Annotated in this window: 46 protein-coding genes (2 of these 46 cut by a window edge); 15 read left to right on the top strand and 31 right to left on the bottom strand. The window is 58.8% G+C overall.

Annotation, left to right across the window (positions count from 1 at the left end):
• The 3 genes from H4317_RS00240 to H4317_RS00250 form a co-directional block, all read right to left on the bottom strand.
• Positions 1-2,281: the 5' portion of a DUF4175 family protein gene (locus tag H4317_RS00240; protein WP_185888210.1), read on the bottom strand. It extends 1,136 nt beyond the left edge of the window; the window shows 2,281 of its 3,417 coding nt (coding positions 1-2,281); the start codon lies at positions 2,279-2,281; its stop codon lies beyond the left edge, outside the window.
• Between the two features lie 555 nt (positions 2,282-2,836).
• Positions 2,837-4,471, bottom strand: coding sequence for an SBBP repeat-containing protein (locus H4317_RS00245; protein ID WP_185888211.1), 1,635 nt, complete (start codon positions 4,469-4,471; stop codon positions 2,837-2,839).
• A gap of 187 nt (positions 4,472-4,658) precedes the next feature.
• Complete coding sequence (locus tag H4317_RS00250) at positions 4,659-7,691, bottom strand: M16 family metallopeptidase (RefSeq protein WP_185888212.1); 3,033 nt, start codon at positions 7,689-7,691, stop codon at positions 4,659-4,661.
• 275 nt (positions 7,692-7,966) lie between these two features.
• On the opposite strand from H4317_RS00250, the gene H4317_RS00255 reads away from it, so the two are divergent.
• Complete coding sequence (locus H4317_RS00255) at positions 7,967-8,377, top strand: hypothetical protein (protein WP_185888213.1); 411 nt, start codon at positions 7,967-7,969, stop codon at positions 8,375-8,377.
• Positions 8,378-8,452: 75 nt separating this feature from the next.
• On the opposite strand, the gene H4317_RS00260 is transcribed toward H4317_RS00255, so the two are convergent.
• The 4 genes from H4317_RS00260 to H4317_RS00275 all read right to left on the bottom strand — a co-directional run bounded on the left by H4317_RS00260 (position 8,453) and on the right by H4317_RS00275 (position 14,627).
• Positions 8,453-9,868: an MFS transporter gene (locus tag H4317_RS00260; RefSeq protein ID WP_260625757.1), complete on the bottom strand. Its 1,416-nt coding sequence runs from the start codon at positions 9,866-9,868 to the stop codon at positions 8,453-8,455.
• Between the two features lie 90 nt (positions 9,869-9,958).
• On the bottom strand, positions 9,959-11,815 hold the full coding sequence (locus tag H4317_RS00265; protein WP_185888214.1) for an alpha-amylase family glycosyl hydrolase: 1,857 nt from the start codon (positions 11,813-11,815) through the stop codon (positions 9,959-9,961).
• A 96-nt stretch (positions 11,816-11,911) separates the two neighbouring features.
• The gene (locus H4317_RS00270; RefSeq protein WP_185888215.1) at positions 11,912-12,619 is read right to left on the bottom strand and encodes an SDR family oxidoreductase; all 708 of its coding nucleotides are present in this window, start codon (positions 12,617-12,619) and stop codon (positions 11,912-11,914) included.
• A gap of 73 nt (positions 12,620-12,692) precedes the next feature.
• Positions 12,693-14,627 carry a glycoside hydrolase family 13 protein gene (locus H4317_RS00275; protein ID WP_260625759.1) on the bottom strand — a complete coding sequence of 645 codons (1,935 nt, stop codon included), beginning with the start codon at positions 14,625-14,627 and terminating at the stop codon, positions 12,693-12,695.
• A gap of 218 nt (positions 14,628-14,845) precedes the next feature.
• Here H4317_RS00275 and glgP point away from each other — a divergent pair, with 218 nt between their 5' ends.
• On the top strand, positions 14,846-16,495 hold the full coding sequence (glgP, locus tag H4317_RS00280; RefSeq protein WP_185888216.1) for an alpha-glucan family phosphorylase: 1,650 nt from the start codon (positions 14,846-14,848) through the stop codon (positions 16,493-16,495).
• An 86-nt stretch (positions 16,496-16,581) separates the two neighbouring features.
• Here glgP and H4317_RS00285 read toward each other — a convergent pair whose 3' ends face one another.
• Positions 16,582-17,256, bottom strand: a complete 675-nt coding sequence (locus tag H4317_RS00285) for an arylesterase (RefSeq protein ID WP_260625760.1) — start codon at positions 17,254-17,256, stop codon at positions 16,582-16,584.
• A gap of 186 nt (positions 17,257-17,442) precedes the next feature.
• Here H4317_RS00285 and H4317_RS00290 point away from each other — a divergent pair, with 186 nt between their 5' ends.
• Positions 17,443-17,760 carry a thioredoxin family protein gene (locus H4317_RS00290; RefSeq protein WP_185888217.1) on the top strand — a complete coding sequence of 106 codons (318 nt, stop codon included), beginning with the start codon at positions 17,443-17,445 and terminating at the stop codon, positions 17,758-17,760.
• Positions 17,761-17,777: 17 nt separating this feature from the next.
• Positions 17,778-18,014, top strand: coding sequence for a DUF6952 family protein (locus H4317_RS00295; RefSeq protein WP_211538791.1), 237 nt, complete (start codon positions 17,778-17,780; stop codon positions 18,012-18,014).
• 78 nt (positions 18,015-18,092) lie between these two features.
• Here the strand turns inward: H4317_RS00295 and H4317_RS00300 are convergent, their stop codons facing one another.
• The 3 genes from H4317_RS00300 to crtD form a co-directional block, all read right to left on the bottom strand.
• On the bottom strand, positions 18,093-18,710 hold the full coding sequence (locus tag H4317_RS00300; protein ID WP_185888219.1) for a TetR/AcrR family transcriptional regulator: 618 nt from the start codon (positions 18,708-18,710) through the stop codon (positions 18,093-18,095).
• Positions 18,711-18,800: 90 nt separating this feature from the next.
• Positions 18,801-19,508, bottom strand: coding sequence for a carotenoid biosynthesis protein (locus H4317_RS00305; RefSeq protein WP_185888220.1), 708 nt, complete (start codon positions 19,506-19,508; stop codon positions 18,801-18,803).
• 92 nt (positions 19,509-19,600) lie between these two features.
• Entirely contained in the window at positions 19,601-21,106 is a 1,506-nt protein-coding gene (gene crtD, locus H4317_RS00310) for a 1-hydroxycarotenoid 3,4-desaturase CrtD (RefSeq protein WP_260625761.1), read from the bottom strand.
• 310 nt (positions 21,107-21,416) lie between these two features.
• On the opposite strand from crtD, the gene H4317_RS00315 reads away from it, so the two are divergent.
• Both H4317_RS00315 and H4317_RS00320 read left to right on the top strand, forming a co-directional pair.
• On the top strand, positions 21,417-21,686 hold the full coding sequence (locus H4317_RS00315) for a hypothetical protein (protein WP_185888221.1): 270 nt from the start codon (positions 21,417-21,419) through the stop codon (positions 21,684-21,686).
• Positions 21,661-22,548, top strand: coding sequence for a prohibitin family protein (locus H4317_RS00320; RefSeq protein ID WP_185888222.1), 888 nt, complete (start codon positions 21,661-21,663; stop codon positions 22,546-22,548). The genes H4317_RS00315 and H4317_RS00320 overlap by 26 nt, the downstream gene beginning before the upstream one ends.
• Positions 22,549-22,689: 141 nt before the next feature.
• On the opposite strand, the gene H4317_RS00325 is transcribed toward H4317_RS00320, so the two are convergent.
• From H4317_RS00325 to H4317_RS00335, 3 genes are all read right to left on the bottom strand, one after another.
• On the bottom strand, positions 22,690-23,877 hold the full coding sequence (locus tag H4317_RS00325) for a class I SAM-dependent rRNA methyltransferase (RefSeq protein ID WP_185889895.1): 1,188 nt from the start codon (positions 23,875-23,877) through the stop codon (positions 22,690-22,692).
• 93 nt (positions 23,878-23,970) lie between these two features.
• Positions 23,971-24,504 carry a hypothetical protein gene (locus tag H4317_RS00330; protein WP_185888223.1) on the bottom strand — a complete coding sequence of 178 codons (534 nt, stop codon included), beginning with the start codon at positions 24,502-24,504 and terminating at the stop codon, positions 23,971-23,973.
• A 74-nt stretch (positions 24,505-24,578) separates the two neighbouring features.
• Complete coding sequence (locus H4317_RS00335) at positions 24,579-25,061, bottom strand: SRPBCC family protein (RefSeq protein WP_185888224.1); 483 nt, start codon at positions 25,059-25,061, stop codon at positions 24,579-24,581.
• Positions 25,062-25,200: 139 nt separating this feature from the next.
• Here H4317_RS00335 and H4317_RS00340 point away from each other — a divergent pair, with 139 nt between their 5' ends.
• A complete protein-coding gene (locus tag H4317_RS00340) occupies positions 25,201-26,277 on the top strand; it encodes an aminotransferase class I/II-fold pyridoxal phosphate-dependent enzyme (RefSeq protein WP_185888225.1) in 1,077 nt (358 codons plus the stop codon).
• A gap of 2 nt (positions 26,278-26,279) precedes the next feature.
• Here the strand turns inward: H4317_RS00340 and H4317_RS00345 are convergent, their stop codons facing one another.
• The 5 genes from H4317_RS00345 to rbfA all read right to left on the bottom strand — a co-directional run bounded on the left by H4317_RS00345 (position 26,280) and on the right by rbfA (position 32,485).
• On the bottom strand, positions 26,280-26,495 hold the full coding sequence (locus tag H4317_RS00345; RefSeq protein WP_185888226.1) for a hypothetical protein: 216 nt from the start codon (positions 26,493-26,495) through the stop codon (positions 26,280-26,282).
• 85 nt (positions 26,496-26,580) lie between these two features.
• Positions 26,581-29,538, bottom strand: coding sequence for a DEAD/DEAH box helicase (locus tag H4317_RS00350; RefSeq protein ID WP_185888227.1), 2,958 nt, complete (start codon positions 29,536-29,538; stop codon positions 26,581-26,583).
• A 179-nt stretch (positions 29,539-29,717) separates the two neighbouring features.
• Positions 29,718-30,947 carry an ABC transporter permease gene (locus tag H4317_RS00355; protein ID WP_185888228.1) on the bottom strand — a complete coding sequence of 410 codons (1,230 nt, stop codon included), beginning with the start codon at positions 30,945-30,947 and terminating at the stop codon, positions 29,718-29,720.
• A gap of 190 nt (positions 30,948-31,137) precedes the next feature.
• A complete protein-coding gene (locus H4317_RS00360) occupies positions 31,138-31,947 on the bottom strand; it encodes a class I SAM-dependent methyltransferase (protein ID WP_185888229.1) in 810 nt (269 codons plus the stop codon).
• A 103-nt stretch (positions 31,948-32,050) separates the two neighbouring features.
• Positions 32,051-32,485, bottom strand: coding sequence for a 30S ribosome-binding factor RbfA (gene rbfA, locus H4317_RS00365; RefSeq protein WP_185888230.1), 435 nt, complete (start codon positions 32,483-32,485; stop codon positions 32,051-32,053).
• Positions 32,486-32,682: 197 nt separating this feature from the next.
• On the opposite strand from rbfA, the gene H4317_RS00370 reads away from it, so the two are divergent.
• Positions 32,683-34,071 carry a hypothetical protein gene (locus H4317_RS00370; protein WP_185888231.1) on the top strand — a complete coding sequence of 463 codons (1,389 nt, stop codon included), beginning with the start codon at positions 32,683-32,685 and terminating at the stop codon, positions 34,069-34,071.
• Positions 34,072-34,148: 77 nt separating this feature from the next.
• Here the strand turns inward: H4317_RS00370 and rpiB are convergent, their stop codons facing one another.
• The 3 genes from rpiB to glyA form a co-directional block, all read right to left on the bottom strand.
• Positions 34,149-34,589, bottom strand: a complete 441-nt coding sequence (gene rpiB, locus H4317_RS00375) for a ribose 5-phosphate isomerase B (protein ID WP_185888232.1) — start codon at positions 34,587-34,589, stop codon at positions 34,149-34,151.
• 104 nt (positions 34,590-34,693) lie between these two features.
• Positions 34,694-35,551 (bottom strand): twin-arginine translocase subunit TatC, encoded by an 858-nt coding sequence (tatC, locus tag H4317_RS00380; protein ID WP_211538787.1) that lies wholly within the window; start codon positions 35,549-35,551, stop codon positions 34,694-34,696.
• 140 nt (positions 35,552-35,691) lie between these two features.
• Positions 35,692-36,987 carry a serine hydroxymethyltransferase gene (glyA, locus tag H4317_RS00385; RefSeq protein WP_185888233.1) on the bottom strand — a complete coding sequence of 432 codons (1,296 nt, stop codon included), beginning with the start codon at positions 36,985-36,987 and terminating at the stop codon, positions 35,692-35,694.
• A gap of 212 nt (positions 36,988-37,199) precedes the next feature.
• Between glyA and H4317_RS00390 the strand changes: the two genes are divergently transcribed.
• On the top strand, positions 37,200-39,134 hold the full coding sequence (locus H4317_RS00390) for a YfbK domain-containing protein (protein WP_185888234.1): 1,935 nt from the start codon (positions 37,200-37,202) through the stop codon (positions 39,132-39,134).
• Positions 39,135-39,387: 253 nt separating this feature from the next.
• Here H4317_RS00390 and H4317_RS00395 read toward each other — a convergent pair whose 3' ends face one another.
• Positions 39,388-40,161 (bottom strand): porin family protein, encoded by a 774-nt coding sequence (locus H4317_RS00395; RefSeq protein ID WP_185888235.1) that lies wholly within the window; start codon positions 40,159-40,161, stop codon positions 39,388-39,390.
• 396 nt (positions 40,162-40,557) lie between these two features.
• On the opposite strand from H4317_RS00395, the gene H4317_RS00400 reads away from it, so the two are divergent.
• From H4317_RS00400 to H4317_RS00420, 5 genes are all read left to right on the top strand, one after another.
• The gene (locus tag H4317_RS00400) at positions 40,558-42,180 is read left to right on the top strand and encodes a vWA domain-containing protein (protein ID WP_185888236.1); all 1,623 of its coding nucleotides are present in this window, start codon (positions 40,558-40,560) and stop codon (positions 42,178-42,180) included.
• A 436-nt stretch (positions 42,181-42,616) separates the two neighbouring features.
• The gene (locus H4317_RS00405) at positions 42,617-43,492 is read left to right on the top strand and encodes a prephenate dehydratase (RefSeq protein ID WP_185888237.1); all 876 of its coding nucleotides are present in this window, start codon (positions 42,617-42,619) and stop codon (positions 43,490-43,492) included.
• Between the two features lie 17 nt (positions 43,493-43,509).
• On the top strand, positions 43,510-44,751 hold the full coding sequence (locus H4317_RS00410; protein WP_185888238.1) for a pyridoxal phosphate-dependent aminotransferase: 1,242 nt from the start codon (positions 43,510-43,512) through the stop codon (positions 44,749-44,751).
• On the top strand, positions 44,748-45,593 hold the full coding sequence (locus tag H4317_RS00415) for a prephenate dehydrogenase (protein WP_185888239.1): 846 nt from the start codon (positions 44,748-44,750) through the stop codon (positions 45,591-45,593). Before H4317_RS00410 ends, H4317_RS00415 begins: the two co-directional genes overlap by 4 nt.
• A 97-nt stretch (positions 45,594-45,690) precedes the next feature.
• Positions 45,691-46,761 carry a chorismate mutase gene (locus H4317_RS00420; protein ID WP_185888240.1) on the top strand — a complete coding sequence of 357 codons (1,071 nt, stop codon included), beginning with the start codon at positions 45,691-45,693 and terminating at the stop codon, positions 46,759-46,761.
• 46 nt (positions 46,762-46,807) lie between these two features.
• Here H4317_RS00420 and H4317_RS00425 read toward each other — a convergent pair whose 3' ends face one another.
• Both H4317_RS00425 and H4317_RS00430 read right to left on the bottom strand, forming a co-directional pair.
• On the bottom strand, positions 46,808-48,535 hold the full coding sequence (locus H4317_RS00425; protein ID WP_185888241.1) for a T9SS type A sorting domain-containing protein: 1,728 nt from the start codon (positions 48,533-48,535) through the stop codon (positions 46,808-46,810).
• A gap of 130 nt (positions 48,536-48,665) precedes the next feature.
• On the bottom strand, positions 48,666-49,493 hold the full coding sequence (locus H4317_RS00430; RefSeq protein WP_185888242.1) for a tetratricopeptide repeat protein: 828 nt from the start codon (positions 49,491-49,493) through the stop codon (positions 48,666-48,668).
• 116 nt (positions 49,494-49,609) lie between these two features.
• Here H4317_RS00430 and H4317_RS00435 point away from each other — a divergent pair, with 116 nt between their 5' ends.
• Positions 49,610-50,983 (top strand): lysophospholipid acyltransferase family protein, encoded by a 1,374-nt coding sequence (locus H4317_RS00435; RefSeq protein WP_185888243.1) that lies wholly within the window; start codon positions 49,610-49,612, stop codon positions 50,981-50,983.
• Positions 50,984-51,039: 56 nt separating this feature from the next.
• Here H4317_RS00435 and H4317_RS00440 read toward each other — a convergent pair whose 3' ends face one another.
• The 6 genes from H4317_RS00440 to H4317_RS00465 form a co-directional block, all read right to left on the bottom strand.
• Entirely contained in the window at positions 51,040-51,663 is a 624-nt protein-coding gene (locus H4317_RS00440; RefSeq protein WP_185888244.1) for a hypothetical protein, read from the bottom strand.
• Positions 51,664-51,708: 45 nt separating this feature from the next.
• Entirely contained in the window at positions 51,709-52,317 is a 609-nt protein-coding gene (locus tag H4317_RS00445; RefSeq protein WP_185888245.1) for a hypothetical protein, read from the bottom strand.
• Positions 52,317-53,159, bottom strand: a complete 843-nt coding sequence (locus H4317_RS00450; RefSeq protein WP_185888246.1) for a metallophosphoesterase family protein — start codon at positions 53,157-53,159, stop codon at positions 52,317-52,319. The genes H4317_RS00445 and H4317_RS00450 overlap by 1 nt, the downstream gene beginning before the upstream one ends.
• A gap of 306 nt (positions 53,160-53,465) precedes the next feature.
• Positions 53,466-55,127: an FAD-dependent oxidoreductase gene (locus H4317_RS00455; protein ID WP_185888247.1), complete on the bottom strand. Its 1,662-nt coding sequence runs from the start codon at positions 55,125-55,127 to the stop codon at positions 53,466-53,468.
• A gap of 87 nt (positions 55,128-55,214) precedes the next feature.
• Positions 55,215-56,606 (bottom strand): sensor histidine kinase, encoded by a 1,392-nt coding sequence (locus H4317_RS00460; RefSeq protein ID WP_185888248.1) that lies wholly within the window; start codon positions 56,604-56,606, stop codon positions 55,215-55,217.
• Between the two features lie 161 nt (positions 56,607-56,767).
• Positions 56,768-57,671, bottom strand: the final stretch of a protein-coding gene (locus H4317_RS00465; RefSeq protein ID WP_185888249.1) for a S8 family serine peptidase. 2,684 nt of this gene lie beyond the right edge of the window; only the last 904 of its 3,588 coding nucleotides appear in the window; its start codon lies beyond the right edge, outside the window; its stop codon occupies positions 56,768-56,770.

Genomic DNA, 57,671 nt, shown 5'->3' on the forward strand with positions numbered 1-57,671 from the left:
CCACCTGCTGCTGCTCAGGCTTCATTTCGTCGGCGCCATTCTCGTTGCCGAGCTGGTCATCCATCTTCTTCAGGTCCTGCAGGTCTTTCTTCAGCTCCTCGAATTGCTGCTGCTTCTCCTGCTGCTGTTGTTTGAGCTGGTCCTGTTTCTGCTGCTGGCTCTGCTTGCTGTCTTTGTTTTCGGGGTTGTCCTTGTCGTTTTTCTGGGTTTCCTCCGCTAGTTTCTCCTGCTCTTTCGCCAGTTGCTCCAGTTTCTCCAGAGCAGCTTCCTGCTTCTGCTCAAACTGCAGCTGCTTGAACATTTCGAGGGCGCGCTCTAGCTCTTTTTGGAGGGTGTTTTCTTTGTTTTCGAGCTGCTGCAAGAGTTTTTGCATCTCGGGCTGGTTCATGTCCTTCTGCTGTTCCAGCAGCTTCTGCAGCTCGTCGTAGAGTTTCTTGGTCTCAGGGTCGAGCAGGCTTTCCATCATCTTCTGCAACTCCTTCGCCTTTTCGGCCAGCTCCTGGCTTTTGGGGTCCAGCTCGTCCTGCTTCTGGGTCAGCTCGTCGAACATCTTTTTCATGTCGGCCATCTGCTGGTCCATCTGCTGCTTCTGCTCCAGCATGTCCTGCAGCTGTTTGCGGTCCTGGAAATTCAGCTCGCGCTTGGTCTTGAGCTTGTCCTGGCTTTTGGCCAGTTCACGCTCCAGCTTCTTGCTCTGCTCCGCCGATTTGCTCAACTGACTCTGCACCGACTCCGACTGCGAGTTCAGCTGCTCGCGTAATTCGGTGCGGCTGGGCAGGCGGAACTCCGCGGCCCGCGTGCGGGTAGCTTTCGGACCGTGTACGCCGTCGTTGTCCCACACCTGCACGAAATATTCGAGCCGGTCGCCGGGCTGCATTTTCAAGGAGCGCAAATCCCACTGGTAGGCATACGACTGCACCGGCCCAGCGCCTAGCGGCAGCGCCCGCGCCTGAAATGCGGCGTTGGGCCGGGCTTTACTGGTCACGCGGTAGTGCAGCTGCAAGCGCGAAAGGCCATAGTCGTCGCGCAGGTTGCCGCCCAGCGCGAGGTAGCGCAGTGAAGTGGTATCGGGGAAAGATTCTAGGCTGATTTCCGGGCCTTGGTCGGGAATGGCTGTGAGCTGGTACTCGATTGGGTCGCGGTTGAGACTGGCCGGATTCTGCAGTCGCACGGCGTAGCTCTGGGTGCGGCTCACTACCCGCGAAGCCGTAAACTGCTCGTCTTCGGAGGTGGCCGTCAGGGTTTCGTCGGGGCTTTTGAAGAGGAGCTGCAACTGCTCGGTGGCCTGCGTGGCGAAGCGCCAGCGCACGGTGCTGCCCTCCGGTACGGTGAGGTTGCCGGTGTTGCGGATAGTTTCGCGGGGCTTGCCGAGGTAGGCCGGATACGTCACGTCCACCTGAAAGTCGCGCAGGTTAGGGCGTTGGCGCAGGCGCAGGTCGTAGTCGGCGGACGTCACGTTGGCCGCGGCCAGCTGGAACTCCACGTCCTTCTGCAGCTGCTGAAACTGGTAGCTGAAGTGGCCGGGCCGGTCCTGCACGAGGTGCCGCTCCTGGCCGCCGTACTGAATGGTCACATCGTTGGGCAAGGCCTCCCCTTCTACCGTCACCTGCAGCTTAAAATCTTCGCCCTGAAACGCAGTAAGATCTTTGTTTTCAACAATAAACCGGAACGGGGCGGGCGGCGCGTACTTCTGGCGGTAGTTGAGGATGCGGGCCGTGCCCTGCACGAAAAACGCCGGATAAATCAGCAGCACGGCCATGATAACGGCCGCCGGCACAGCCACATATTTCCACAGCGGCCGGGTTTGCTGCCGGATGTTAATGCCGTTTTCGAATTGCACGCCCGCCAGCTGGCCGGCACGCTGCTCCAGGCTGGCCGCAATCAGGGCGTTGCCCTGGGCTTTGTCTTGGAGTTGCAGCGCGTTCAGCAACTTGTCCTGCACATCCGGAAACAGCTCCCCGATGCGCTGGGCCGCCTGCTCGTCGCTCAGCAGCCGGCGCAGGTTGGTGAGGGCGGCCAGCGGCTGCCAGATCCAGCGCATGAAGGCATAGGCAGCCAAGCCCAGGAACCCGAATAACAGCCCGCCCCGCACCCAAGTGGGCAGGTACAGGAAGTATTCGAGCAGGTTGAGCACCAGGAACAGACTCAGCAGCAGCGCCCCGGCTACCAGTGCGCCACGTACCAGCAACGACAGGTAAAATTTGCGCTTGAAGGCCTCCAGGCGGGCCAGCACTTCGCGCAAAGCAGAAGATGTAGAAGACGTTTCTTGCGACACAGGCATATCCAACGGCCATAGTGGCCTCCGGGGAAAGATACGGATTAAGCGGTGCGGGCTGCACGCCCGCCGCCGATAGAACCGGCGCAGTTGCTGGGCGGTTCCGAACGAAATAACCAAGTGGTGCAAAAACCGTGCGGCAGCTAAGCTCCTAGGCGTTCAGGCGGTTTGCTCCAACTTCACTAAGCCAGAAAATTAGCCTAGGTAGAAGGGCAGCAAAAAGCCCTGGCTGATAGACCAGGGCTTCTTCGTGATTCTTGTTTTGGATACTGGCTGTTCCTGACTGCTACTGTAAAGCAGGTAGAGCAACAGCAGCATCAGAGCAATATAGCCCGTGGTTTGGAGCAGGCGCCGGGTATGACCTGACGGAAGGGGACTCTCCTCGGTAAGGGTGTTCCAGTCGTTTGATGGAGGAGTAATCAGGGTCATATAAAGGAATTGAGGCCACAAAGGCACGCGTAAACCGTTTCGTATCCGCCATAAGTTCCCTCAGGCAGAAATAGGCTAAAAACCGACTAGCCCCTGACGACGCCTTTGGCCGTTTCCAGGCCTAAGCCATTCTTACTCCACTAATAGTCGTTGGCTTGTGCCCGCGCTTCTAACTAAATAGAGGCCGGCCGGTAGCGTAAGCGGCAATGGACCTTGGCTGGGCTGCGTATGCGTTGACAAGTGTTGCCCCAGCGCCGTGAATACCTCTACCTGTTGGCCGGGCTCCGGGCCCAGTAGCCGGACGGTGCCGGTAGAGGGGTTGGGCCACAGTGTAAAGGAGGGCTTCGGGGAAGCAGAGTTAGAGGAAAGCGGGCTGGCAGTCAAACGGGCCAGAAACCCTGTTGGCAGCGACCCAGCGTTGTTGATGAGGCGCAACGAGCCAAAATCGGCCGGGGCATCGGCAAAATTACCGGTCAGATACAGCGAATTGCTGGGGCCACTGGCCAGGTGCTGTACCTGGTCGGAGCCGGTGCCGCCGGCTACTACTGCTCCTTGCCATGTTCCAGTAGTCGCACTTAGTCGGCCCACCAGCGCATCGAAACTACCCGCCGAGGTTAGGCTGCTGCTACCCAGCGTGAGAGTGGCGCTATTGAAAGAAGCGCCTACGTACACGCTGCCCATACCGTCGAGGGCTATGCCATGTCCTATTTCGGTGCCGCCGCCGCCACCCGCCGTAGCCCAAACAAAAGCTCCTGTGTTGTCGAGCCGGGCTACTACCATATCTGCATTCGTGGAGCCGGTGCTAATTAAGCGCGCCGAGCCAAAGGTGGCAGTACCGAAGAACTGACCTGCCACGAAGGAGTTGCCAGCGGCATCTACTGTGAGGTCGTAGCCGTTAACCCTGCCTGTACTGCCGCTGCCAGTGGCCCATTGCCAGGTACCGGCCGTGCTAAGCCGAGCCACCAGCAGCCCCGAGTTCGAGCTGGTGCGCACCAGGCCCACGGAGCCGAATACGGCGTTCAGGCTGTTGGTTGAGCCCGTGACATAGGCATTGCCGCTGCCATCCAGTACGATGCTTTCAGCGAAGTCGGCCCCACTGCCGCCACCACTCACGGCCCACTGCCAGCTACCGGCGTCGTTCAGCTTGGCCACAAATATTTCTGCCGAGCCAGTAGGGCCAGTATTGGTAAGGGCTGTGCTGCCGAAGGTAGCGGAGGCCGAGCTGTATGTCCCGGTGATATAGGCGTTGCCGGTTCCGTCCACGGCCAGGCTTTGAGCGTACTCTTCGCCGCCACTGCCGCCCCCGCCCTGCACTGCCCATAGCCAAGTGCCGCTGGGGCTGAGCTTGGCTACATATATATCAAATAGGCCGCCGTTGGAGGCCCGTAGTGTAGTAGAACCGAAGGTAGCGGTGGGCCCGGCAAAAATACCCGTGATATACACGTTGCCGGCCGCATCTACCCCAATGCCCCGTCCATAGTCGGTGGTGGAGCCGCCCCCGTTCAGGGCCCATACCACGTTGCCGGCCGCATCCAACTTGGCCACAAAAGCATCGGAGCCGCCGTTGCTGTAGAGCGTGGTGGTGCCCAGGCGTAGCGTGCTCCCGAATGTGCCCACAATGTAGGTGTTGCCCTGCGCGTCCACCACGGTTTGGTCTACGTCTGAGCCGCCCTGGCTACCCAGGTTACTGAAGGCCATGGCCCGGTCGAAGGCGGGTGCCTGAGCCGCCGCGCTGTAGAAAGCTAGGCTGCCCACTGCGGCAAGCATAAATCGGCGAAAACGGTAGAAAAGGAGCATCGGCAGAATAGAAAACGAGTAGGACTGAAGACAAACAAAGGTAGCCGGCGCACCGGTTGGTTGCCGCCCTTCGTCCGGACTTTTTAGCACCCAAAAAAGCCCGGCCTGAAAACCAGGCCGGGCTTTTTACCCAGTTTTATGCAAGAAAGCGCAACGGCTATTCGCCTTTGCCGGCGGTGCCGTCTTCGTTGGTTTTCTGCTTGCGCTTCTTCTTGCCGTCTTTGTCCTTCTTCACCACCTTCATCTTCTCGGCAGTAGCCGGAGCCGCCGTAGGCGCCGTAGTGGCAGCAGCGGCCGGAGCCGTCAGCGTGGCCACTTTGTTGCCGTTGAGGTCCAGTTCCACTACTTCGTAGCCTAGCTCCGAGAGGCCTGGGAAGGCCTTGGTCCGGTCACCAACTACTACGATGTACATCTGGTCGATGGGGAGGTATTTCTGGGCGCTGGTTTGCAGGTCCTCGCGCTTCAGGTTTTTCAGGATTTCGCTCTGCTTGCTCACGTAGTCGGTGGGCAGGTCATACTCCAGCAGGCGGCCCAGGAAAGCGGCTTTCTGCTGGCCGGTTTCGTACTTGAGGGCGTCGCTCTGGCCCACCGACGCCTGCAGAAACTGCAATTCCTCGTCGGTAGCACCGTTGCGGTAATCCTTAATTTCCTTCACAAATTCTTTCACCGAAGCCGCCGTAGCATCGGCGCGCACGCCGGCCTGTGCCGTGTACGGACCAACGTAGCGCGTGCTCTGGAAGCCCGAGCGGGCGCCGTAGGTATAGCCTTTGTCTTCGCGCAGGTTCAGGTTGATGCGCGAGTTGAAGGCGCCGCCCAGAATGTAGTTGGCCAGATACGCGCGGTAAAAGTCACCGGTGGCATCATAGGTGAGCGGCGTGAGGTAGCCCACCCGGATTTCCGACTGCGCGGCCCCATCCTTGTTCACGAAGTAAATGCGCGTCTTGTCGGGCTGTGGGTTTGGGTCGCTGGCGGGCAGTGTCACGGCTTTGCGGCCCCAGGTTTTCAGGAAGCCTAGGCGCGGTAGCACATCCTTCTGGTCTACGTCGCCTACCACGGTCAGGTAGCTCACGTTGGGGGCGTAATTCTGCTGATAGAACTGCTTCACATCGTCCAGCGTAAGGCCCTGCACCGATGTAGTCGAGCCCGATGTCGGGATGCTCATCACGTCGCCGGGACCGTAGAGCAGGCGGGCGTACGTGTTGTTGGCAATAGCTACGGGCTGGGTGCTCTGGTTGGCAATGCCTTCCAGGGTCTGCTTCTTCAACCGGTCGAAGTCAGCCTGCGCGAAGCGCGGACGCATCAGCACCTCCTCCAGCAGTGCCAGCGTGGCGGGCAGGTTTTTGGTGAGGCTGCGCACCACAATCGTCGTGTTGTCGTCGCCGGCATTGGTCGAAATGTCGCTGCCCAGCTTCTCCAGCGCGGCAGCAAACTGCTCGCCGGTGTATTTCTGGGTGCCTTCTTCCAGCATGGCCGCCGTGAGCGAGGCTACGCCGGCTTTGTTGCGGTTCTGCTGCTCCAGGCGGTGGCCGCCCCGGATAGTGAGCAGCATGGTCACGGTTGGAATTTCGGTGTTGCGGTTGCCGATGATCTTCAAGCCGTTATCGAACTCCTGGCGCCATACAGCGGGCACCTGGATGACTGGATTGGCACCGCCTTTCGGCTGCACGCTCCTGTCGAAGCTGTCGGTGGCTTTGGCGTATTTCAGGCCGGCGTACTCGTCGGTAGCAGGAGCTTTGTAGCCGTCCTTGCTCACCGTGAAGTTGTCGGCTTTGGCTACCAGGGCTGTGCTGCCCTTAGGCACCACGCTCAGCACCACAGCTTTCTTGCCTTTGATATACTGGTTATACACACGCTGCACATCGGCTTTAGTGAGGCTGCGGATGCGCTGCAGCTCCTGGGGCAGGCGGTTGGGGTTGCCAGCAAACGTCTGGTAAGCAGCCAGCTGGCTTACTTTACCGCTCACGCTGGCCAAGCCGTTCACCACGTCGGCTTCACGGGAGGCTTTGAAGCGCGCCACGTCATCGTCGGTGACGCCACGGCGCTCAAACTCGGCCATCGTGCGGCGCACGATAAGCTCAGTGCTGTCGAGGCCTTTGCCGGGCAGACTCAGAGCCATAATGGTAAACTCGCCGCCTAGCTCCGACGTGGGGTGGTAGGCGCGCGTCTGCACCGACTTCTGCGTCTTGATCAGGTTCTTGTAAAGCAGTGAGTTTTTGCCGCCCCCGATAATTTCAGCCAGAGCATCAATGGCTACCTCGTCGGGATGATACTGGGGCACCGTCGGGAACACCATCTGCAGCATCGGGAAGCGCACATTGTCTTCGTAGTGCACGTAGCGGTCCTGGGTGAGAGTGGGCGCGGGCAGCTTCATGTTCTGCACGGCCGGGCCCCGGTTAATGGAGCCAAAGTATTTCTCCACCAGCTTCACTACTTCGGCCGGCTTCACGTCGCCGCCTACCGTGACGGTAGCGTTGTTGGGGCCGTACCAGCGCAGGAAGAAGTTCTTCAGGTCATCTACGTTCGACCGGTCCAGGTCTTCGAGGTAGCCGATGGTGAGCCAGCTATATGGGTGGCCATACGGATAAAGCGCCTTGGCTACGTTTTCAGAAGCTAGGCCGTAGGGGCGGTTATCGTAGTTCTGGCCCCGCTCATTTTTCACGGTGGAGCGCTGTACCTCAAACTTCTGCTGCGTCACGGCATCCAGCAGGAAGCCCATACGGTCCGACTCCAGCCACAGCGCCGTTTCGAGCTGGTTGCTGGGCACGGTTTCGAAATAGTTGGTCCGGTCGCGGTTGGTGGTGCCGTTCAGCGTACCGCCCGACGACGTCACGAGCTTGAAGTGCTGCTCGTCGGCTACGTGGTCGGAGCCCTGGAACATCATGTGCTCGAAGAAGTGGGCGAAACCCGACTTGCCGATCTGCTCCCGCGCCGAGCCGACGTGGTAGGTCACATCGATGTGCGCAATGGGGTCGGAGTGGTCTTCGTGGATGAGCAGCGTGAGCCCATTCGGCAGCACGTATTTCTCGTACGGAATCACCAGCTCTGTGCCCTTGCGGGTCACTTTCTCAACGAGTTTGGTGCCGGTAGCCGAAGTGGCGACAGGTTTGGCGGCTGTGTTCTGCTGGGCGGCGGCCGGCTGCAAGGCCAACGTCAGGCCCAGGCTTAGCAGCCAAAGCGGTTTAAAAGTCATACAGGGAAAATGAGGAGAAACGAGAACGTGAATATAGAGCTACTGACGCAGCAGACGCACTAAAGACGCACGCCGCTCGCCTAACTATAGCCGCGTGGGTTTGGTTCGGGACACATAAAAGGCAGAAAAGGGCGTTATGGCTGCAACTATTCGGGGTGGTGTTGAGCTCCTGAGGCAATAGCAGGCCCAATTATGCTTCACAGAATGTTCATCGGCACGATGTATGTTGCGCAGCCGCCAGTGCCTACCTTTACGTTGCTTTCCACCCCCTGCTGATGCTCGTTGCCAACCTAGAATACCTGTTGCTTACGCACCGCGCCGATTTGGGGCAGTTGCTGCTGCGCTGGACCCGGCCGGCTACGTCGGAGGAGCACCGCACCGGCTATCAGGTAGCCCTGAGCCTAGCCGAGCGGGAGAAGATAAACCGCTGGCTCATTGATTTGCGCAGCCGTGGCCTGGCCGAGCCAGCCGACTTCCGCTGGGTAATGCAGAATTTCCGAGCGTCGTTGGCGGCAGCGCTGCCTGGCACCCGGGCCCGCCTGGCCTACCTCGTTACGCCCTACCACGCGGAAACGCTGAACAAGCGCCTGGCCGAAGAAATGGCCACCGACCAGCTGGATACCGTAGCCGTACGCGTGTTTACGGAAGAGCAAACGGCACAAGAGTGGTTACAAGCCACTCGCTAACCAGACTCCATATATTCCAAAAAAGCCCCGTCTGCTAGTTCAAACGGGGCTTTTTTGATGCAGAATCCATTGGGGCTATACGCGCGGGTTTGATTCGATGGTGGTATCGTAGGCCGGGGAGCTGGTATGAATCGTGGCTTCCGCGGCTGGCAGCCGAACGTCGTCGTCGTCGTTGACGCGCAGCGTGAGTAGGCCCGATATAATCATGGAGCAGCCGCCCAGCACCAGCGTGTACACTGGCTCGCCGCCGAATACCGATTTGGTGAAGAAGCCCAGAATCAGGCCTGCCACCACTTGCGGAATGACAATGAAGAAGTTGAACACGCCCATGTAGTAGCCCATCTTGTTCCAGGGAAGCGCCCCGGCCAGCATGGCGTAGGGCACGCTCAGAATCGATGCCCAGGCAATGCCCACCCCTACCATTGAAACCAACAGCATTTTGGGGTCGGAAATGAAGTAGATGGAAATCAGGCCAAGACCACCAGCAACCAGGCAAATCAGGTGGGTGAAGCGGCGACTGGTAGCACGGGCAATAACGGGGAGCAGCAGAGCCGCTATTGCCGATACACCATTGTACACAGCAAAGCACACGCCTACCCAGTCAGCGCCCTCGTTGTAGAGCTTAGACGTGGTATCGGTGGTGTGGTAGATGTGGCTAGTAACGGCCGGGGTGGTGTAGATCCACATCGAGAACAAGGCCAGCCAGGAGAAAAACTGAACAATAGCCAGTTGGGCCATCGTTTTGGGCATGTGGGCTATACCGGCAAACGACTCGCGGATACCGTTCCAGAAGCCAGCCGTCCGCCGCTTCTCGTCCTCAAAGGCGTCCATATCCTCGGGCGGGTATTCCTTGGTATTCAGTACAGTCCACAGGACGGCAATGAAAAATACCACCCCTCCAATATAGAAGGCATACTTCACGGAAGGTGGAATTTGCCCGGCCGGAGCCGTATTGGCAATGCCGAACCAGTTGGTAAACATCCAAGGCAGCGACGATGCCACTACTGCCCCAACCCCGATAAAAAAGGTTTGGGCGGCAAAACCAGTGGTGCGCTGCTCAGAGGGCAGCAAGTCGCCGACCAAGGCCCGGAAAGGCTCCATGCTGATGTTGATGCTCGAATCCATAATCCAGAGCATGCCCACCGCCATCCATAGTGCCGACACGTTGGGCATGACCAGCAGCGCGAACGAAGCCAGCACCGCTCCTACCAAGAAAAACGGGCGGCGGCGTCCCCATTTTGGGTGCCAGGTCCGGTCCGACATATAGCCGATAATCGGCTGCACGAGCATGCCGGTGAGCGGAGCGGCCAGCCAGTAAAGCGCAATTTCGGTACCACCTAGGGTTTCAAAAATGCGGCTGACATTGGCGTTCTGCAGCGCAAAGCCGAACTGAATGCCCAGAAAGCCGAAACTCATGTTCCAGATCTGCCAGAAGCTTAGTCGGGGTTTTTCGCGGGTATCGTGTGGGGCGGCCGCTACGTTGGTTGCCATAAAAAAAGCGTGTGGGAATTAGGAGGAATAAGAGGGCAAGTGAAGCAGCGGCGCAGCAGGCATTTCATCAGCCGCAGCGCCGCCAGCTCATCATTTCTTGGGGTTGATTTCGAACACGTAGGCGCTCAGTGGGGGCAGCGTGAGGTTGAGAAACTCAGTAGGCGGCGTGTTGTTGAGCAGGTCGGTGTAGGTGCAGAACATGTTGGGGTCGAGGCCTATACGCTGCCGTACCGGGGCCGGAATGCTGATGGTGGGGCGCAGCGTTTTGTCGCGGCTGAAGTTGACGACGATGAGCAGGCGCTGGGTATCGGTGTAGCGCAGGTAGCTGTACACCACCTTCTGGTCGTACTCCTTGCCTAGGTTGTTGGCATCCTGCAGCTCGTAAAACTTGCCTTTGCGGATGGCTTCGCTCTTGCTGGCCAGATTGAGCAGGCGGCTGTAGAAGTCACGGAGCTGCTTCTGGCTATCGTCGAGCTTGCCGCCGTCAAACTTGCCGCCGTTCATCCATTTCTGGTGTTCCGGCACGCCCCAATAGTCGAAAATGGTGGTGCGCCCGTCTTCCCCCGAAAAGCCTTCTGACTTCAGAGCCGGCTCACCTACTTCCTGGCCCGAGTACAGCATCACGGGGCCAGAGGCCAGCGTGGCCGTCACGGTCATGGCCGGAATAGCGGTGCGCGGGTCGGTGGCGAAGTCTTTGGAGGCAATACGCTGCTCGTCGTGGTTTTCCAGGAAGCGCAGCATTTTGGATGAAAAGCCCCGGCTTTCCTTTTGCCACACCTGCGTAATTTCTTCGGTGTTGCCGCCGGTCGTCATCAGGCGGCGCAGGCCGTCGTAGAGCCCCACTTTATCGTAGAGGAAGTCAAACTTACCCTCATTGAGGTAGCGGCTGTAGACTTTAGGGTCGTAGGCTTCGGCAATGAAAATGATGTTCGGCTTTACCTTCTTCACCTCCGGAATCACCCAGGTCCAGAATTCAACCGGCACCATTTCGGCCATGTCGCAGCGGAAGCCATCCACGTCTTTCTGAGCCCAGAACACCAGAATGTCGCGCATCTTTTTCCACGTGTCGGGCACGGGCGAGAAATACGGCTTACGCCCGTTCTGGTAATCGACGCCGTAGTTGAGCTTCACGGTTTCGTACCAGTCGTTTACGCTGGGCGAGGCCGAGAATACGTCGTTGCCGGTAGCTTTGGCGGGCGTTTCCAGGAATTTGCCGTCTTCTTTCGGGCCCAAGGCTGCCGCCAGCGGGTTGCCACCTTTGGGCACCACCAAGCTCTGGCCGGGCAGGTAGTAGAAGTTGTTGTTGGGCGCAAAGGCCTTGGTCTTATCGTCCTGGGTACCCAGGTCTACCACGCCGGCTGGCTTGCCATCCGACTTGTAGCTGCGGGCCACGTGGTTCGGAATGAAGTCCATGAGCACCTTCAGGCCGTTTTTGTGCGTGCGCTGAATCAGGGATTCGTACTCCTGCATCCGAGTTTTCACGTTCACAGCCAGGTCCGGCGCCACGTCGTAGTAGTCCTTGATGGCGTAAGGCGAGCCGGCGCGGCCTTTCACGACGTCGGCATCATCGGGCCCAGGACCGCCCTGCTTGGTGAAATCCGTCATGGTGGCGTGCTCAATCACGCCGGTGTACCAGACGTGGCTGACGCCCATCTTCTTGATTTCCTGGAGCGCCTTGTCGGTGATGTCGTTGAACTTGCCCACACCGTTTTCCTGCGCCGTGCCATAGGGCTTGTTCACGGCCACCTTATTGCCAAACAGGCGGGTCATCAGCTGGTAAATAACCAGCTTGTTGTCCTGCGGTACCTCGTCGGTGGTGTTAGGGTCGGCGGCAGCAGTAGTCTTAAAATCGGACACAGAAACGGGGGTGTGCGAGGTCAGAAGGAAAGAAGAGAGCGAAGCAAGCCCCAAAGAGAGGGCCACGGTGGGCAGTAGCAGGTTTCTCATATCAGGCAAGATAGTAATTAGGGGCCGGGGTGATGAAGTAATGATGTTCTTCTCATTTCACCCTATCACTGTTCACTCCATCACCTCATCCCCTGCTTACCATTCCTGCGTCAGCGGGTGCAGCATGAGCTCATCCACTACCACATGGGCCGGGGCTTCCAGCACGTAGCGGATGGCCTGCGCCACATCAGAGGGCTTGAGATGGGTTTTTTCGGCGTCGGGGCTGCCCGGCAGCGAGTCGTTGAAATAGGTGTCGACGAGGCCCGGATAAATAGTGCTGACTTTGACGCCGTGTGGGCGCACTTCCTTCCGCAGACTGGCCAGCACGGCATCCTGGGCAAATTTGCTGGCTCCATAGGCGGTACCGTGCTCGAAGCTGCGCCGTGCCACGTCAGAAGCCACTCCTACAATATGCCCGCTCCGCTGTGCCTTGAAGTGCGGTACTACGGCCTTGCACATCAGGAAAGTGCCTTTCACATTCACATCAAACATCCGGTCCCATTCGGTGGCCGAAAAGTGCTCCAGCAGATTGAACGAGCCTACGCCGGCGTTGCAGACCAGAATATCGAGCCGCCCAAAGTGGCGCAGGGCCTCATCGGCCACGTTCTGCGCATCATCGGGGTCCGATACGTCGGCTGGAATGGCAAGGCCCTGGGTTTTGTTCGCCACTTCTTCGAGTTCATCGGCGGAGCGGGCTACACATACCACTTTGGCACCTTGCATGGCCAGCAGCAGTGCTGTGGCGCGCCCAATGCCCCGGGATGCTCCCGTGACGATGGCAACTTGGTCGGTGAGGTCAGTCATGGCAATACACTTCAGAGGAAAGCTTATCTACAAGGTATAGCAAACGCAGGTTGTTCCTTTCCGCCCCCTGTTTTTACTTCTGCAGTTCCACTACCCACGCCGTGCGGCCCGGCAGCTTCACCGATTTCAGGTCCGCAACGGCCGCCCCCGTGGTAACTTCCGTGCCTGAGGAGAAGCCGTTGAGGCGCTCAGCAAACCGAGCCATGTCGACAGATTTTTCATCCTTGTTGGAGTTCATCATCACCATCACCGTGCCTGCATCAGAGTAGCGGAAATACGTATATATGCCGTCGTTCGGGATGAAATGCTGGTATTTGCCGGCGTGCAGGGCCGGGTGAGTTTTGCGGTAGTTGGCCAGCTTGCTTACGTAGTTGAAGGCTTCAGCCTCCTGCCCCGTGCGGTTCATGAACAGATTCTTCTTGTCGCCGGCCCAGCCGCCGGGAAAGTCCTCCCGCACCTTGCCATCGGGGTTGGAGTAGTTCTTCATCAGCACCTCGGTACCGTAGTAGAGCTGCGGAATGCCGCGCGTAGTCAGCAGCCAGGCCAGCCCCATCTTGTACTTCGCAAAGTCCTCTCCTATCACCGAGTAGAACCGGCTCATGTCGTGGTTATCCAAGAACACCACGTTGCGCATCGCGTCTTCGTAGAGCCAGTCGGCCTGCAGGGTATAGTACAGCTTGCTGATGCCTTCGGTCCAGCCGGCATCCTTGGTCAGGGCTTCGTTGATGGCGTACTGGCTCTGGAAGTCTAGTACGGAGGGCATATTACTCTTGAATCCATCAATTTCGGGCAGCACGTTTCGGGCAAAATAGGCCTGCTGCTGCGTGCCCTGCACCCAGGTTTCGGCAAACATGCCCAGTTTGGGGTACTCCTCCAGCACAGCCTTGCCCCAATCCATCAAGAACTTGCGGTCCGAGTAGGTATAAGTGTCTACGCGGTAAGCATCGAGGCCGGTATACTCCACCCACCAGATAAAATTCTGAATCAGGTAGGTGCTCACCAGCGGATTGCTCTGGTTGAGGTCGGCCATGGTAGTATCAAACCAGCCCTCCCCAAACTGCTTCCGGTCGTAGCCGGACACGTACGGGTCGTTGAAGGCAGCGTCGCGGAAGTTGCTGCGTGTGAAGGCTGGCCACTGATGAAACCAGTCTTTGGCCGGCGCATCCTGCACGAGGTAGCCCTGGGTGCCCATGTGGTTGAGTACCACGTCGTGCACCACTTTCAGCCCCTGCTGGTGTGCTTGCTGCACGAAGGCCACATAGTCGGCATTGGTGCCATAGCGGCGGTCCACGGCGTAGAAATCGGTGAGGGCGTAGCCGTGGTAGCTGGCTTTGGGCTGGTCGTTTTCTACTACCGGCGTGGGCCAAATAGCCGTGACACCCAACTCCTTGAGGTACCCAAAATGGTCGGCAATGCCTTTCAGGTCGCCGCCGTGGCGACTGTACATCGAGTCGCGGGCGGCGGCCGGCGCCTTCATGCCCTTGATGTAGTCATTCTTCGGGTCGCCGTTGGCAAACCGGTCGGGCATGAGCAGGTAGATAAAGTCAGCCGTTGTGACGCCCTGCACCTTGGTAGGGTCTTGGGGCGTAGTGCGGGCGCGCAGCTCGTAGTTGTAGCGCACCGTTTTCTTGCCCTTAAACTCCAGCGCCAGCTGCCCCGGTTTGGTAGCAGGCCCAATGGTGAGGTTGACGAGCAGGTAGTTGGGGTTTTCGAGCGTTTGCACACCGTCCAGCGTTACGCCGTCGTACTTCAGGCTCACTTTGCTGCTCCCGATTCCGGTGCCGTGCACAAGTAGCTGCAGTTTCGGGTTCTTCATGCCCACCCACCAGAATGTGGGGTCGATGCGCTGGATAGGAGCGTTTTTCTGGGCGGTGGCACTGGCCAGCATAGCACCGTTGGTAGCCAGGCGGGCCAGTGCCACCGGGTTGAGCTGGGCTTGTGCAGGCGGCGTGAGCAGAGGAGTAGCCAGCAGCGAACCGGCCAGCAGCAGAATACAGGAAGGAGTCATGAGCGCAGTGGGAATTCGGTCAGAAAGGCTGCCAAGTTACGCCGGGAAGCCGCCCAGAAGATAATGCTGAACTGCGCGGAATTAGTGTTGTGTTGACCGATTTTGCCACAATGTTTGCATGTAGCCCTACAATAGCGGCGTGGCAACAGGAAAATCCGATATTTGAATCCGCCGGACCCTGGTTGCTGGCCTTTCTTCCCTTACTGATTTTTCCCTTTATGGCTTTCGATTTCAAACCCTACACGCCGGCCTCCGAATTCACGACTCAGGCTGCGTATTTTTCCATGGAGTTTGCCCTGGACCAGGCCCTCAAAACCTATTCCGGCGGCTTAGGCTTCCTGGCCGGCTCGCACATGCGCTCCGCCTACGAGCTCAAGCAAAACCTCATTGGCATAGGTATTCTCTGGACGTTCGGCTACTACGACCAGGGCCGCAACGAGGACCAGACCATGCGCTGCGACTTTCGCCACAAGCACTACTCTTTCCTTGAGGACACCGGCCTGATCTTCCCCATCACCATTCATGGGGCAGAAGTGCAGGTGAAGGCTATGTACTTGGCGCCCGACACGTTCGGCACGGCCCCGATGTTCTTCTTGACGACCGACATTCCCGAAAACGACTACATCTCGCGCACCATCTCGCACCACCTCTACGACGCCGACACGGCGGCCCGCGTAGCGCAAAGCATTCTGCTGGGGGTAGGTGGCGGCAAGCTGCTGGACGTGTTGGGCGTGAAAATGGATGTGTATCACCTCAACGAAGGTCACGGCCTGCCACTGGCGTTCTACCTCTACGAAAAGCACGGCCGCAAGCTGGAAGAGGTGCAGAAGCGGCTCGTCTTCACGACGCACACGCCCGAGCTGGCCGGCAACGAGGAGCACCCCATGAAGCTGCTCACCGACATGACCTTCTTCGGCTCGGTACCCGCCGATGAAATCCGCCGCGTGGCGGGCGTAGAGCAGGAGATGCTGAATTACACGCTCACGGCGCTGCGCTTCTCGCGCAAAGCCAATGCCGTGAGCAAGGTACACGGTACCGTGGCCAACCAGATGTGGGGCGCCAACAAGGGTATCTGCTCCATTATTCCCATCACCAACTCCCAGAACGGCAGCTACTGGCGCGACCAGCAGTTGCACGAGGCCCTAGTAGCCAACGACGACCAGGCCCTGCTGGCCCGCAAGCGCAAGCTCAAGAAGCAGCTCTTCGACATCGTGGCCGACCAAACTGGTACTCTCCTCGACCCTGAGGTGCTAACCGTAGTATGGGCCCGCCGCTTTGCTGGCTACAAGCGCGCCGACCTGATTCTGCGCCATTTCGAGCGGTTCCAGGAATTGGTGAACCGCACCGACCGGCCGGTGCAGGTTATCTGGGCCGGCAAGCCCTACCCCAAGGACTACGGCGCCATTGGCCTGTTCAACGACATTATCCAGAAGACCAAAGGCCTGAAAACCTGCGCAGTACTCACCGGCTATGAGCTGGCCCTGTCCGGCTACCTCAAGCGCGGCTCCGATGTATGGCTGAACACGCCGCGTTTCCCGCGCGAAGCCTCCGGCACCAGCGGCATGACGGCCGCCATGAACGGCAGCCTGAGCCTGAGCATTGCCGATGGCTGGATTCCGGAGTTTGTGCGCCACGGCGAAAACGGCTTCCTCATCCCTCACACCGATATTTACCAGCCTGACCACGTGAAGGATAACATCGAAGCCACCAGCCTGCTGGATGTACTCGAAAACGAAATCATTCCGCTTTACTACAACGAGCCGGCCAAGTACCTGGCCGTGGCCAAAGCTGCCATGCGCGAAGTAGAACCCGAATTCGAGTCGGGCCGCATGGCGACAGAATATTACCAGAAGCTGTACAATGCCTAATTGCTAAGTGATTTGCCGTTAGGTATTTGTATGAAAAATAAAACGTCCTGCTGAACTCTCTTCGGCAGGACGTTTTGCTTTTCCAGCTACTGCTGCAGCACGCCGTTCAATACAGCCCACACGTTTTCAGCTAGTAGCTTATGGCCGGCGGCGTTGGGATGCACGCCGTCAGCTAGGTTTAGCTCGCGGCGGCCCAGCACGCCCTGAAGCAGGAAGGGCACGAAAGACAGGCTATTCTTCTCGGCCAGCAGGCGGAATGAGGCTTTGAATTCGGCGGCGTAGCGTCCATACTGGTGCCCCCCGAAGGCGCTCAGGTCGAAGGGAAACTCTAAGCCCACCAGCACAATGCGCGCCTCGGGATACTTTAGCCGCACCTGGTCGATGATGGCTTGCAGGTTCTGGGTGGTTTCGCGCACCGGAATACCGCGCAGACCGTCGTTGGCACCCAGTTCCAACACAAACACGTCTACCGGCTGGCGGGCCAGCACGGAGGCCACGCGCTGCCGGCCACCGGCGCTAGTTTCGCCACTCACGCCGTAGTTGAAGGTTTTGTAGGGTAAGTTCAGCGAATCGAGGCGCTGCTGGAGCAGGCTCGGGAAGGCGGCACTGGCAGGCAGTTGGTAGCCGGCCGTGAGGCTGTTGCCGAAGAAAATGATGTTTTGCATACGAGGCGGCGGTGCGGTGGTGGGCAGAGCGGCTGCGGAATCGGGAGTTCCGCAGGCGGCCAGCAGCAGGCACACGCAAATCAGGAGATACTGCATAAAACAGGCGCCCGGCAAAAGGCTAGGCACGCAGCGTATACTTGCCCGCCCCAGTTAAAAGTTGCCAGCCTCGTCAGCAATTTGCGGCGGAGCAAACTTTTTTACCGGTTTCCGGCTTTACCTTTGCTGCAGATAAGAATCATTCTTATCTGAGTATCTCGCTGATTTTCACGAAAACCTGATCTAATGCCCGTTATCAAAGCCACGGACGCCGAATTTGCCGAATTGCTCGAACAGAACGAGAAAGTAGTAGTGAAGTACTACGCCGATTGGTGCGGCAACTGCCGCCTGTTTTCTCCGAAATACAAGCGTATGGCTATTGCCATGCAGGAGCAGGGTATCAAGTTTTTGGATGTGAATGCCGAAACCAGCCCCGAAGCCCGCAAGCTGGCCAACGTTACGAACCTGCCTTTCTTCGCTGTTTTCCGCAACGGCGAGCTGCTGGAAACGGTAGCAGCCAGCAAGGAAGAAGCTGTTGCGGCCCTGATTTCGCGCCTCAACTAAGTCTGCCGTCCATGAAAATGCCCGTTATTAAGCGCTTGGTAGAAACCCAAACGCTGGAGTCCCTGGTAGCCGCCGAAGAAGCCCTACTAGAAGAACAGGAACTAGCTTTTGAGGTAGAAGGGGAAGACGAAGGCGAGAAACTGACGCACGTGTTTGCCGCCATCTTCATCCTCAATCACATGCAGGACCACGGCTCCCAGTTCAAGGACGCCCTTCGCGAGTACACCAAGAAAGTGCGCGTCTCCATCAGCTAAGATGGCTGCCACGCGCCTCATGAAAAAGGCCGGCCCTATCAGGGGCCGGCCTTTTTCATTTTTGGCAAAACTAAGGGTCTAGTTTCCCCACATTTTGCCAAAGTGTACTGTCGTCAGGCGCATTCCCTCCTCGGTGCAAAGGCCTCGAACGTAGGGGAAGAAAATGTTCCGATAGACATCAGCGAGGCTGGTGTGCTCAGGCGGGAAGTAGGTTTCGTTCAGGACCAGACTGAATTGCGCCACAATGATTCGGGCAATGAACGACGCGTCGAGGGCGGCACGAAGCTGACCCTCCTGAATACCCTCCTGAATGAGGCGAGTAAGCAGCGGATAGGCGTAGTCGTGCATGTGTTCCTGCATGGCATCCCAAACCAGAGGAAGCTGCTCCCGCACAATATGGTATTCGTGGTGGGAATTGCGTAGCTCCTGCACACTGTGGTGCAGTAGGGCCAGCAGGCATTCTATAGGCGTCGCCAGATTTGAGAAAAGCTCCTGTTGCTCATGGCGTTGCCGGGCTAGGTTATGGCGCGTTACCTGCAGCATCAGTTCCGCTTTGGAGCCAAAAACGGTGCGAAAAGTAGCGGGTGTCATGTCCAGAGCTACTGCCAGCTGTTCTTCATGCAGGAGGCGTATTCCCGCGTCGCGGAAGAGCTGGTTTGCCCGTTCAAGTAGTTGATGGAGTAGTACTTGCTCCATAAGGTGGAAGTAGAGAGTTGATCGGAGGAATGGAATTTATTCAAGAACGATGATAGGTATAACAAATAGTATTCCAAGACACCAATATTTCTAGCGAATCAGGCTCAATCCAAAAAAGAAAAGGAGCTGCAGCATGAACACGAACGGTGCCAACGCATTACGCTTTTCAAAACTGGTGCGGTTGAAGAACACCTGTAGAATGAGCGACACAGCAAACCAACCCTTGAAGTTCTGCAATGGAATAACATCGAAGCGCCACTGCCAGAAGTCGTAGCGCACGGCTACGGGCTCCAGGCACGCATCTAGGCCTACCATAAGCAGGGTGGCTACCACGGCTCGCAGGAAATCCGGGATGGGCAGATAGCGGGCCAGCACTCCGGTCGTGTATACCAGCATCAGCCAGTTGACGCCTATCATCAGGGGCACGCCCAGCCACTTTGTGCCCAGCGTGGGGCCATACTGGTAGAACCCAAACAGCAGCCCGGTGCGAATACCGACAACTTCCACAAAGAAGCCTACGGCCATTGTTACAAGGCAGAACCACCAGAACGTCGGACTCCGCTCAGTCTGAAAGGCCAGCAGCAGGCCCACCGTCAGCAGCAGGTTCAGGGGCACAAACTGCAGGTAGAACGACGGGTCTTCGGAAAAGCCCAGACCCAGGAAGCCCGTGACGTGAAACAGCAGCAGAATACCCTGAGCCACGCGTAGCCGCCGGCGCTGGGCTACCGTCCGCTCAGCAGCGGCAGCTTCATGCGTTGGAGGTGCTTCAGTGGGAAGATGTTGGATGGATTCGGGCATTAGTAACCAATTAACAGTATGGAATGAGAATCAGATGCTTATAGGCTGCCGGGCAGGCGTATAGCCACCGCCAGCTCTCTACGTACACCTGTTTATTCATTCTCAATCAACTCAGACACGATACGGGCCGAAAGTAGGCAAAGCGGAATGCCGCCGCCCGGATGCACCGAGCCGCCGCAAAAGTACAGCCCTTCCAGCTTCCGCGAGAAGTTGGGGTGGCGCAGGAAAGCCGCCAGCAGATTGTTGCTGGAACTGCCATATAGTGCCCCTCCAAACGACGAGGTGCGCCTTTCAATTCCCGGCGGGTCCCAGACCTGCTCGGCCCGTATCAGTGGCGCAATATCGGTGCCCAGCGCCTGGCTCACGCGAGCCAACACAGCCGCGCGGGTGTGGGCCACCAGCGCCGGCCAGTTCTGGCCCTGGTCGTGGGGCACGTTCACCATCACAAACCAGTTTTCGTGGCCGGGCGGGGCATCAGCGGGCGTATGGCCGCTCGTGATATTGACGTACACCGTAGGGTCGTCGGCAACGGCTTTTTCCTGGAAAATAGCTTCAAACTCACGCTTATAATCGGCCGAGAAGAAGATGTTGTGCACGCCCAGCTCCGGGAAGCGCCGCGCAATGCCCCAGTAAAAAATAAGGGCCGACGACGAGCGGGGCTGGGCCAATGTGCTTTCCGGAGCTGGCTGGCTAGGCAGTAAGCGGCGGTAGGTGGGCACCACATCCATATTGCTGACTACCAGCCCAAAGTCATATACATCCTGCGGCGTCCGCACGCCCGTAACGTGGCCGCTGGCCGTCAGAATTTCCTCCACCGGCTCGTGGTAGCGGAACTGTACCCCCAGCTCTTCGGCCAACCGCACGAGGCTTTGGGCAATGGCATAGATGCCGCCTTCGGGGTAAAAAGCTCCCAGGCCGTGCTCCAGGTGCGGGATGAGGCTGAGCGTGGCGGGGGCTTGGTACGGGTCGGAGCCGTTGTAGGTGGCAAACCGGTCGAAGAGCTGCACGAGGCGCGCATCCTGCGGGAAAGCCGCCGCGTGGCGCTGGTGCATGGTGCTGAGCAGGCCAAGCTGCGGCAGCGCTGCCAGCGCCTTCAGCACCTCGGGGCTGAGGTAGGTGCCGGCTTTGTGCAGCGACTTGTGCAGAAACGTGCCCGCTGTGCCTTCGTAGGCCTGCCCACTGCGCCGCAGAAACTGCAGCACCTGCGCCGCTGGCACGTCCAGCTTCTGCTCCACTTCCCTTGCAAACTTTTCCTCATCGGCCCAGGCGGTAAGGCGGGTGCCGTCGGCGAAGAAGTACTGTGTGATGGGGTCGAGGCGCTGGTAGCGGAAATAGTCCTGCGGGTTGCGGCCGGCCAGCCGGAACAGCTCATCTACCAACTCCGGCAGCGTGAACAGCGAGGGGCCACCGTCGAAACGGTAGCCGCCCGGGAGCTCCAATTGGTGCATTTTGCCCCCGAAGCTCTCCTGCGCCTCAAACACCGTGACGTTGTGCCCGCGCACTGCCAGCCGCACCGCCGCCGCAATGCCGCCGATACCCGCCCCCACAATGGCCACAGGACGCGAAGCAGGAGAAATAAAGGTTTTCTTTCGAGCCACGGAGCAAGATAAAGGGTGCGCGCAAGCTACAACTCCAAAACCAGCCGTATGGCTTCAGCCTACAGGTGAAAAAGTAGTGGGGCCGGGCTATGAGCAGGAACGTCTATGGCATCAACCGTCAGGCCGTCAGAGGAATGCAGCTGAAATGCCTAAAAATTATTTTTGAATAGAACAGGCTGCCGCGGCTGGAAAAACAAGCCACTGGTTCGAGGTTTTCGCGAGGCCGGCCGGTCAGGGCCCCGCTACTGGATAAGTTGTGCCGGAAGGTGCAGATATTGGCTTCAACATCAGTAGATTTGAATGCTCTATTATGGCTGCAAAACACGTTTCTTATCTGTGGTTGGCCGTTTGGCTGGTGTTCTACGCCGCGGTACTGCCCTATGCCGTGCCCCTTTGCCTCGACTGGCTGAGCAGCCCTTCCGACTGGTGGCTACTCTGCGGGCTGCTGGGCTTTGTGGTGCTGGCGGCGGGCGTGGCTCTGTCGCTGTATCAGGCAGGCCGAGCTATCCTGCGCTATTTCCCGAATTCTAACTCTACTCCGCCTTCTCCTCCCAATGGCCGAATTTCAACTAAACCCTAGCCGCAACTGGCTGAAGCCGCTTGTATTCGTTGGGCTACTGCTACTGGCCCTGATAGCAGGCTGCAGTCTGATAAAAGTGGAGCGCATTGACGCCGGCAACGTGGGCATCAAGGTGAATCTGGCCGGTTCTGGTCGGGGCGTCGACGATATTACCTACACCACCGGCTGGGTGTTTTATAGCCCGCTGAGTACGGCCGTGTATGAGTTTCCGGTGTACACGCAACATAAAGAATACGAGGAGTTTGAGGTGCAGAGCAAAGACGGCTCCGGTTTTGGTGTGGCGCCCAGCCTCAACTACTTCATTCAGTCGGATAAGGTGGACGACATCTTCCGGCAGTACCGGCGTCCGCTGCCAGCCATTGAGGACGGCTTTCTGAAAACGGCCGTGTACGAGGCCTACCGCGTGGCTACCAACCGCTACACCGCCGACAGCCTCATCAGCAACCGGGGCAGCTACGAGGCGCAGGTGAAAGCCAACCTCATTGGGCAGCTGCAGGCAATGGGCTTTACCGTGCAGCAAATAACCACCAAGCTGGAGCCGCCGGCCAGCCTCAAAGCCGCCATCGATGCCAAGAACACGGCCGTGCAGACTGGCCTGCAAACCGAAAACCGCATCCGGCAGGCCGAGGCGCAGGCCCGCATCAACATTGCCGAAGCCGAGGGCCGGGCCAAAGCCATCCGCATTGCCGCCGACGCCCAGGCCTACGCCAACGAAAAGCAGCAACAATCACTCACGCCGCTGCTGGTGCAGATGCGCTGGATTGAGGCTTGGGAGAAAGGCGGCAGCAATGTACCCACTTATACTTCTGGTAGCGGAGGAAGCCAGTTCCTGATGCAAATGCCCACCCCGGGCGCTAAGTAGCCGCAAATAAACAGCTGTCATCCTGAGTGCAACGAAGGACCTTATCCCGCCGGAACGGACCGTTATTACGGTTGACGTTCCGACGGGATAAGGTCCTTCGTTGCACTCAGGATGACAGAAAACCAGTGTGGGCAGACTCTCCTACTCTACGGCCAACACCAGTCCTTTCAGATACTCCCCCTCTGGATGGAACAGGCTCACGGGGTGGTCGGCGGGCTGGGTGAGGCGGTGCAGGATGCGGGCGGGGCGGCCGGCTTCGATGGCGGCTGCCAGTACCGCGCCCTCAAACAGCTCGGCCGAAACTACCTGTGAGCAACTGAACGTGAACAGCAGACCGCCGGGCGCAATCTGCCGGATGCCGGCCGCATTGAGGCGCTTGTAGCCCATCAGGGCGTTGTGGCGGGCCGAGAGGTGCTTGGCAAAAGCCGGTGGGTCCAGCACAATCAGGTCGTATTGCTCTTGGCTGTTTTTCATGAAGCTGAACACGTCCTCAGCATAAGCGGCGTGCTTGCTTTCGAGGCCGGTGAGGGCGGCGTTGCGCTCCGTCAGTTCAATGGCCTTTTTGCTCGAATCGACGGAATGCACCAGCTCGGCGCCGGCCTGCAGGGCGTAGGAGCTGAAGCCGCCGGTGTAGCAGAAGGTGTTGAGCACGCGGCGACCAGGCGCGTAGCGGGCCAGCAGGCTGCGGTTGTCACGTTGGTCGATGAAGAAGCCGGTTTTCTGGCCCGTTTCCCAATCTACGGCGAAGGGATGGCCGTTTTCGTGCACCACATGCTCCTGTCCGCTGCCTTCTCCAAATAGATAGCCATTCTGGGCGCCGGGCGCGGCTTTGGCGGGCACGGTTTCGGCGCTCTTGTCGTAAATGGCACGCAGGTTTGGAATGACAGCCTGCAGCGCCTCTGCAATGAGTGGGCGGGCTTTATACATGCCCGCACTGTGCGCCTGCACCACGGCCGTATCACCGTACACATCAATGATAAGGCCGGGCAGGCCGTCGCCCTCGGCGTGGGTGAGGCGGTACACGTCAGTGCTGCCGGTGCCGGTCAGGCCCAGGCCCTGGCGCAGCTGGTAGGCATTGCGCAGGCGGTTTTCCCAGAACGTGGCATCGGGCAGCTGCGCATCGGGGCCGAAATCGAGCATGCGCACCGCAATGGAGCCGGGGGCGTAATGGCCTACGCCCAGCACCTCGCCGTTGGCGGCCTGAACCGTCACTACCTCGCCTTCCACTACTTCGCCCTGCATCCGGCCAATAGCCCCCGAAAACACCCACGGATGGCGGCGGCGCAGGGATTGGTCTTTTCCGGGTTTGAGCGTGATAGTAGCGGGCATGGCAGCAGAATTAGCAGATTGGACTACAAAGGTAGCCCCACCAGCGCAGGATTTGCGGGCGGGGCCAGATTTCATACCCAGATGATGTGCTTCTTACCCGAATGGGTCGAGGTAGGCAATAAGCACGGCCAGCGCTGCTAGGCCCGCCAGCACGGCCCACACGGGCCCGCCCCAGATCAGCAAGCCCAGCAGTGAAATGGGCAGCACCACCAGCCCCAGCACACCCAATACCGTCGTACCTAGTCCAACTTCCGCCGGCCGCTGCGGCGAAGATGCTTTGGTGGCTTCTTGCTGCTTGGTTGGCTTAGCCAGCAGCTGCTTTTGTTGCGCCCTGGCATGATTAACAAGTTGTGCTACTGCTTGCTGCGGTTTCCGCTTTCCTTCTTGCCTGTGAGGCTGCAAGGAAAGTGCGGAAATTTCCGCTGCCGAAACTGGAGCCGCCGCTATTGTCGAAGTCGCCGCAGAATCGGGGGTGAAGGCAGGCCGTTGGACGGCTGCTGTGGCTGCTGGCTGGAACTGGTAGGCCGAGCGGCTGCCACTGCAGCTGGCCACAACGCTCAGGATGAGCAAGGCATTCAGCAAACGGAAAACAGCCCGCAGGCTGTGAAACGGAGTAGGAATATGCATGGGCAGGGCCGGATTCAGGGCAATATACGCGGGTTGGCTGGGGCATATACGGCTACTATGGTTTCAGCGCTGCCTCAGGGAGTGCCCGGCTCCGAAATACGTACGCCAGCGCCCGGCCGGCCGAAATAGCGCCGGTAGATGGGGCGTCGCCAGGCAAACTGCGCCCACATAGCTGGGTACAGCAGTGTGTCGAGCCACCGGAACGGGCTGCGGTACTCCAAGTCTTCCACAATGAATGTGCCGCCATCGGGGGCGGGCTGCAGCAGGTGGCGGTGCCGCCAGAAGCGCAACGGCTTTGGCAGCGTCTGGCCTTCATCCACAAAGAAATACGTGCCGTCGGGCTGGGTGCCGTGGTCGGTGATGAGCGAGGTCCAGAGTTGCCGGAGCGGCCCCGCGCCTAGCTCCAGATGCACCTCGTCGCCGCGGTGGCAGCCATCGAAACGAAGCAGATGAAACGGCGGAAACGGGGGTGCCAGATCTAGAAACAGCTCCCGGGTGAAGCCAGCCCACACCTGCGCAGGTGTAGCCGCCACATGGGTGCGAAGGAGAAAGTGCATAGTATAGGCAAACGCGCAACTGTCGGGTTTGTTCGGAAGCCAATTGCGCTTTCGGAGCAGATTATGCAGATTGAATGGTAGTCAGTTACGGCACCGGCCAAATGCCCTATTTCTCAGTGTTTCACATTCAAAAGCTCATATGGATCAAGTATGGGAAACCGACCAGTTGCCCGGGCGCTGGCTTCACCATGATGGCCGACGCTACCTCTACTGTAGCGGCACGGGCTACCTGGGTATAGCCCATAACCCGGATTTCGCGGCTCTGCTAGCCGAGGGGTTGGCTCGCTACGGCACTAACTATGGCAGTTCCCGCAACTCCAACCTGCGCCTGCGCATCTATGCCGAAGCAGAAGCCTATCTGACCCGCTGGACTGGTGCAGTGGCGGCCCTTACGGTGTCGTCGGGTTATTTAGCCGGGCAAATGGCGGTGAAGGCGCTGGCCCTTGCCGGCCGGTTTGAATATGCGCCCGGCACCCACCCCGCTGCGTGGCTCACCGACCTGCCCGGGCTGTCCTCCGCGCTGCGCTTTGATGATTGGGCTGAAATGCTACTTGAAAAGCTGCACGCTAGCCCTCCAGAGCCAGCCGTCATTGTCAGCAACTCACTGGATCCGCTCCGGGTGCAGCACTACGATTTCAGCTGGACCCGACATCTTCCTTCCGATAGGCCGCTCACGCTGCTCATCGACGACTCCCATGGGTTTGGGGTCACGGGGCCTAACGGAGCCGGCATATTCCCGCAGCTGCAGGTGCCCGATTCAGTGCGGGTAGTAGTGGTATCGTCGCTGGGGAAGGCATGCGGCATTCCGGGCGGGGTCGTGCTGTCATCAGATGCCGATTTTATCACTGGCCTGCAGCGTAGTGCGTATTTCGCTGCCAGCTCCCCCATTGTGCCCGCGTATCTGCACGCTTTTGTGCGGGCGGCTCCGGTTTATACCCAGGCCCGGCAGCAGCTGGCAGCTAACGTCCGGCAGTTTAGTGAAGCGGTGGCAGCCTTGGATCTGTTTCAGATGGCCGAAGACTTTCCGGTGTTCTATACGCCCAACAACGCGCTGTGCGGGTTCCTGCAAGCGCAAAATATCCTGATTTCCAGCTTTGCTTACCCCACTCCCACCGATGCACGCATCACCCGCATCGTGCTGAGTGCTCTGCATACGTCCCAGGATGTAGCGCAGGTAGCAGAAGCGGTAAGGGCTTTCGCTGACCACATGGCGTAGGCTTAGCCCTGTGGCATGAACCAGTGGATATAGCCGCAGTTGTCGCACTCGTAGCAGACGGCAGTTGCATCGAGCCACTCCAACTGCAGAAACGTGGAGGAACCCGTGTGCAGTTGTGCATCACGCCGCCAGAACCGGTTATGACGGCATATCACGCAATGCAGAATATTGCCTTTTATTTCTACGCCAACCGGCTTGGCCGCATCAAATAAGCCCATTGTGTATGCTATATAACACAGCCCGACTGCGGAGCATACTCTCCATAATCGGGCTGTCAGTATGTGTTCAAGAAGTAGCTGGTTATCAGCCCAGCAGTTCCTCTATGTCCTCCTTAGTCAGGCTCTTGATAATGGCTTCGTCAGTGGTAATCAAGTCCGTGACAAGCTGAATTTTCTTGTTTTGCAGGGCCAGGATTTTCTCTTCTACTGTGCTCTTGGTGATGAACTTGTAAGTAAATACCGTCTTCTGCTGCCCGATGCGGTGGGCCCGGTCAATGGCCTGCGCTTCCACGGCCGGGTTCCACCATGGGTCCAGAATGAACACATAGTCGGCGGCAGTAAGGTTGAGTCCCACGCCGCCCGCTTTCAGCGAAATCAGAAACACGCGCAGCTTCTCGTCCTCCTGGAAACGGTTCACCACTTTGTGCCGCTCCCGCGTATTGCCGTCGAGGTAAGCGTAGTCAATCTGCCGCTCATCAAGCGAAGCCCGCACAATATCTAGGTGTTTTACGAATTGGCTGAACACCAAGACCTTGTGGCCTTCGGAAACCACACTCTTAATCATCCGGATTACCTCACGCAGCTTGCCCGATTCGTGCTCATAGGTCTCATCGGCCATGCGTGGGTGGTTGGCAATCTGCCGCAACTTGGTCAGGCCCTGCAGCAGCATAAACTGAGTGCTGGCGGTGCCATGCTCCTCAATGTTGCGCAGAATCTTGTTGCGGTAGTAGCTCTTGGTTTCCTCGTAGGCGTGAGTCTGCTCCTCAGTCATGGGGCAGTAGCTGAGGTGCTCAATCTTGTCGGGCAACTCGCGGGCTACCTGGGCCTTGTGGCGGCGCAGAATGAAGGGCTTGATAAGAGCGTGCAGCTTACGGGTGCGTCCTTCATCCTTGCCTTTCTCAATTGGCTTAAGGAATTCCTTGCGGAAAAACGTCTGCGTGCCTAGCAAACCCGGATTAATAAACGACATCTGCGACCAGAGGTCCATCGTGCTGTTTTCGACGGGCGTGCCGGTCAGAATCAGGCGGTGGCGTGAGTGCAGCCCGCGCACGGCGTGCGAAGTGGTAGAGCCCGGATTCTTGATGGCCTGCGACTCGTCCAGAATCACGTAGTCGAACTTGTAGGTTTTCAGCAGTTCGGCATCCAGCCGCACAATGCCGTAGCTGGTCAGCACCACGTCGTAGTCGGCAAACTGCGCTACGTTTTTGTCGCGGTAGGTGCCGGTGTAGGTCAGGATGCGTAGGTCGGGTGTGAACTTCTGAGCCTCGCTCAACCAGTTGTATACCAGTGATGTAGGCATGGCCAGCAGGGAAGCTGCACCGCCAGCCTCGCCGCTTTCCTTGCGTTGCAGCAACAGCGCCAGTGTCTGAATCGTTTTGCCCAGGCCCATATCATCGGCCAAGCAACCGCCGAAGTGGTAGTCCTTCACGAAGTGCAGCCAGTTGTAGCCTGCCTTCTGATATGGCCTTAGCTCGCCCCGGAAGCCCACCGGCATTGGCTGGTCCTCTACCGACTCAAACCCGCGCAGCTTTTCCAGCTTGCGGCTAATAATGACGGTAGCCAGATTACCATTTTGCAGGTCTGATACCAGCGCCAAGTGGTGCTTGCGCAGGGTAAGGCTGTGCGCCTGCTCCTCGGCAAAGGCAAACAACTCTAAATACTGCGTAAACCACTCATCCGGGATAATGGCAATCTGCCCATTGGGCAGCCGGAACTCGTGGCGGCGCTGCAGAATATAGGGCCGCAGCTTGATGAACGGAATTTCGAACTCGCCAAAACGCACCGTCCCGCGTACGTCAAACCAGTCGGTGGCCTCTGTAATGCCCACTTCCACGCTCACCGACCCAATGAAGTAGTCTTTGCCGGACGTGCTGCCCTGGTGCACCGTAAAGCCCATGCGGGCCAGCTCGTCGGCGTGGTGGTGCAGCCAGCGGAAGGCAGTGGCTTTTTCCAGCACCGCCCGGCCGTTGCGCACTTCCAGTGCCCGGTCGGCCAGCTCCCGGATAATCTCCTGCTCCCGGTCGAGGTTGCGCACGAGGCGGTGGAAGATGTAGTTATCCTCTTTCTTCTCCAGCTTAACGCACACCCGCTTGTCGTAGCCATTATGGATGGTATGGTCGCCGTAGCGGAAGCTGAGGTCGAAGTGGATGTGGTCGGAAATGGCGGCTGATGCAACTGCAACACCGCCGGAGTCCGCAAGGGCCCGGCGGGTAGGGCGCACTTCCTCCACAACAGTGGCGGTAGGCGCGTCTGAGAAAGTGAGCTGTGGCCTAGCTACGTAGCGCTCCGAGCGAATATCGAAGCCGCGCGCATGCACATCAAACGACTCGACCAGCGGCGCGACAAAGCGCTGAAAATAGCTTTCCTCTACCTGCCGCGGAATAACAATAAACTTCTTGTTGAGGAAGGGCTTGATCTTCCTGCCATCTACATCATTGCGGAAGTGGTAGAGTACGTTGTTCAGGAGCAGCCAAGCTGGCTGTTCACATATAATAACGGCATTCTTATATTGGAAATCGAGTTTCTGGTTCTGATACTGAATCGTGGGGAAATAGTGCGTGCTGTCGTCGTTGCGGCGGAAGTGGAACAGAACTGAGGCCGGTTCCGGCGCTATTTCCATCTCACGCCAGGTCGGTTCGCCGTCTTTGCCCATAATGAAGACGTATTTGCCCTGCAGCCGCTCCAGAATCTGGCCCATTCGCTCTTGCACGTAGCGGCAGATAACATCCTGAAGGGCTTTGTCGCCTTTCTCCGGGTCGTAAATTTTCAGGAAGAAGTCGGCGGGAGTAGTTTTTTTCGGCCAGAATTCTTTAATGACGGCATCCTGCTGAATCTGGTCGGTGAGGGCTACTAACTCGAAGTCCGTCTCATCCAAGCCATCGGCAAACTCCGGGGCATTTTTGGCAGAAACAGTCTGGTGCTGTAAGGTAAGCTGGCCCTTGGGATTACGCTGAACTACGTAAGACTCAAATAAATATCCTAAATACTCGTGCTCAAGCAGCGAATAAACAATTTGAAAAGGTTGAGAAGTGGAAACCTTCATGAGGATAAAAATCGGCCAAAATGCAGTGTTGAAAGTAGTGACAAATGCTAAATACTATATTTTTTACCAAAAAGTAAAATTTATTCTATAAATAGTAACATTTATAAGACGAATCATATATTCCAGTATGCCTGAAGTTCCTTTCAGGTAGATGGAATACTCGACAGTGCGAAAGAATGTTACAGGTTTTCGCGGACGTCGAGCTTGGCGGCGTTCAGTGCGGGCCGTATCGAAACGGCAATGGTGATGACGATAATCGCCAGACCAGTAAGCACAATGTCCGCGAACTGCATCTTCACGGGGTAGGAGTCTACAACGCTCGTGGCCATGCCCATGCTCACGATGTGGAACGTCTGCTGGAGCCAGCAGATCGTGATACCCAAGGCCAAGCCTGTGACGGCACCTACCAGCGCTACAATGGCACCTTCTAGCAGGAAAATGCGGCGGATGTCGCGCGGGGTCGCGCCCATAGCCAGCAGAATAGCCACATCCTTACGCTTATCGATAACCAGCATCGACAGCGAAAAGAAGATGTTGAGCGAGGCAATAAGCAAAATGAAGGCGAAGGTGATAAACACGAACATCTTTTCCACCTTGATGGCCTTCAGCAGGCTCACATGCTGTTCATCGGAGTCCAGAACCTTGAATTTCGACCCCAGATGCTTTTTGATGACGGCCTTCACCTCCTGAATATCGTGCTGGTCCCCCACGTTCACCTCCAGAGCGGTGCGCCGGTCGCCGTAGTTGAGTAGCTCTTCGGCAAACTCAAGCGGCACGAAAATATAGCTGTCGTCGATGTGTTGCTCAATCAGAAAGACGCCGCCGGCCGTGATGGTTTTCTCGGTGAAGGCGGTTTCTGGGTTGAGTGAAAGCGTTTTCTTCCCCGTATTGCGCGGGTAGAGCAAATGGAGCGGCGCAAAGCGGTTGTTGAGGGCAATGCTAAGCTCGTGCTGCACGCCGGCCCCTAGCAGCGCATATGGCTCGCCACCGCGGCGCAGGCGGTGGTCACCTTCTACAATGGCCGAGTCGATGTTGCTCTGGGTGTAGTAGTTCTCCGAAACACCCTTCATTTTCACCACCATCTGGCGGTCGTGGTATTGCAGCAGGGCATTGTCCTCAATAACCTCGGTGAGCAGACCAACACCGCGGATTCGGCGAAGCTCTTCCAGCGTTTTTTCGTCCACCGGAAACGACTTGCCCTGCACGGCTGTCACCAGCAGATCGGGGTCCGATTTGCCGTAGAGCGTGCGTACCAGATCCTCCAGTCCGTTGAATACCGACAGCACAATAATCAGCGCCATCGTGCCCACCGCCACGCCAATCATGGAGATGTTGGAGATGATGCTGATGATGTTGCGCTTCTTCTTCGAGGAAAAGTAACGCCGGGCAATGAGCAACGGAACGTCCATGCGGGGCGTGCGAGGTGGAAAGGCTACGGGTGGATAGTTGGCTAAAGGTACTTAACTGGCGCGGTGTGCCGGTTCCACCATAAACACGGCGAGTACTTGCTCATAGTTGGATTGGCCGGTCATGAGCAGAGTAGGCAGTAAGAGCCCCAAGATACGCCACTCGCCGAAAAAGGTAACGCCAAACTACGCGTTACTTCCAGGCTTTCACGATGAGGCCGGTGCCAGAATCGTGCATCGTGCGGGCATCGAGCCAGTTGAGGAGCAGGCAGAACGGGAACGTAATGAGATAATAGAAGGGAAGCAGCACAAAAAACAGCTTCGACTGGCCCAACATTAGAATAGGATATTTCATGCTCAGGCGCCACGAAATCTGGCCCGACTCGCCGTAGCTGTAGCGGGCTTCAATCCGCTCGAAGCCGGCAGTGCGCAGCTTCTGCTGAATCTCATGGATGTTGTAGCCGTCGCGCACATGTTCCTCAATGAAAGAGGTTTCGCCGTCGGAGTGCACATCGGAGCCACCTTGGTCGGAGGGCGTGGAAATGAGCAGCATACCGCCGTCTTTGAGCGAGGCGTGTATATTACGGAACACTTCCACGTCTTCCAGAATATGCTCCATTACGTCTACCGACAGGGCTAGGTCGAAGGTGTTGGGCTCCTGATACAGTACCAGATCCTGCACGGCAAACTGTACGTTGGTGCGCCCAATCTCGCGAAAGAACTTGTTGGAATCGGCAATCTGCTCGTCTTTCACATCAACGGCCAGGATGTTCCACTTGGCACTCATCCCCGACAGCCAGTAAGTATACTGGCCATAGCCGGAGCCGGCATCCAGAATATTCAGGGCTTCACTGGTTCGGCCTTTGGCCCACTGCCGCAACTCGCGGTGCACATGCCAGGTGCGGAGCAACAGCAGATCGAGCAGATGATAGAACAGGCGGCGCAGCAGCGGCGTCCGGTTAAAAACTTCGCCCAGGGAGCGTTTAATGGGGTCGTAATGCAATTGGGGAATGCGTAAAGGCGTGAAACGGTGAACTGGCGGGCGGGAGATACAAGCAGTGGTTCATCTACTCGATGACGCATGGCTTTACCTGCTGGCTATTTCACTACTCGTCTTCGTCGGCGAAGAGCTTGGGGCGTTTGGGCGCGGTTTCGCCGGGCTGCTCGTCGGCTTCAGGCTCCGGGGCCGGAATGCTAAGCTGGCCGAATACCTGATCCATCTTAGCTGCGTAGGCCGCAGAATCATCAAGGAAGAAAACCAGGTCGGGCACGATGCGCAACTGCTGCCGGATGCGTTTGGCCAGCGCTTGGCGGACCACTTTCTGGTTGTCGCGCACCAAGGCCAAGGTAGCTTCGCCGCTGCCTTCTTTTACCAATAGCTGGCTCAGATATACACGCGCCACCCCCAGATCGGGCGAAACGCGCACGGTGCTGATGCCCGGCGCCAGGCCCGGAAACAGGTGCGGCAGGTCGCGCTGAAATACGGCGGCCAATTCCTGCTGCAGCAGGCTGGATACTTTTTGCTGTCGTTTACTTTCCATAGGAATTGGCAAAGATAAGCAGGTGATTACGTAATTGGGTGATAAGGGAAACCGGTGACGAAAGGATAGGGCTTGGCTAACCTGTAGTGGGGCTCGGCAAGCATAAAATCAGGCATTGAGGCAAGGCTGTACCTTTGCGTCTTCTCGTCTTCACTTGTTAGCTCCTCACTGGCTTGCTTCAATTTTTTAAAAGCCCTTTGCCCACGCGCCTAGTGGCACTGTTGCTGCTGGTTCTGGCCGTGCGGCTGCCGCTGCTGTGGTGGGGCATTCCGCTCACGGCCATTGAGCTGCGGGCGCTACTGGTAGGCGAGCGGCTGCACGAAGGGGCGCTGCCCTACCGCGACCTATATGAGGCCACCGCTCCGCTGGCAGCGGCACTTTTTGCCGGACTTGATCTAGTCGCGTCGCGGCCGTTGTGGCTCTACCGCATTATCTCGCTGGCGCTGCTCCTGACTCAGGCACTGCGCCTCAATTTTGTCCTCAACCGGGCTGATGTGCATCCGGAGCGCGGCTACTTGGCGGCTCTCACCTATCTGCTGCTGGCCAGCGTCACCACGGACCTGGATATTCTGTCGCCGTTGCTACTGGGGCACACGTTCATCATTCTGGGGCTGAGTGCGTTGCTGCCTACTTCCCGCGAAGGCTACGACAACCGTCGGCTGTTTCGGGCGGGGTTCCTGATTGGGGTGGCAGCGCTGTGCTATCTGCCGCTGGCGTTGTTTCTGCTGCTGGGGCTGTTTGCCGTTATCATCTTTGCGGCCAACTCGTTCCGAAGCTTTCTGCTACTGCTCTGTGGCTTTGGCTTCCCGTATGCAGTGGCCGCCACGTTCTTTCTCTACAACGATGCGCTGCCCGACTTCCGGCAGTTCCATTTGGTGCCCACTCTGAGCGGCTTGGTGCTGGGGGCCGACGGGCTGCCGCTGCCGCTGCAGTGGCAGCTGCTGGTGCTACCGGCCGCCGTGCTGGTGCTGGCACTGGCCCGCATGTTCACCACCTCGTTGGGGCTGGTATTTCAGGTGAAATTTCAGCAGATGATGCTGGTGTGGCTGCTGGTAGCGAGCCTGATGGCCTGGGCCGGTCGTGGTGTGGCGCCTGGCTCACTGGTGCTGGTGCTGCCGCCCATCACGTATTTCAGCTTGTATCTGTGGCAGAAAGCGCCGCGCGGCTGGGTGGTGGAGGTGTTGTTTGCGGCAGTGCTGACTAGCGTGGTAGGAATACGCTACCGCGAAATCCTGCATCTGGATACGGTGATGCGCTTCCCAGCCGAAAGCCGCTACGCCGTGCAGCCCAACCCGCAGTATGCCGCCATCAAAGGCCAGCGCCTGCTGGTGCTGGGCCCCGATATGCGCCCGTATATTGATAACCGTCCCGCGTCGCCGTATCTCGACTGGCGCCTGGCACAGGCCGACTTTGGGTATCTGAGCCAATACGCAGCGGTGTATCGCCTCTCGCGCAACCTCGCTCCTGATCCGCCCACTATCCTCATCGACCAGACCAACCGCTTAGACGAGTTGCAGTATAAAGTGCCCGCCATTTTTGGGCGCTACCAAGCTACAGCCACTCCACGGGTGTACCAATTGAAGTGATGAGGTGAACAGTAGGGATGGGCCACGTAGACTGGATTTTACCTGTCGCCTTTTACCATTCACCTCACCGCCTTAAATCAGCAATCAATCTTGTTGACACGGTTCTGATGACGGCCGCCTTCAAAGGCCGTGTTGAGGAACTGACTGACAATAGCGCGGGCATTTTCCTCGCTCACAAAGCGGGCCGGCACACAAATGATGTTGGCGTCGTTGTGCTGGCGGGCCAGTTCAGCCAGCTCCGGCTCCCAGGCAATGGCCGCGCGGATACCCCGGTGCTTATTGGCCGTGATGCACACGCCATTGGCCGAGCCACACACCAGAATGCCGCGCTCCAGCTCACCCGCCGTAATGGCCGTGGCCAGTGGATGCACAAAGTCCGGGTAGTCTACTGAGTCAGCGGAATAGGTGCCAAAGTCGCGGACTTCGTAGCCGTTGTCGCGGAGCCAGTTCAGTAGCATCTGCTTGTATTCGAAGCCGGCATGGTCGGAGCCGAGGGCAATGGTATTGTGGTCGGGCATGAGGAGGAGAAAGAGGGGTAGAAAGCAAATGGCCGGTAAAAATGCGCCTGGGTTTCAGATCAACATTTTCACCGGCCACTTTTCATTTGCAGGGAATATTTCGGTTACGCGACGCCGTTGTTCTCAGCCAGCCGCTCGTTGAGCTGTTTGGTGCGGTTGCGGCCCACTACAGCCGCTATACTGATGCTGACCTCGTAGAGCAGCACAATCGGAATCGTGACGATGATCTGAGAGGTGATTTCGGGCGGCGTAATGATGGCGGCAATAATGAGCACTACCACAATAGCGTGCTTGCGGTACAGCCGCATGATTTCCGGCGTAATCAGGCCGGCTTTAGCCAAAAAGAACACAATCATCGGCAACTCGAACACGAAGGCGCACGAAAGCGACATGGTGGTGAGCGTGCTGATGTAGCTCTGCAGGTCAATCTGGTTTTCGATGGTGGCATCGAGCTGATACGAAGCCAGGAAGTTGATGCTAAGCGGTGCGGCAATGTAGTAGCCGAACAGCAGCCCGATGATGAACAGCACCGACACGAAGAACACCGCTCCGCGCGAATTGGCCTGCTCGTGCGGGTACAAGCCCGGCTTCACGAAGCGCCAGATTTCCCAGAATGTATACGGAAATGCCAGCGCCAAGCCTACCACAAACGAGGTGCTGATGTGCATGGTCAGCTGCCCACTCATCTGGCGGTTTTGCAGATCAAACGACGGCTTGTCCATGTGCAGACCAGGCAGGCTGAGCCACTCGCCCACCTGATTGAAGAGGCGGTAGGTCCAGAAATCAGCGCGGGAAGGACCCAGAATCAGGTCGTGAAACAGGAAGTCCTTGGCCAGAAATGCCGCCGTGGTAAAGACCACAATAGCAATGGCCGCGCGGATGATGTGCCAGCGCAACGCCTCCAGATGGTCGATGAAGGACATTTCCTGGGGTTCGCCCAGCACAGGATGTTCGTTGTTCAAAGCAATGAGTGAATGAAAGAATGAGCGGATGAGAGAATGGTACTGGAGAATAGGGATGCAAGACGAACGAAAACCAGCCCTTGTGGGATGTTGTCCGCCCGCTTTTCATTCACTCCGCTGCCCATTCGCCACTCACTCATCTAGTAAGAAAAGAGCGGGAACTGTTGCATCCATTCGTTCACCTGGCCGCGTACGCGCAGCAGGTACGTGTCATCGTCGTGGTGCATGAGCACGTCGTCGATGAGGTCGACAATACGGGCCATGTCGGTTTCCCGGAGGCCACGGGTCGTGACGGCCGCCGAGCCAATGCGCATGCCGCTGGTCACGAATGGCGACTTGTCATCGAAGGGCACCATGTTCTTGTTGATGGTGATATCGGCCTTGACGAGTGTATTTTCCGCCAGCTTGCCGGTGAGGCCCTTCGAGCGAAGGTCGATGAGCATGAGGTGGTTGTCGGTACCGCCCGAGATAATCTGGTAGCCCCGGTCGGTGAAGCCTTTGGCCAGTGCCTGGGCATTTTTAATTACCTGGTGGGTATAGTTGGTGTAGGAGTCGCTGAGACATTCGCCGAAAGCCACGGCCTTCGCCCCAATAACGTGCTCTAGCGGGCCACCTTGCGTGCCGGGAAACACACCCGAGTCCAGCAGCGCCGACATCATGCGCAGCTCACCTTTCGGAGTTTTGAGGCCGAAGGGATTTTCGAAGTCCTTGCCCAGCATAATCAGGCCGCCACGCGGGCCGCGCAGCGTCTTGTGCGTCGTCGTCGTGACGATGTGGCAATGGTCGAACGGGTTGTTGAGCAGGCCTTTGGCGATGAGGCCGCTGGGGTGCGAAATGTCAGCTAGCAGCAGTGCGCCTACTTCGTCGGCGGCTTCGCGCAGGGCTTTGTAGTCCCAGTCGCGGGAGTAGGCCGAGGCTCCGCAGATGATGAGCTTGGGCTGCTCACGGCGAGCAGTTTCCTTTACTTTCTGCCAGTCGATGAGGCCGGTTTCAGGCTCCACACCATAGAAGCTGGGCTTATACAGCTTACCCGAAAAGTTGACGGGAGAGCCGTGGGTGAGGTGGCCACCGTGCGAGAGGTCGAAGCCGAGGATTTTGTCGCCGGGGTTGAGGACGGCCAGCATCACGGCGGCGTTGGCCTGGGCGCCGGAGTGCGGCTGCACGTTCACCCACTCTACCCCGAAGAGCTGTTTGGCGCGGTCGATGGCCAACTGCTCAATCTGGTCGACTATTTCGCAGCCGCCGTAGTAGCGCTTGCCGGGCAAGCCTTCGGCGTACTTGTTGGTGAGGATGGAACCCTGGGCCCGCATCACCTGCTCCGAAACGTAGTTTTCGGAGGCAATGAGCTCAATGCCGTGGGTTTGGCGCTCTTTCTCGCGCTGAATTAGGTCGAAAATGGCGGTGTCTTGCACGAGGGCGGGGGCTTGCGTTTCCATACCTTCAAAGGTACGCTACCGGCCGGAACTGCCAAGTACAGAGAGTGAGGAGGCTGAACCATAATGAAAGGCGGCTGACAGACGCGGGAAGCCGGCTGGCGGGCAGAGGGTCGAACAACAGCAAGCCGGAGAAGAATATTTTTTCAGGAGCATGTGGAATTAGTAGCGGACCAGCATCAACCGGATATACCACTACCTAACCGACCTGCCTAATGAAAAACCACCTTCTTCCGCTGCTGGCCCTGGCTGGTAGCCTTGCCCTCAGTCCTGGCGCCGCAGCCCAACGCAAAACGACAGAGCCCATTCGCCCCGCAGCCCCTGCCGATACCATGAGCGTGTACGGCCGCGTGACGGATGCCCGTACTGGTCAGGGCCTACCCGGCGTAACGGTGCTCGTGAAGGGCACGAGCACCGGCGTGTCAACCAACCACGACGGAACCTATTCGCTGGCGCTGCCCGGCCAGCACCGCACACTGGTGTTCATATCTATTGGGTATGTGCAGGTAGAAAAAACGGTGCCCGCCACACGGCAGCTGGACGTGGCTCTGAGGGCCGATAACCGGCAACTGAGCGAAGTAGTAGTGACGGCTCGCGGGGTTTCAAAAGCCAAACGCACCCGCAACCAGCAAGCTGTGGCAGATGCCTATGGGCTGGCCGCCCCGTCCGGCACAGCCGTTGGGCAGCCCTACTACTCGGCGCCGCCGGTGGTGCCGGGCGAAGGCGAATCGTATGCTACCATTCAGGAAAACGGCTTCCATTCGGCCCAAAAAGACCCGCTAAGCACCTTCAGCATTGATGTGGATGCGGCCAGCTATAGCAATGTGCGGCGCTTTTTGCAGCAGGGCCAGCTACCCCCGCGCGACGCGGTGCGGGTGGAGGAGATGATCAACTATTTTCAGTACGACTTTCCGCAGCCCACCGGTGCCGACCCGTTTTCGGTGACGACGGAGCTGGCCAGCTGCCCCTGGAACCCGGCGCACCAATTGGTGCAGGTGGCGCTACAGGGCAAAAAAATAGAAACCGACAAGCTGCCACCCGCCAACCTCGTGTTTCTGGTGGATGTGTCGGGCTCAATGGTTGGCGCCGACCGGTTGGGGCTGGTGCAGGCGGGGTTGCGGTTGCTGGTGAAGGAATTGCGGCCCCAGGACCGGGTGGCGCTGGTGGTGTATGCCGGAGCCGCCGGGCTGGTGCTGCCGCCCACGCCGGGCAGCAAACGAGGCGAGATTCTGCGGGCCATTGACAACCTGCAAGCCGGCGGCTCCACGGCCGGTGGGGCAGGCCTGCGCCTAGCTTACCAAGTAGCGCGCGACAATTTTCAGAAGGATGGCAACAACCGCGTGGTGCTGGCCACCGACGGCGACTTCAATGTGGGCGAGCAGAGCGACGACGCTATGGAGCGCCTGATTGTGCAGGAGCGGGAGTCAGGCGTGTTTCTGACGGTGCTGGGCGTGGGCCAAGGCAATTATCAAGACAAGAAAATGGAGCTGCTGGCCGACAAAGGCAACGGCAACTACGCCTACCTCGACAACTTGGATGAAGCGCGGCGGGTGCTGGTGCGGCAGTTTGGCGGTACGCTGTTCACGCTGGCCAAAGACGTGAAGCTGCAAGTGGAGTTTAACCCGGCCCGTGTGCGCGAATACCGCCTCATTGGCTACGAAAACCGCGCCCTGGCCGCCGAGGACTTCAACAATGACCGCAAAGATGCCGGCGAACTGGGCGCGGGCCACACCGTGACGGCTCTCTACGAGGTGGTGCCCGTAGGAGCGCCGGCCGCCGTGGACAAACTGAAGTATCAGGCCAGTTCTGCAGAGAAGCCTGCCCCTGCTTCGGCAGATTTGCTGACCGTGAAAATGCGCTATAAGGAGCCACAGGGTAGCAAAAGCCAGCTGTTGGAGCGCACGTTGCGTGGGCCGGCAGTACCCGTGGAACGGGCTTCAGAAAACCTGCGTTTTGCGGCTAGCGTGGCCCAGTTCGGGATGCTCCTGCGCGAGTCGGACTACCGTGGCGAGGCTACTTTCGCGGCCACCGCCAAGCTGGCCGAAGCGGCGCGGGGCACTGATACGGAAGGGTATCGGGCGGAGTTTGTGCGGCTGGTGAAAGCAGCAGAAGGCCTGCGGCCCGGTGCGGAAAGCTACGGAGCACGCTAACTAGAAAGCAGTGGAATTGGGTCAGGTCGGGGGCTTCACTCACCCTCCCGGCGAAGGCACCGGCTGGTTGCAGCCGGTCGGTGCCGGAATGTTTCGTCGGGCCCGGCCTGGCCTTTGGGGAAGAAGAATGTATCAGCGTGTTGTATCCAACCGTTTTCCGGATAGGTTGTGGAGAGGAAGCCGGAAAACGCAAACGGCCCCGCTGATTAGCAGCGGGGCCGTTTTTATTAATCTGCTAAAAGGCAGCAGCTAGTTAAAACGAGTAGTTCACCGATGCTTTAATGACGCGGTTGTAGGCATCGAAGCGGTTGTTCTTATCGAGCGACGACAGGCCGTAGTCGTAGCCGGCGCTCAGGCCAAAGCCGCTAGTAGACTGGTAGCCCAGGCCACCCGTTACGCTGAAATCGACGGGGCGGAACTGGTCTTTGATGTCGAAGTCTTGCTGATACGCATCGAAGCCGAGCAAACCAGCTTCCACGCGGGCCTTGCCGCTTACCAGAAACGAGGCCTGCGGACCGGCAAACAGATAGAACCCAGGTACTATATCAACTTTCGCTAGCACCGGCACATCAACATATGACATGCGCGAAGTGGCTGTCACGCGGGCATTCAGGAAATCAAACTGCTCGAAAGGCAGTGAGCCGGTAAGCTTAGTGCCTTTCTCCGAATACAGCACACCGGGCTCAATGGAGAAGCCGGGTGCCAGGGGCAGCGTGGCGTAGAGGCCGGCATGGAAACCGGTTTTCATGGATTTCGTGACGGCGCCGTTGGTGTAGCCCGCTAGATCCATCACGCTCTGTACGGCGTCACCGGACCAGTCCGACACGTTTACGCCGGCCCGGATGCCGAGTTGAGGGCCGCCGGTGCTTCTAGCCGCCGACTTATAGGAGGTGACTGGGCGGGCCTGGGCTTTGCCGGTATAGGCCGGAACGCGGTGGGTCTGGACCTGCGCTTGGGCAGCAGTGCCGAAAACTGAAAGCAATAGAGTAGCCGCAGCCAGACGGCCGAAAATTCGTTTCGTATTCATGACGGGGTGTGTTGGAGGTTGGGAGCGGCCGGCCGGGGTGCGCAATTCCGGCGGCGGGCTTGTAAGAGGAGTATTTACAAAACCGTGCCAGTTTTCCGGCGCACTAGGTGCCGAGCAGTCCGTTTCTGTTACCGCTTCACTTTTTACTGCCCAAGCGGGTTACATCGGCTGGCCTTGTTGCATAAAGACACACAGGCGGCGCCGCTTGTCTATTCTCTTCACCTGAGGCCGGGCTTATATAGCTGGCCGCGCTGATTCTGCTGGTCTCGCTGTTTCCGTCGCGAAGGAAACCGAAAGGCAGAGCTGCCCCCACGCAAGGTCGCGAGTTGCGGCGGGGCAGAATGTGCAGCGCATGTATTCGGGTGAGGCATTTTCATCCTCCAAGCCAACTTCCTGATGAAACTGAACCGCTTGCTGCCCCTTTGCGGGCTGCTGGCTGGCGCATGGCTATTGCCCGCCTGCCACCAATACTCTACCGAAAACATGGCCGTAACGGAGCAGGTGGAAAACGCCGCCGAACTAGTTGCCACGCCCGATGCCGCCGCTAAAGCCCCCGATACTATTGCGCCGGAAAGCCGCGAAAACTACGCTGTCATCCACGAAAACCCGTTTCTGGACGCCCGCCGCAATCCGCTCAGCACCTTCGCTATTGATGTGGATAAAGCTTCTTACGCCAATGTGCGTCGCTTCCTGACCCAGGACCGCCAACTGCCTCCGCCCGACGCCGTGCGGCTGGAAGAGCTGGTGAATTACTTCCCGTATTCCTACCCGCAGCCTACCACTGGCCCGGCCTCCTTGAATGCCGAAGTAGCTGCCTGCCCCTGGAACCCGGCGCACCAGTTGGTACTGGTAGGCGTGCAGGGCAAGCAGGTTTCAATGGAAAATCTGCCGCCCGCCAACTTGGTATTTCTGCTGGATGTGTCGGGCTCGATGGAAGACCCCGATAAGCTGCCGCTACTGAAAGAATCGTTGCGGGAACTGGTGCAGAAGGCCTTGCGGCCGCAGGATTATGTGTCGATTGTGGTGTATGCCGGAGCGGCCGGGCTGGTATTGCCGCCCACTCCGGGAGCTGATTCAGAAACCATTCTGGACGCGCTTGACAAACTACAGGCCGGTGGCTCTACGGCGGGCGGACAAGGGCTGCGGCTGGCCTATCAGGTGGCGCGCCAGCACTTCCGGGCCGGTGGCAATAACCGTATTATCCTGGCTACTGATGGCGACTTCAATGTGGGCGAGCAGTCGGATGCCGATATGGAGCGGCTCGTAACGAAGGAGCGGGAGTCGGGGGTGTTTCTGTCGGTGCTGGGGTTTGGTAGCGGCAACCTTCAGGATAGCCGGATGGAGCTGCTGGCCGACAAAGGCAATGGAAACTATGCCTATATCGACAACTTAGGCGAAGCCCAACGGGTGTTGGTAAGCCAGTTCGGCGGTACGCTATTCACACTGGCCAAAGATGTAAAAGTGCAGGTCGAGTTCAACCCGGCCCGGGTGCGCGAGTACCGGCTGCTGGGCTATGAAAACCGCCTCTTGGCCGCCGAGGACTTCAACGATGACCGCAAAGATGCCGGCGAGCTAGGCGCGGGCCAGCAGGTAACGGCCCTCTACGAAGTAGTACCTGTGGGTGCGCCGGCCGCTACCACCGCCACCATCGACCCACTAAAATACCAGAAGCCAACCACGTCTGGCCCTGCCACCGCCAGTGCCGAGCTGCTCACCGTGAAGCTGCGCTATCAAGAGCCGCAGGGTAGCCCCAGCCGTCTGCTCACGCTACCCGTACGTGTCACTGGCTTCGATGAGACTATTGCGCAAGCATCGGATAATCTGCGTTTTGCGGCGTCAGTGGCGCAGTTTGGCTTGCTGCTGCGCCACTCCAGGCACGGCGGCTCCGCTACCTGGGAAAGCACGGCAGCACTGGCACGAAGCGTTACTGGCCCGGATGCTGATGGCTCTCGTGCCGAGTTCCGGGAACTGGTGCAGCGGGCAACCGAGTTGAGCAGCGAGGTGGCGGTAGAACGGTAAACCACTGACCCGGTGGCACGTGTTCTTTTCCTAAACCGGGTAAGTGGGCCGCGCCTTTTTCTGTTCAAATAATTTGGAAGTACGGCCGTTGGTTTCCACCTTGCCGACGTCAAGCACCTCATTCTCATGCTTCAGCCCACGGCCCATTTCTTTTTTAGCTACTATTTCTACTACGCCCTCGCGTAGTCGGGTAGTCGCCGTGTAGCTTTTTCAACCGAAAATCTTCAGCGCCTCCCGACACCGAGAGGCGCTTTTTTTACGCCCGCTTTTTCGCATGATTTCCCAGCAGCAATACTTTTTTACCTACAGCTATTTCTTCTTCTATCCGAAGAAGCCGGCCCGCTGTTGCGTGTGATAACCACCACATTCCTCCCAACAAACTAAGGCCGCCGCTCCCCGGAGGCCTTTTTTATTGCCCATTTTTTCCAGTAGCACCATGCCACAGTCCGTTTCCATCCAGGGTTTCCAAGGCAGTTTCCACGAGGTAGCCGCCCGGCAGTATTTCGGGGCCGAACCCACGCTGCTACCCTGCGCCACCTTTGCAGCGGTAGTGGCCCATGTGGTGGCAGGCCGGGCCGAAGCCGGGCTAATGGCTGTGGAAAACTCGCTGGCTGGCAGTATTCTGCCCAACTATCTGCTGCTGGAACGCCAAGCGGTGCGCGTCACCGGTGAAGTGTATCTGCCTATCCATCAGCACCTGCTGGCATTGCCCGGTACCACACTGGCCGAGGTACAGGCCGTGCATTCGCATCCGATGGCGTTGCGCCAGTGCGGCGAGTTCCTGGACCGCCACCCACACTGGAAGCTGGTAGAAACCGACGACACCGGCCACAGTGCCCAACTCCTGGCCGAAAACCGCTCATCTGGCGTGGCAGTGGTAGCAGGTGCCCAGGCTGCCGAGCAATTTGGACTGCAGATTCTGGTCCCTGCCATTCACGACGACCCGCACAATTACACCCGCTTTCTGGTGCTGGAACCCGCCGAAACGGCCCTCACCCACCCGCACGCTGATAAGGCATCCCTCTATTTCTGCGCCCCGCACGCGCCGGGCAGTCTGGCCGCAGTGCTGGCACGGGTGGCCGCATACGGCCTGAATCTGAGCAAGCTGCAGTCGTGCCCCCGGCCCGGGCAGCCGTGGCACTACGGCTTTCATGCCGATGTGGAATTTGAAGAAATGCCACAGCTGCTGGCGCTTCTCAAAGCACTGGCTCCGGTCACGGAAGAATTGCGTGTGCTGGGGGCCTACCGCCGCGGGCAGTGGAACACTGTGCCTGCAGAATCCGCCGCTACCCTGACGCAAGAAATTGCATAACCTCATCCAGCCCAATCATGCACCTCTCACTAGCCAGCCGCCTCGCGCACACCGGCGAATACTATTTCTCCCGCAAGCTGCGCGAGTTGGCAGCCCTCAATGCGGCCGGCGCCAACATCATCAGCCTCGGTATTGGCAGCCCCGACCTGCCGCCACACCCCAGCGTGACGGCGGCCTTATCGGCTAGTACTGCCCAGCCCGGCGCCCACGGCTACCAGAGCTACCAGGGCACTCCTGTCCTGCGTGCCGCCATGGCTGCTTTCTACCAGCGGCACTACGGCGTGACGCTGGACCCGGCCACCGAAATACTGCCGCTGCTGGGCTCGAAAGAGGGGCTCATGCACATTGGAATGACATATCTGGAAGCCGGCGACGCCGTGCTCATCCCAAATCCGGGCTACCCCACTTACCGCGCTGTAGCCGAAATCTGCGGGGCTGAGGTGCGCGAATATGACCTCACGGCTGTTTCCGGCTGGCTGCCCGACCTGGAGGCGCTGGCTGCCACCGACCTAACGCGGGTGAAGCTGATGCTGGTGAACTACCCGCACATGCCCACCGGAACGGCTGCCGACCGGCCCTTTCTCAGGCGCCTTGTCGCGTTTGCCAAAGCACATGATATCCTGCTGGTGCACGACAACCCGTACGGCTTCATCCTGAACGAAACACCCCCTGTCAGTCTGCTGGCGGTGCCCGGCGCCCGGGAGGTAGCCATCGAGCTGAACTCGCTGAGTAAGAGCCACAACATGGCGGGCTGGCGTGTAGGTATGCTGGCGGGCCGAGCCGATGTGCTGGCCGACGTGCTCCGCTTCAAGAGCAACATGGACTCCGGCATGTTTCTGCCGGTGCAGCAGGCGGCCGTAGCGGCCCTGGCCCTCGGCGACGACTGGTTCGAGGAATTGAATGCCACCTACCGCACCCGCCGCCAGCTGGTGCTACAGTTGCTGCATACTCTGGGCTGCAGCGTGGCTCCTGGCCAGACCGGCTTGTTTGTCTGGGCTGCTGTGCCGCCAGACTACGCCGATGGCTACGCACTAAGCGACGTGGTACTGGCTGAAGCGCGGGTTTTCATCACGCCAGGCGGGATCTTCGGCAGCAATGGGCTGAGCTACGTGCGTGCCAGCCTTTGCCAACCAGAAAGCGTGCTTCACGAAGCTCTGCAACGAGTAGAAGAGCTCAAAAAGAGCCGGCTCAGTGTACTGGCCGAAAAACTCCCATCAGTAAGTCCGGAACAACCGAAATCCCAACACTTAAACGCATGAACGTGACTATCATTGGTCTGGGCCTTATTGGCGGCTCGTTGGCGCTCAGTCTGCGGCAGCATGGCTTGGTGCAGCACCTTATCGGAGTGGAAAGCAACGCCAGACATGCCCGCCGTGCTTTGGAGTTGAGCTTGGTTGATGAAATCGAAACGGACTTAGCCACCGCTGTGCGCCGAGCTGACTTAGTGGTGGTAGCGGTGCCCGTGGATGCCATGGTAGCAGTGCTGCCGCTGGTGCTGGATGACGTGGCCGCGCATCAGATAGTAATAGACGTGGGCTCGACGAAGCAGGCCCTGCTGGCATCCGTAGCCGGGCATCCCAACCGGGGACGCTTCGTGGCTGCGCATCCCATGGCTGGTACTGAGCATTCGGGACCGGAAGCGGCGGTTTCGGGGCTATTCGAGGGCAAAACCGTGGTGCTCTGCGACACCGCCCACAGTGACCCAGACGCCGTGCTGCACGTGGAAAAGCTGTTTCAGGCGCTGCCCATGCGCCTCATTTACCTCGATGGGGCCGAGCACGACCTGCACACTGCTTACATTTCACACATTTCGCATATCACCTCGTTTGCCTTGGCTCTCACAGTCTTAGAGAAGGAAAAAGAGGAGCAGCGCATCTTCGATCTGGCCAGCGGCGGTTTCGAATCGACGGTACGGCTGGCCAAAAGCGCGCCGGCTACTTGGGTGCCCATCTTCCGCCAAAACCGCCTCAATGTACTAGACGTGCTGGACGAGCATTTGCACCAGTTGCAGCACCGGCGTGAGCTGCTGGCCCAGGAAGATTACACGGCCCTATCGGAACAGATTCAGCAGGCCAACCACATCCGCAAAATTCTCCCATAAGCTAGAGTGGAAGCAGAATGAAACCTCCTGCTAAGCGTAGCCGCGGCATGACGTTACACTGCATTACCCTCTCCATCAACGCACACTTCTTTTTTCCATGAAATCTACCCTGTTCAACCGCCAGCCCGACGATAAGCCCTACCTCATTTCCGGCCCGTGCTCAGCCGAAACCGAGGAGCAGGTGCTCGATACCTGCCAACCCTTGGCTGCTACCGGCAAGGTGCAGGCCCTGCGCGCCGGCATCTGGAAGCCCCGCACCAAACCCGGCGGCTTCGAAGGGGTGGGTACTAAAGGCTTGCCGTGGCTGAAAAAAGCTGGGGAACTGACAGGCCTACCCACGGCTGTGGAAGTAGCCACGGCTAAGCACGTGGAAGATTGCCTGGCCTTCGGGATTGATATTCTGTGGGTAGGGGCGCGCACGACCGGCAACCCATTTTCGGTGCAGGAAATAGCCAACGCGCTGCGTGGCGTGCCGGTGCCAGTACTAGTCAAAAACCCGATTCATCCCGAACTGGAGCTGTGGACCGGAGCCGTAGAGCGCCTGCAGAAAGCGGGAGTGGCGCAGGTAGGCCTGGTACACCGGGGCTTTTCGAGCTACGGCAACACCGACTTCCGAAATGCGCCCATGTGGCACCTACCCATTGAAATGAAACGCCGCCACCCCGATATGCCGCTGCTCTGCGACCCCAGCCACATTTGTGGCCGCCGCGACACGCTGTTTGCCGTGGCCCAGCAGGCGCTCAACCTCGGTTTTGATGGCACGATGATAGAAAGTCACCAGAACCCCGATGCCGCCTGGAGCGACGCTAAGCAGCAAATCACGCCTGAAGTGCTTCACGACCTGATTGAGGCGCTGGTATGGCGCCACGAAACCACCGACCAGCGCGAGTTCCTGACGGCGCTGGCAGGTTTCCGAGAGCAAATCAATCAGCTCGATGCCGAAATCATGCAGCTGCTGGGACGCCGAATGGCCGTGGCTGAGAAAATCGGACGTTACAAAAAGGAAAACGACATTACCATTCTACAGACCAGCCGCTGGAACGAAGTGCTGGAACGCGCCCTGCGCCAGGGCTCCTCCGTAGGCCTCACCAGCGAGTTTGTAGCGCAATATCTGGCCGCCGTGCATCTGGAGTCCATCACGCGCCAGAACAAGGTGATGGAAGGATAAGCATAAAATCGAAAAGATGCGCGCGTAAAGCTGCTGGACAGTAGGCTTATAATGCCACAACCAAGCAGCGGCTGGCCGTAGCGTGCCCGGCCTGTACCCGCAGAAAGTAGAGGCCAGCGGGTAGCCCGGCTACAGAGAATTCGTGGCGTAAGCCAGTGGCTGGCATTGGCACGGACCCGGTGCGCACAGCACGGCCCAGGCCATCCGTGAGCATGAACGTGACATGGGCCGCACCAGGGAGTGCAGGCAGTATAATAGTAGCGGTGGTATGCGCCGGGTTGGGGAAGATGGCGAAAGCACTGCCGCTCAGTACAGCATCAGCGGAGGAAAGAGTGCCGTCAGTGAGAGAGGCTAGGAAGAGGCCGTAGCCTGTGCTGGGTTTGGTGAGAGCCAAGGTGCCGAAGGCAATAGAAGGGCTGTCGAAAACGCCGGCTACATAGAGGCGGGAGCCCTGAAGCACCACGGCAACCCCATTGTCCAGGCTCGATCCACCAGCCTGCTGAGTCCAGGCAAAGCTGCCCGAGTTGCCTGCGTCGGTGAGTTTGGTCAGAAACACATCAGACTGGCCTGCAGTAGTGAGCTGGGTGCTGCCAAAGCGGGCATCCGGGCTACTGTGGTAGCCTGTTACATACACATTGGAGCCGCGCACGGCTAGGGCGCTGCCCATGTCGCTGCCACTCCCGCCAGCCTGCTGGCCCCAGGCAAAGGAGCCCGCGCTGCCTGCATCCGTGAGCTTGGCCACAAACACATCCAGGCTACCGGCATTGGACAGGTTGCTGGTGCCAATAGCGAGGGTCGGGCTACCGAAATAACCGGTCAGATACACAGTGGAGCCCTCAACGGCTAGTGCGTTGACCACTTCGTAGCCTGTGCCGCCGGCCTGCTGGGCCCAGGTGAAGCTGGCTGCGCTGCCAGCATCCGTGAGCTTGGCCACGAACAAGTCGGCGTTGCCGGCATTGGGCAGGGTGGTAGTGCCAAAGCGGGTACTGGTTCCGGAGTATTGCCCTGCTATATAGATACTGTTTCCAGTCACTGCTATTGCCTTCACCAAGTCGACGCCGACGCTGCCGCCGGCCTGTTGGGCCCAGGTGAAGGAACTGGTGCTGCCTGCATCCGTGAGCTTGGTGACAAAAATGTTGGAGCCGGTGCTGCTGGCGTTGGTCAGGCTGAGCGCGCCCAGCGTAGTAGTGGTACCCCGGAAAGTGCCGGCCGCATACAGGGTAGAGCCCGTGGCCACTAGGCCCGCCAGATCCTCACTGCTTTGGCCACCAGCCCGTTGGGCCCATACAACGCTACTGGTAGTGCCCGCGTCCACGATTTTGGCAAAGAACAGGTCGGTATTGCCGAAGACGTCAGCATTGGTCAGGAAGTTCGTGCCAATGATAACCATTCGGCCGCTGAAAACGCCTCCAACATAGACGCTACTGCCGCTTACAGCCACCGACAAAGGATATTCGCCGCCTGCTGTTCCGCTTATCTGATGAGCCCACACAAAGCGGCTGGCACTGTTGCTCCATTTTGCCACAAATCCATCATTGCCGGTGCCAGTACTAGTGAACGTAGTGTTGCCGAATGTAGCCGTGTTGGCAAAATCTCCTACCACAATAACCTCGTCGTTGGCAGTGGCAGCAGTGGCTTTCACCGAAATGCTAGTGCCGGCCGTGCCCACCGCCGTCTGCCAGGCCGGAACCTGAGCCTGGGCCACTGGGATGGTAACAGTTAGCAGAAACAGCACCAATAAGGAACTGTAGATGAGCGTGGAAAGGTGTTTCATGGCCGTAAGACAAAGTGCAAAGCAGTGTGGGAAGGATATATAAATATACTTCCACGCGCCTTATGCAGCGAATAACCTAACTCGGGATTTTAGAAAGAAGAGCGGAAATGCTCTGGTGCTTCCAAATAGCTCAGGGTTTTGGCTGGGCCTCGGCTTTTGGGGCAGATGAGCTAATGCCCAGACGCCGCTCCAGTTCGGAGGCTACGAAGTTGGCGTCATATTTCAGCTCCGGAGTATCGGCGAGGCGGGCGGCCGTGCGGGCTTCTTCCAGAGCTTTGGTGAGCTTCTTCAGCTCAGTGTAGCTATATGCCAGCTGAAAGTGTGCCAAGGCGTAATCGGGGCGGAGCTTGATGGACCGCTGGAAAAGCGGGACGCTTTCCGCAATCCGGGCCTGACTCAGGCGGGCGTAGCCTAGCTTGTAGTAGGAGCTATAGTCGCCTAGGCCATGCTGGTGCGCAATAGTATAGTGGCGGGCCATCAGCGCATACAGCGTAGCCGGCGACTTGTCGGCTTCGGCACACTGGCATTGCTCCACTTGGTAGTAATAGTCGGCTAGGGCACGGTTGAGCTTGTAGTTGGCAGGATGCTGCTTCAGTAGATTTTTCAGCACCAGTTCCACCGCAAACGGGTAGCGAATAGCCGCCCGCGTGTACTTGGCCCGCAAGGAATCGAGCTGCTCTAAAGGCTTCAGGTCCACGAATCCGAACCCTTCCAGCTCGCGGCTGCGCAGGTGGTAGTTCAATGCCAGCTCGGTTTGCTTAAGAGCCACAGCCGGCCGGCGGTGTTTGGGGTCGAAGCCATTGAGGAGCTTCCAGGCCGACTCGTACTGGCGGTCCTGCAGCAGTTGAGTAGCCTTGCTGAGTATCTCCTTCTCAGTAGTAGCAGTCGTTTTCGGGACTTGGGCCTGGCTCGGAAAAGCGGCCAGCAACAGTAAAAAAAGCAAGTAGCAGTAGCGCATATCAGGTAGTATACGGGTGGCTGGCAGGTGGCAGTTGGCGGAAGCACGGCAATAATTGTGGCAGGCCGGCTGCTGGAATAGTGGTCATCTGTTAAGTTCCACCGTACTTGCTGTCTATGCTCTTCTACACCGTCATGAAGCCCCTCGTGCAGGTTGCCCTGCGCGTGTTCTTCCGTCGCCTCGAAATCCGCCACCGCGACCGGCTCCAGACGCCGGGGCCACTGCTGATGGTGAGCAACCACCCCAACACGCTCATGGACCCGCTGGTAGTGGCCGCGAACCGCCGCCAGTCTATTGCGTTCCTGGCCAAAAGCACGTTTTTTAAGAACCCGATTTCGGCAGCCGTGCTCCGCTCCGGCAACTCCATTCCTATCTATCGGCGCCAAGATGTAGAAACCGGCGCCGAAGCCGTAACGCCGGAGCAGCTGGCCGCCCAGAACGAGGCTACTTTCGGCAAGTGCTACGACTATCTGGGCAAGGGCGGCACGGTCATGATATTCCCGGAAGGCACCAGCGTGAGCGAGCGGCGCCTACGGCCACTCAAAACCGGGGCGGCCCGCATTGCGCTGGGCGCCGAAGCGCGCCACAATTTCAGGCTGGGGCTGCGCGTGTTGCCGGTCGGTATCAATTACTTCGATCCGCAACGGTTCCGGTCTGATGTGCTGGTGAATGTGGCCCCGCCGATTCGGGTGGCCGACTACGCCGCCGCTTACTACCAAGACCCTACCGCGGCCGCCGACCAGCTTACCGAAGACATCCGGCGGCACCTGGAGCAGCGCCTCGTCATCACGCGCGACGCCGCCGAGGATGAGCTGGTGCAGCAGCTAGAGCGTACGTTCACCGGCCACCTCATCGAGGATGACCCCCGTACGCTCTACGACAATTTTCAGCTCAGCCGCAACCTGTTGCAGGCCGTGGCTTACTTCGAGAAGCACGACCCCGAGCATTTGGGCGAAGTCCGGGAGAAGCTGGCCACTTACCTGAAGGATTTGAAGCGCCTGAAAATCAATGATGAAGCTCTGGAACGCACTGGCCGGGCCGACACGCGGACTGCGCGTGCCATCAAGGCCGGATTGAAGCTGGCGCTGGGCCTGCCGGTGTATCTGTATGGCGCGCTAAACAACTATCTGCCCTACAAACTGCCCTCGATGGTGGCCAAGCGCGCTACCAAAGAAGTAGAGTTTGTGGCGCCTATCATGCTGGTAGTGGGCATGCTCACGTTCAGCTTTGGCTACGCGGCCCAGATTGCGCTGGTACACCACTTCACCCAAGACTGGCGCTGGACGCTGCTCTATGGCCTGAGTCTGGCGCCTACCGGCTTCTATGCGCTGTACTACGCCAACAAGCTGGCCGGCCGGCTGCGGCGGTTGCGCGCCTTGCGGATGTTCCGGCGCCAGCGCCCCGTTATGGAGGACCTGCTGCGGCAACGGGCTACCATTCTGAAGCTGCTGAACGAAGCCCGCCAGGCCTATCTGCAGGCTGTGCAATAGGCTGGTGCCACCTCACTAAGCGGCCGTTACGTTGGTCTCATTTCTGCTTTCCAACTCTACCAGGCTATTTTAGAGCCGAACCCCAGGGTCATGATTTCGGTGAGGACTGGGGCGCGCTTATTGGTGGTGCGGCTTATAAAGTACAGGTCGTTGGTGCCTAGTTCGGCGTAAGCCGCCACGTGTGGTGGCGCCGGCCGCTCGGGCGTGCGAATACCCGCGTATGACACCCGCGGCGCGAGGTACATGCCCGTGCGGACTTTGGTAGAAAACCAGTAGTAGTTGTTGGGGTACTTGCCGGGCTGGTGGCTATCCTGTAGCGTTGCCCCACTGGTATAGTTTATATAGCCCCCAAAAGCAGGGCTGGCTCGCCAATGCTTGCCCAGCTTAGGATTGACGGGCAGGTAGGTGGTTTTGAATGTGAAGATGGTGAGGGGCTGACTACTAAAGCGGCGCGGCACATGGCCTACCAACACTTCGGGTTCTAGGCGCTGGCCGGCCAGGCGTACACCACCGCCTATGGCTACCATACCGGCCCCACCCCCAATCTGTAGGCTTAGAAAAAATGGAACGCCGCGCGTGGCAGGAAGTCTGGCCGGTGCTGCATCCTGAGCGGTAGCAATTCCTGAGTGCAACAGCAGCATACCCGCTAGGCTCCGGCAAACAGTGGAAAGCTGCATCATGAGTCAAATCAGCTGCGTGAGGGAATTGCCTGCCCGGATGCGGTTCTAAAACTCCATTTTCACCCCCAGGCCCAGCGTCAGCAAGTCTAACGGGCTCAGGGATTTATAGTTGGCGTTTGGCACAATGCTGAACAGGTACAAGTCGTTGGTGCCCAGCTCATAATACGCGGAAATGCGGCGGGAGCGTCCTTGCGGTGAAGGCTGGCGCAGGTAGCTAAGGCGGCCACCCAGTAGCGGCCCTACCCGCGTGTCCGTCGAAAACCAGTAGTAACCCTTGGTGTACTGCCCACGGTCCTCATCGTTGATGGTGCCATGCGTGTAGCTCACATACACGCCCACTGTGAGGGGGCGGAGCTGCAGTTTTTCGCCGAGCGGCACCGTGAAAGGGCTGTAGAGAAACTTGGCCGTGGCAATGGAAAGCGTAGAGCCAGCGTACTTTTTGGGCACGTAGCCTACCAGCACATCGGCTTCGGCCCGGTCGCGCCAGAAGTTGTAGCCCGCCCCCACCGACACCATGCCCATGCCGCCCGCCGTCTGCGCAATCAGGTGGCGCGGGCGGTACCAGGGCAGTGGGTCAAGTGTATCTGCCGGGCTTTCCTGAGCTAGGGCAGGTAGGGTACTTGCTACCAAAAGAATAGTAAGCGGAAGGCGCATTAGAACCGAACCTTTTTCAGCCGGAACTGCGGCTCATCGTTGGCATCATTCCACAGTGTCAGAATCACGTACTGATTTTCCTCGAAGGCGTAGGAATTGATATAGGTTACGCCGTCGTCGAAAGGCTCTCCAATGCTGAAATCGTGGCGGTGTCCGTTCAGTTCGAAGGCTAGCTTCGGCGCCTCGGCCAGCGTGCGGGTGTAGTCGGGCATGATATTCTGGTCGAAATCCAGGTCCTGCGGCGGCACATGCGACATGACCACCTGCCGCTTAGCACCCTGCAAGTCGCTCACCTGCTGCTGCACCCAGGGCATATCCGGAATACGGCCATTGAAGTTGTATTCGCGGCTGTTGGTATCCACCATGGTAAACTTGGTGTCGCCATAAACAAACGAGTAGTTCAGAGGCCCGAAAATGTGCTGGTAGGCGGCGCGGCCATTGCCCACATGGTCGTGGTTGCCGATGACAGTGAGGTAGGGAATGTTGAGCTTGCGCAGGCGCTTATCAACCCAGCGCATCTCGCGGGCCAGCCCAAAATCTGAGATGTCGCCGGCTACAACCATCAGCGACAGGCCCGGCTGCTGGTTCACACTCTCCACCAGCGACTCGGCTTGGTCGTAGAAGCGCTGGGAGTCGCCGGTAAATACAAACCTGAGCGTATCGCCGGCAGGCAACGGGTGCTCGGCAAGGCGGTCCAGGTTTTTCTGAGTCAGATTCGTCTGGCTTTCGGGGCCGCGAAAATCGTTGGGGCTGAATTCAAGCAGCTCACAGCCGCTGAACAGGAAAGCTGCCGCGGCCGCTACAGAGAGCCGGCGCAAAGGAAGCAAGGTAGAAGAAGGCATAGGGCAGAAACCACATTGGGTGGCACACGGGCCCGCCATACCCGGTAGGCCCACGGGTATATACTAGCCGAGGCAGCTGCTTGTTTTTCAAAAAGCCTGTTTCTACTCCTATACCGACCTTTTCAGCAGGAAACGTTTCCGTCAGGATGTGGCTGTTGATACGTTTGAGGCCAAAATCAATTCCGAAGGCATGTTGATTTTTTTTTGCGTTTCCGGTGAGATGTAGCTGGCGTTATACCGTAAATCGGCCCGGAGCAACTCATAAGGCTGCCTCCGGGCCGATTTATGTCAATGCTGTTGGTCCGTTTATTCGTCGAGATATTGATGGACAAATTTGATGGCCATCGACCCTTCGCCCACCGCCGACGCTACGCGGGCCATAGCACCGGCCCGACTGTCGCCGGCCGCGAAAACGCCTGGCACGCAGGTTTCGAGCAGAAACGGCTCCCGGCTATGCTTCCAGCTATCCGCATAGCGCGGATCCGTCACCAGGTCGCGGCCCGTCAGCACGAAGCCTTTGCCGTCGCACAGCACCACGTCGCAGACCCACTCGGTGCTGGGCTTGGCCCCGATGAACACGAACAGCGCCCGCGCCGGCTGCTCGGTTAGTTGCCCGTGGCTTTTCAGCACCACTTTTTCCAGATGGTCCTGCCCGCATACTTCGGCTATTTCCGTGAAAGGCAGAATTTCGATGTTGGGCGTATTGCCAATCTGCTCAATCAGATACGCCGACATGGAGGCCGCCAACGAAGCTCCCCGAATGACGATGAACACCTTGCGGGCATAGGTGGCCAGATACATAGCCGCCTGCCCCGCCGAGTTGCCGCCTCCTACTATATACACGTCCTGCTCTTCGCAGGAGCGGGCTTCCGTGCGTGCCGCGCCGTAGTACACGCCCGCCCCGCTCAGCCGGTCGATGCCGGGTACTTCCAGTGTGCGGTAGCTCACGCCGGTGGTTAACACCACGGCTCGGGTACTCACTTTGCTGCCATCCGTAAGGGTCAGCACCTTGTAACCGTCCTGCACACATAGCTCCGTTACGGCCTGGGGCGCCAGAAACTCGGCTCCAAGACGCACGGCCTGCGTCCAGGCGCGGTGGGCTAGCTCCGAGCCACTCAGGCCCGTCGGGAAACCCAGGTAGTTTTCGATACGGGAACTGGTGCCGGCCTGCCCGCCGGGCGTCTGACGCTCGATAATGAGGGTTTTCAGCCCTTCTGATGCTCCGTATACTGCCGCCGCCAACCCAGAAGGGCCAGCCCCAATCACCACCACATCATATAGTTCCTGCGAGGCCTGCACATTCAGCCCGATGCGGGCGGCAATGTCGGTGGGAGAGGGGCGCGGCAGCGCGGTGCCATCTTCCAGCACCACCACCGGCAGGTCAGCCGCTGTCAGGCTCTTCGCGGCCAGCAGCGCCTGCGCCTCCGGGCTCGTCTCGAAGTCCATCCATTGATACGCCACCATGTAGCCGGCCAGAAAGTCCTTCAGGTCATGGGACAGCGGCGACCATTGAAACCCCAGCAGCCGCACCCCGCGGTACGGCGGGCGGTAGGCGCGCTGCCAGGCATCCAGCAGATCGTGGAGCGTGGGATAGAGCAGCTGCTGCGGCGGGTCCCAAGGCTTCATGAGGTAGTGGTCGAGGCGGGCGTTGTTGATGGCCCGAATGGCGGCTTCCGTATCGGCATAGGCAGTGAGCAACACGCGCTTGGCATCGGGGAAGATGGTGCGGGCTTCGGCCAGCAGCTCTACGCCTTCCATACCGGGCATGCGCTGGTCGGCCAGCACTAGGGCCAGCGTTTCTTCGCGGGCCCGCAGCTCGTGCAACGTGGCCAGCGCTTCTTCGCCGGAGGCCGCCCGCAATACCCGGTAATCTTTGCGAAACTCCTGGCGCAGGTCCCGGTCAATGGCATTCAGTACTTGCGGGTCATCATCGACACACAGCAGAATCGGTTTTTTATCGGCAGCCATACTCGGGGAGTAAGGAATAAATGAATTGGTAGACTAAGCAGAGGCGGGCTTAGAAGAGGAAAAACCCGGTTACCGAACCTTACTGGTTCAGTTTCCGGCCGGTAGCCAGGCACAAAACTCTGTGTGGCCGGGGTCGGAACGTACTTCCAGCTTGCCATTGTGGGCTTCCAAGGTACGCAGGGCAATATCGAGGCCCAGGCCGCTGCCTTCGCCGGCGGGTTTGGTGGTGAAGAACGGTTCCAGCACCCGCGGCAGAATGTCGGCCGGAATGCCGGGGCCATTATCGATGACGGACACATGCACAAAATCCCCATCGAGCCGGGTGCGGAGCGTGATTTCACCGCCGGGTGGCAGTGCATCAATGGCGTTGTCGAGAAGGTTGGTCCAGACCTGATTGAGGCTGCTTACCTGCCCGCGTATCAGTGGCAGGTCGGGGGCATAGTCGCGGGTAAGCCGGATGTTTTTGGTGCGGAGCTGGTAGCTGAGCATGTTCACGGTGCTGTCGAGGCCGGTGTGCACGTTCAGCGGCGCATACTCGCCGCCCCGGTCCATGTGGCTGTAAGTCTTCACGTTGCCAACCAGCGTGCTGATGCGCCCACCTGCCTCCTGTACATCATGAATAAGGCGTAGGGTGGTGAGCTGGGCTTCCAGCCACGCCAGCGCGGCTGGCCGGGCCGGAGCCGGCAGTGGCGCGGCGGCCTGCTCCAGTTGGGCTACTGAAAGGCCAGCATTGAGCAATCCGTCGGCCAGACGATAGGAATCGGTGACCTGCTGCTCGTCCAGCCAGTCAATTAGCTCGTCTTCTTGGTCGGCACGAGCCAAGCCGGAAAGAGGCGCGCCAGTGGGTGGCGGGGTGTCGGCCAGCGCCATCAGGCCGTTGAGGTGTTCGGGTTCGGGGCAGTGCTGGAGCAGGTCGCAGAGTAAGTCAGGGGCCGTATTTACGCGTTGAGCCAGGGCCTCGGCGGCGCGCACAATGGCGGCGGCAGGGTTGTTGAGCTCGTGGGCAAGTCCGGCCGAAAGCTTACCCAGCGCCCGCAGCTTGTCGTCGCGCTCCTGGCTGCGGGCTTCCAAGCGGGCCCGGTCGCTCATCAGGCCTACCAGCCGCTGCACCAGCTCCGGGCTGACTTGTTCCAGTTCCGGAAACAGGTTGCGGTGCAGCAGAAACACCACCGTGTCGCCGATGGCTATGCCTTGAGCTTTTAGCGTTTGTAGGCGAGAGTAAGGCAGCACACCACTGATATGGCCCGCTTCCACCCGGAAAGCCGGCTCACGCTGCCCATTGCGAATGGCAAAAAACTGCAGCCCTCCTGCCAGCACAACCATCATGTACTCGGCGGCTGAACCGGCCTCCACTATTACCTCATTCGGGGCAAAATCGTGCCGTTCGCCGTGGGCCAGTAGCCAGTCAATCACCTCTGCAGGTAAGTCGGCGAAGGTGGGCACAATGGCCAGGTCAGTGTACGTGAGGGTAGTAGGCATGGCGGTACAAATCAGGACACAGCTAAAGTAACATACAACCTGGGCAATCTAACTGGTACGAAGGGCTCTGGCCGGGCCGTAAGCTTACGGACTCTATAAGTGGGCAAAAAAGAAAGCGCCCCGATAGAGGCGCTTTCTAGTAAGACGAGCAGGTTAGAAAATTACTTTACCACTTTCAGCTGCTGGCTGCCCGCTGGCGTGAGCAGGCGGAGCGTATACACGCCGGCCGGCAGTGCGCCGGTAGCCAGCTTGTGCTGCTGTGGCACACCGGTACGGAGCGTCAGTACCTCGCGGCTTACCTGGCGGCCCAGCGCATCAAGCAGAACCAAGGTGGCTGTGCCGCTGCTCGTAGGAGCCAACTGCACGTGCAGCTCCTGGCTGAATGGTACCGGGTAGGCACCCACGAGGCCCAGGTTGGCATTGCGAGCAGCGGCCGTACCCGTCACGACGGCTGTGCGCAGGCGCACATTGGTCAGATACACGTTGTTGCCGTAGTCGTTGATGTTGGCGAAGCGCACCAGAATCCGGGAAGGGCCGCCGGCCGCCAGCATGCTGGAGAGGTCCACGGTTTCCTGGCGCCAGTCGGCCGGGCTATTGGGGGCCCACTGCGAAGTCTGGAAACCGGTAACGGTAGCCAGCGCCGTGCCGCGCTTCAGGTAGCCTGTAGGCTGGAATGTAGCGCCGCAGTCGGTGCTCACATCCACCCGGATACCGTCGAAGTACGTGGCGCTATAAGCGGCGTAGGCTACCCAGAAGTTGAGTTGCAGACTGTTGGTGCCGGTTGGGCGGCCGCTCAGGTCCAAGGGGGGCGTGACGAGGTAATCCTCAGCGCCGCGCACGTTGTCGGAGTAGTCTTCCACCATGGGCACAGGGCGCAACAGCGTGTCCGGGCCCATAACGCCCTGGGCGCTCAGCTGCCAAGTGAAGTTGGAGCTAGGGTTCTGTACCTCCCAGCCGGCGGGCGGGAACGTGCTGGTGGTGAAGTTCTGAGCCAACGGCAGCGCCTGTCCGTTCGTGACGGTAATCAGGGCGCTTTGCGTGAGCGTAGTGGGGCCGTAGCTGTTG

This window comes from Hymenobacter sediminicola (assembly GCF_014250515.1).
GTDB classification, from domain to species: Bacteria; Bacteroidota; Bacteroidia; order Cytophagales; family Hymenobacteraceae; genus Hymenobacter; species Hymenobacter sediminicola.

Bases quoted from the DNA above. Each gene is read 5' to 3' on its own strand.
- H4317_RS00285 (WP_260625760.1), bottom strand. From the start codon at position 17,256: ATGCAGTATCTCCTGATTTGCGTGTGCCTGCTGCTGGCCGCCTGCGGA.
- H4317_RS00305 (WP_185888220.1), bottom strand. From the start codon at position 19,508: ATGCCCGAATCCATCCAACATCTTCCCACTGAAGCACCTCCAACGCAT.
- H4317_RS00440 (WP_185888244.1), bottom strand. From the start codon at position 51,663: ATGATGCAGCTTTCCACTGTTTGCCGGAGCCTAGCGGGTATGCTGCTG.
- H4317_RS00390 (WP_185888234.1), top strand. From the start codon at position 37,200: ATGAAAAACCACCTTCTTCCGCTGCTGGCCCTGGCTGGTAGCCTTGCC.
- H4317_RS00320 (WP_185888222.1), top strand. From the start codon at position 21,661: ATGGCCGAATTTCAACTAAACCCTAGCCGCAACTGGCTGAAGCCGCTT.
- H4317_RS00350 (WP_185888227.1), bottom strand. From the start codon at position 29,538: ATGAAGGTTTCCACTTCTCAACCTTTTCAAATTGTTTATTCGCTGCTT.
- H4317_RS00325 (WP_185889895.1), bottom strand. From the start codon at position 23,877: ATGCCCGCTACTATCACGCTCAAACCCGGAAAAGACCAATCCCTGCGC.
- H4317_RS00410 (WP_185888238.1), top strand. From the start codon at position 43,510: ATGCACCTCTCACTAGCCAGCCGCCTCGCGCACACCGGCGAATACTAT.
- H4317_RS00300 (WP_185888219.1), bottom strand. From the start codon at position 18,710: ATGGAGCAAGTACTACTCCATCAACTACTTGAACGGGCAAACCAGCTC.
- H4317_RS00345 (WP_185888226.1), bottom strand. From the start codon at position 26,495: ATGGGCTTATTTGATGCGGCCAAGCCGGTTGGCGTAGAAATAAAAGGC.
- rpiB (WP_185888232.1), bottom strand. From the start codon at position 34,589: ATGCCCGACCACAATACCATTGCCCTCGGCTCCGACCATGCCGGCTTC.
- H4317_RS00255 (WP_185888213.1), top strand. From the start codon at position 7,967: ATGCTCGTTGCCAACCTAGAATACCTGTTGCTTACGCACCGCGCCGAT.
- H4317_RS00425 (WP_185888241.1), bottom strand. From the start codon at position 48,535: ATGAAACACCTTTCCACGCTCATCTACAGTTCCTTATTGGTGCTGTTT.
- H4317_RS00395 (WP_185888235.1), bottom strand. From the start codon at position 40,161: ATGAATACGAAACGAATTTTCGGCCGTCTGGCTGCGGCTACTCTATTG.
- H4317_RS00275 (WP_260625759.1), bottom strand. From the start codon at position 14,627: ATGACTCCTTCCTGTATTCTGCTGCTGGCCGGTTCGCTGCTGGCTACT.
- H4317_RS00445 (WP_185888245.1), bottom strand. From the start codon at position 52,317: ATGCGCCTTCCGCTTACTATTCTTTTGGTAGCAAGTACCCTACCTGCC.
- H4317_RS00270 (WP_185888215.1), bottom strand. From the start codon at position 12,619: ATGACTGACCTCACCGACCAAGTTGCCATCGTCACGGGAGCATCCCGG.
- H4317_RS00250 (WP_185888212.1), bottom strand. From the start codon at position 7,691: ATGACTTTTAAACCGCTTTGGCTGCTAAGCCTGGGCCTGACGTTGGCC.
- glyA (WP_185888233.1), bottom strand. From the start codon at position 36,987: ATGGAAACGCAAGCCCCCGCCCTCGTGCAAGACACCGCCATTTTCGAC.
- H4317_RS00460 (WP_185888248.1), bottom strand. From the start codon at position 56,606: ATGCCTACTACCCTCACGTACACTGACCTGGCCATTGTGCCCACCTTC.
- H4317_RS00315 (WP_185888221.1), top strand. From the start codon at position 21,417: ATGGCTGCAAAACACGTTTCTTATCTGTGGTTGGCCGTTTGGCTGGTG.
- H4317_RS00295 (WP_211538791.1), top strand. From the start codon at position 17,778: ATGCCCGTTATTAAGCGCTTGGTAGAAACCCAAACGCTGGAGTCCCTG.
- H4317_RS00400 (WP_185888236.1), top strand. From the start codon at position 40,558: ATGAAACTGAACCGCTTGCTGCCCCTTTGCGGGCTGCTGGCTGGCGCA.
- H4317_RS00405 (WP_185888237.1), top strand. From the start codon at position 42,617: ATGCCACAGTCCGTTTCCATCCAGGGTTTCCAAGGCAGTTTCCACGAG.
- H4317_RS00265 (WP_185888214.1), bottom strand. From the start codon at position 11,815: ATGAGAAACCTGCTACTGCCCACCGTGGCCCTCTCTTTGGGGCTTGCT.
- H4317_RS00330 (WP_185888223.1), bottom strand. From the start codon at position 24,504: ATGCATATTCCTACTCCGTTTCACAGCCTGCGGGCTGTTTTCCGTTTG.
- H4317_RS00450 (WP_185888246.1), bottom strand. From the start codon at position 53,159: ATGCCTTCTTCTACCTTGCTTCCTTTGCGCCGGCTCTCTGTAGCGGCC.
- rbfA (WP_185888230.1), bottom strand. From the start codon at position 32,485: ATGGAAAGTAAACGACAGCAAAAAGTATCCAGCCTGCTGCAGCAGGAA.
- H4317_RS00430 (WP_185888242.1), bottom strand. From the start codon at position 49,493: ATGCGCTACTGCTACTTGCTTTTTTTACTGTTGCTGGCCGCTTTTCCG.
- H4317_RS00415 (WP_185888239.1), top strand. From the start codon at position 44,748: ATGAACGTGACTATCATTGGTCTGGGCCTTATTGGCGGCTCGTTGGCG.
- H4317_RS00260 (WP_260625757.1), bottom strand. From the start codon at position 9,868: ATGGCAACCAACGTAGCGGCCGCCCCACACGATACCCGCGAAAAACCC.
- H4317_RS00335 (WP_185888224.1), bottom strand. From the start codon at position 25,061: ATGCACTTTCTCCTTCGCACCCATGTGGCGGCTACACCTGCGCAGGTG.
- H4317_RS00420 (WP_185888240.1), top strand. From the start codon at position 45,691: ATGAAATCTACCCTGTTCAACCGCCAGCCCGACGATAAGCCCTACCTC.
- H4317_RS00340 (WP_185888225.1), top strand. From the start codon at position 25,201: ATGGATCAAGTATGGGAAACCGACCAGTTGCCCGGGCGCTGGCTTCAC.
- H4317_RS00435 (WP_185888243.1), top strand. From the start codon at position 49,610: ATGCTCTTCTACACCGTCATGAAGCCCCTCGTGCAGGTTGCCCTGCGC.
- H4317_RS00355 (WP_185888228.1), bottom strand. From the start codon at position 30,947: ATGGACGTTCCGTTGCTCATTGCCCGGCGTTACTTTTCCTCGAAGAAG.
- H4317_RS00290 (WP_185888217.1), top strand. From the start codon at position 17,443: ATGCCCGTTATCAAAGCCACGGACGCCGAATTTGCCGAATTGCTCGAA.
- H4317_RS00455 (WP_185888247.1), bottom strand. From the start codon at position 55,127: ATGGCTGCCGATAAAAAACCGATTCTGCTGTGTGTCGATGATGACCCG.
- glgP (WP_185888216.1), top strand. From the start codon at position 14,846: ATGGCTTTCGATTTCAAACCCTACACGCCGGCCTCCGAATTCACGACT.
- H4317_RS00245 (WP_185888211.1), bottom strand. From the start codon at position 4,471: ATGCTTGCCGCAGTGGGCAGCCTAGCTTTCTACAGCGCGGCGGCTCAG.